The 56,604-nt window shown below is 55.7% G+C and carries 59 protein-coding genes (2 of these 59 only partly in view); 38 read left to right on the top strand and 21 right to left on the bottom strand.

Annotation, left to right across the window (positions count from 1 at the left end):
• The 20 genes in view from ACZ5YD_RS13820 to ACZ5YD_RS13725 are tightly spaced (at most 49 nt apart) and all read left to right on the top strand, a layout consistent with a single transcriptional unit that may run on beyond the window.
• A protein-coding gene (locus ACZ5YD_RS13820) for a 30S ribosomal protein S3 (RefSeq protein ID WP_379741077.1) crosses the window boundary here: on the top strand, nt 1-688 show its 3' portion. The gene continues 323 nt to the left of window position 1, outside the view; the window shows 688 of its 1,011 coding nt (coding positions 324-1,011); its start codon lies off the left edge, out of view; the stop codon is at nt 686-688.
• Nucleotides 688-900: a 50S ribosomal protein L29 gene (gene rpmC / locus ACZ5YD_RS13815; RefSeq protein WP_379741080.1), complete on the top strand. Its 213-nt coding sequence runs from the start codon at nt 688-690 to the stop codon at nt 898-900. Before ACZ5YD_RS13820 ends, rpmC begins: the two co-directional genes overlap by 1 nt.
• A gap of 19 nt (nt 901-919) precedes the next feature.
• A complete protein-coding gene (locus ACZ5YD_RS13810) occupies nt 920-1,402 on the top strand; it encodes a ribonuclease P protein component 1 (RefSeq protein WP_379741083.1) in 483 nt (160 codons plus the stop codon).
• Nucleotides 1,393-1,737: a 30S ribosomal protein S17 gene (locus ACZ5YD_RS13805; RefSeq protein WP_379741085.1), complete on the top strand. Its 345-nt coding sequence runs from the start codon at nt 1,393-1,395 to the stop codon at nt 1,735-1,737. The genes ACZ5YD_RS13810 and ACZ5YD_RS13805 overlap by 10 nt, the downstream gene beginning before the upstream one ends.
• Nucleotides 1,737-2,135, top strand: a complete 399-nt coding sequence (locus ACZ5YD_RS13800; RefSeq protein WP_379741088.1) for a 50S ribosomal protein L14 — start codon at nt 1,737-1,739, stop codon at nt 2,133-2,135. Before ACZ5YD_RS13805 ends, ACZ5YD_RS13800 begins: the two co-directional genes overlap by 1 nt.
• Nucleotides 2,136-2,137: 2 nt before the next feature.
• Nucleotides 2,138-2,494 carry a 50S ribosomal protein L24 gene (gene rplX / locus ACZ5YD_RS13795; RefSeq protein ID WP_379741091.1) on the top strand — a complete coding sequence of 119 codons (357 nt, stop codon included), beginning with the start codon at nt 2,138-2,140 and terminating at the stop codon, nt 2,492-2,494.
• Nucleotides 2,491-3,201, top strand: a complete 711-nt coding sequence (locus ACZ5YD_RS13790) for a 30S ribosomal protein S4e (protein ID WP_379741094.1) — start codon at nt 2,491-2,493, stop codon at nt 3,199-3,201. The genes rplX and ACZ5YD_RS13790 overlap by 4 nt, the downstream gene beginning before the upstream one ends.
• Nucleotides 3,198-3,710, top strand: coding sequence for a 50S ribosomal protein L5 (locus ACZ5YD_RS13785; RefSeq protein ID WP_379741096.1), 513 nt, complete (start codon nt 3,198-3,200; stop codon nt 3,708-3,710). Before ACZ5YD_RS13790 ends, ACZ5YD_RS13785 begins: the two co-directional genes overlap by 4 nt.
• Nucleotides 3,707-3,913 carry a 30S ribosomal protein S14 gene (locus ACZ5YD_RS13780; RefSeq protein WP_379741099.1) on the top strand — a complete coding sequence of 69 codons (207 nt, stop codon included), beginning with the start codon at nt 3,707-3,709 and terminating at the stop codon, nt 3,911-3,913. Before ACZ5YD_RS13785 ends, ACZ5YD_RS13780 begins: the two co-directional genes overlap by 4 nt.
• 2 nt (nt 3,914-3,915) lie before the next feature.
• Nucleotides 3,916-4,308 carry a 30S ribosomal protein S8 gene (locus tag ACZ5YD_RS13775; RefSeq protein WP_379741102.1) on the top strand — a complete coding sequence of 131 codons (393 nt, stop codon included), beginning with the start codon at nt 3,916-3,918 and terminating at the stop codon, nt 4,306-4,308.
• A gap of 2 nt (nt 4,309-4,310) precedes the next feature.
• Entirely contained in the window at nt 4,311-4,847 is a 537-nt protein-coding gene (locus ACZ5YD_RS13770) for a 50S ribosomal protein L6 (RefSeq protein ID WP_379741105.1), read from the top strand.
• On the top strand, nt 4,848-5,546 hold the full coding sequence (locus ACZ5YD_RS13765; protein WP_379741108.1) for a 50S ribosomal protein L32e: 699 nt from the start codon (nt 4,848-4,850) through the stop codon (nt 5,544-5,546).
• Nucleotides 5,543-6,004, top strand: coding sequence for a 50S ribosomal protein L19e (locus ACZ5YD_RS13760; RefSeq protein WP_379741111.1), 462 nt, complete (start codon nt 5,543-5,545; stop codon nt 6,002-6,004). Before ACZ5YD_RS13765 ends, ACZ5YD_RS13760 begins: the two co-directional genes overlap by 4 nt.
• Nucleotides 6,004-6,561 carry a 50S ribosomal protein L18 gene (locus tag ACZ5YD_RS13755; RefSeq protein ID WP_379741114.1) on the top strand — a complete coding sequence of 186 codons (558 nt, stop codon included), beginning with the start codon at nt 6,004-6,006 and terminating at the stop codon, nt 6,559-6,561. The genes ACZ5YD_RS13760 and ACZ5YD_RS13755 overlap by 1 nt, the downstream gene beginning before the upstream one ends.
• The gene (locus ACZ5YD_RS13750) at nt 6,554-7,201 is read left to right on the top strand and encodes a 30S ribosomal protein S5 (RefSeq protein ID WP_379741117.1); all 648 of its coding nucleotides are present in this window, start codon (nt 6,554-6,556) and stop codon (nt 7,199-7,201) included. The genes ACZ5YD_RS13755 and ACZ5YD_RS13750 overlap by 8 nt, the downstream gene beginning before the upstream one ends.
• The gene (locus tag ACZ5YD_RS13745; RefSeq protein WP_379741120.1) at nt 7,201-7,665 is read left to right on the top strand and encodes a 50S ribosomal protein L30; all 465 of its coding nucleotides are present in this window, start codon (nt 7,201-7,203) and stop codon (nt 7,663-7,665) included. The genes ACZ5YD_RS13750 and ACZ5YD_RS13745 overlap by 1 nt, the downstream gene beginning before the upstream one ends.
• Nucleotides 7,662-8,159, top strand: coding sequence for an uL15m family ribosomal protein (locus ACZ5YD_RS13740; RefSeq protein ID WP_379741124.1), 498 nt, complete (start codon nt 7,662-7,664; stop codon nt 8,157-8,159). The genes ACZ5YD_RS13745 and ACZ5YD_RS13740 overlap by 4 nt, the downstream gene beginning before the upstream one ends.
• A gap of 2 nt (nt 8,160-8,161) precedes the next feature.
• The gene (gene secY / locus ACZ5YD_RS13735) at nt 8,162-9,631 is read left to right on the top strand and encodes a preprotein translocase subunit SecY (RefSeq protein ID WP_379741127.1); all 1,470 of its coding nucleotides are present in this window, start codon (nt 8,162-8,164) and stop codon (nt 9,629-9,631) included.
• A 49-nt stretch (nt 9,632-9,680) separates the two neighbouring features.
• Complete coding sequence (locus tag ACZ5YD_RS13730; RefSeq protein ID WP_379741130.1) at nt 9,681-10,304, top strand: hypothetical protein; 624 nt, start codon at nt 9,681-9,683, stop codon at nt 10,302-10,304.
• Nucleotide 10,305: 1 nt separating this feature from the next.
• Nucleotides 10,306-11,433, top strand: a complete 1,128-nt coding sequence (locus ACZ5YD_RS13725; RefSeq protein ID WP_379741133.1) for a tyrosine-type recombinase/integrase — start codon at nt 10,306-10,308, stop codon at nt 11,431-11,433.
• A 226-nt stretch (nt 11,434-11,659) separates the two neighbouring features.
• Here the strand turns inward: ACZ5YD_RS13725 and ACZ5YD_RS13720 are convergent, their stop codons facing one another.
• From ACZ5YD_RS13720 to ACZ5YD_RS13710, 3 genes are all read right to left on the bottom strand, one after another.
• A complete protein-coding gene (locus ACZ5YD_RS13720) occupies nt 11,660-12,727 on the bottom strand; it encodes a hypothetical protein (RefSeq protein ID WP_379741136.1) in 1,068 nt (355 codons plus the stop codon).
• Between the two features lie 713 nt (nt 12,728-13,440).
• The gene (locus ACZ5YD_RS13715) at nt 13,441-14,598 is read right to left on the bottom strand and encodes a coiled-coil domain-containing protein (RefSeq protein WP_379741139.1); all 1,158 of its coding nucleotides are present in this window, start codon (nt 14,596-14,598) and stop codon (nt 13,441-13,443) included.
• A complete protein-coding gene (locus tag ACZ5YD_RS13710) occupies nt 14,591-16,342 on the bottom strand; it encodes a DEAD/DEAH box helicase (RefSeq protein WP_379741142.1) in 1,752 nt (583 codons plus the stop codon). Before ACZ5YD_RS13710 ends, ACZ5YD_RS13715 begins: the two co-directional genes overlap by 8 nt.
• Before the next feature lie 347 nt (nt 16,343-16,689).
• Here ACZ5YD_RS13710 and ACZ5YD_RS13705 point away from each other — a divergent pair, with 347 nt between their 5' ends.
• Nucleotides 16,690-17,190 carry a hypothetical protein gene (locus tag ACZ5YD_RS13705; protein ID WP_379741145.1) on the top strand — a complete coding sequence of 167 codons (501 nt, stop codon included), beginning with the start codon at nt 16,690-16,692 and terminating at the stop codon, nt 17,188-17,190.
• 270 nt (nt 17,191-17,460) lie between these two features.
• Nucleotides 17,461-20,667, top strand: coding sequence for a DUF499 domain-containing protein (locus tag ACZ5YD_RS13700; RefSeq protein WP_379741148.1), 3,207 nt, complete (start codon nt 17,461-17,463; stop codon nt 20,665-20,667).
• 127 nt (nt 20,668-20,794) lie between these two features.
• On the opposite strand, the gene ACZ5YD_RS13695 is transcribed toward ACZ5YD_RS13700, so the two are convergent.
• Nucleotides 20,795-22,216 (bottom strand): winged helix-turn-helix domain-containing protein, encoded by a 1,422-nt coding sequence (locus ACZ5YD_RS13695; protein ID WP_379741151.1) that lies wholly within the window; start codon nt 22,214-22,216, stop codon nt 20,795-20,797.
• Between the two features lie 96 nt (nt 22,217-22,312).
• Between ACZ5YD_RS13695 and ACZ5YD_RS13690 the strand changes: the two genes are divergently transcribed.
• The 4 genes from ACZ5YD_RS13690 to ACZ5YD_RS13675 all read left to right on the top strand — a co-directional run bounded on the left by ACZ5YD_RS13690 (nt 22,313) and on the right by ACZ5YD_RS13675 (nt 26,627).
• The gene (locus ACZ5YD_RS13690; protein WP_379741153.1) at nt 22,313-24,988 is read left to right on the top strand and encodes a DUF1156 domain-containing protein; all 2,676 of its coding nucleotides are present in this window, start codon (nt 22,313-22,315) and stop codon (nt 24,986-24,988) included.
• Between the two features lie 98 nt (nt 24,989-25,086).
• Nucleotides 25,087-25,527: an HNH endonuclease gene (locus ACZ5YD_RS13685; RefSeq protein WP_379741156.1), complete on the top strand. Its 441-nt coding sequence runs from the start codon at nt 25,087-25,089 to the stop codon at nt 25,525-25,527.
• A 237-nt stretch (nt 25,528-25,764) separates the two neighbouring features.
• On the top strand, nt 25,765-26,166 hold the full coding sequence (locus ACZ5YD_RS13680) for a hypothetical protein (protein WP_379741158.1): 402 nt from the start codon (nt 25,765-25,767) through the stop codon (nt 26,164-26,166).
• A 77-nt stretch (nt 26,167-26,243) separates the two neighbouring features.
• Nucleotides 26,244-26,627 carry a hypothetical protein gene (locus tag ACZ5YD_RS13675; RefSeq protein ID WP_379741161.1) on the top strand — a complete coding sequence of 128 codons (384 nt, stop codon included), beginning with the start codon at nt 26,244-26,246 and terminating at the stop codon, nt 26,625-26,627.
• A 7-nt stretch (nt 26,628-26,634) separates the two neighbouring features.
• Here ACZ5YD_RS13675 and ACZ5YD_RS13670 read toward each other — a convergent pair whose 3' ends face one another.
• The 10 genes from ACZ5YD_RS13670 to ACZ5YD_RS13625 all read right to left on the bottom strand — a co-directional run bounded on the left by ACZ5YD_RS13670 (nt 26,635) and on the right by ACZ5YD_RS13625 (nt 36,910).
• The gene (locus tag ACZ5YD_RS13670; RefSeq protein ID WP_379741163.1) at nt 26,635-28,395 is read right to left on the bottom strand and encodes a 5-methylcytosine restriction system specificity protein McrC; all 1,761 of its coding nucleotides are present in this window, start codon (nt 28,393-28,395) and stop codon (nt 26,635-26,637) included.
• Nucleotides 28,395-29,627: an AAA family ATPase gene (locus tag ACZ5YD_RS13665; protein ID WP_379741166.1), complete on the bottom strand. Its 1,233-nt coding sequence runs from the start codon at nt 29,625-29,627 to the stop codon at nt 28,395-28,397. Before ACZ5YD_RS13665 ends, ACZ5YD_RS13670 begins: the two co-directional genes overlap by 1 nt.
• A gap of 455 nt (nt 29,628-30,082) precedes the next feature.
• Nucleotides 30,083-31,732: a sensor histidine kinase gene (locus ACZ5YD_RS13660; RefSeq protein ID WP_379741169.1), complete on the bottom strand. Its 1,650-nt coding sequence runs from the start codon at nt 31,730-31,732 to the stop codon at nt 30,083-30,085.
• Between the two features lie 400 nt (nt 31,733-32,132).
• Nucleotides 32,133-33,590: a site-specific integrase gene (locus ACZ5YD_RS13655; protein ID WP_379741172.1), complete on the bottom strand. Its 1,458-nt coding sequence runs from the start codon at nt 33,588-33,590 to the stop codon at nt 32,133-32,135.
• Nucleotides 33,591-33,749: 159 nt separating this feature from the next.
• Entirely contained in the window at nt 33,750-34,496 is a 747-nt protein-coding gene (locus ACZ5YD_RS13650; protein ID WP_379741175.1) for a recombinase family protein, read from the bottom strand.
• The gene (locus ACZ5YD_RS13645; RefSeq protein ID WP_379741178.1) at nt 34,486-34,689 is read right to left on the bottom strand and encodes an AbrB/MazE/SpoVT family DNA-binding domain-containing protein; all 204 of its coding nucleotides are present in this window, start codon (nt 34,687-34,689) and stop codon (nt 34,486-34,488) included. The genes ACZ5YD_RS13650 and ACZ5YD_RS13645 overlap by 11 nt, the downstream gene beginning before the upstream one ends.
• A 266-nt stretch (nt 34,690-34,955) precedes the next feature.
• A complete protein-coding gene (locus ACZ5YD_RS13640) occupies nt 34,956-35,369 on the bottom strand; it encodes a TRAM domain-containing protein (RefSeq protein ID WP_379741181.1) in 414 nt (137 codons plus the stop codon).
• A 53-nt stretch (nt 35,370-35,422) separates the two neighbouring features.
• Nucleotides 35,423-35,575, bottom strand: coding sequence for a DUF7837 family putative zinc-binding protein (locus ACZ5YD_RS13635; RefSeq protein WP_464384452.1), 153 nt, complete (start codon nt 35,573-35,575; stop codon nt 35,423-35,425).
• Nucleotides 35,576-36,050: 475 nt separating this feature from the next.
• Complete coding sequence (locus ACZ5YD_RS13630) at nt 36,051-36,416, bottom strand: hypothetical protein (protein WP_379741184.1); 366 nt, start codon at nt 36,414-36,416, stop codon at nt 36,051-36,053.
• Between the two features lie 221 nt (nt 36,417-36,637).
• Complete coding sequence (locus tag ACZ5YD_RS13625; RefSeq protein ID WP_379741187.1) at nt 36,638-36,910, bottom strand: AbrB/MazE/SpoVT family DNA-binding domain-containing protein; 273 nt, start codon at nt 36,908-36,910, stop codon at nt 36,638-36,640.
• A 297-nt stretch (nt 36,911-37,207) separates the two neighbouring features.
• Between ACZ5YD_RS13625 and ACZ5YD_RS13620 the strand changes: the two genes are divergently transcribed.
• From ACZ5YD_RS13620 to ACZ5YD_RS13575, 10 genes are all read left to right on the top strand, one after another.
• Entirely contained in the window at nt 37,208-37,744 is a 537-nt protein-coding gene (locus ACZ5YD_RS13620; RefSeq protein WP_379741190.1) for a hypothetical protein, read from the top strand.
• On the top strand, nt 37,741-37,887 hold the full coding sequence (locus ACZ5YD_RS13615; RefSeq protein WP_006629034.1) for a hypothetical protein: 147 nt from the start codon (nt 37,741-37,743) through the stop codon (nt 37,885-37,887). Before ACZ5YD_RS13620 ends, ACZ5YD_RS13615 begins: the two co-directional genes overlap by 4 nt.
• A 310-nt stretch (nt 37,888-38,197) precedes the next feature.
• A complete protein-coding gene (locus tag ACZ5YD_RS13610) occupies nt 38,198-38,968 on the top strand; it encodes a S1 family peptidase (protein ID WP_379741193.1) in 771 nt (256 codons plus the stop codon).
• A 551-nt stretch (nt 38,969-39,519) separates the two neighbouring features.
• Entirely contained in the window at nt 39,520-39,801 is a 282-nt protein-coding gene (locus tag ACZ5YD_RS13605; RefSeq protein ID WP_379741196.1) for a helix-turn-helix transcriptional regulator, read from the top strand.
• Between the two features lie 189 nt (nt 39,802-39,990).
• Complete coding sequence (locus ACZ5YD_RS13600; RefSeq protein ID WP_379741199.1) at nt 39,991-41,355, top strand: AlbA family DNA-binding domain-containing protein; 1,365 nt, start codon at nt 39,991-39,993, stop codon at nt 41,353-41,355.
• 606 nt (nt 41,356-41,961) lie between these two features.
• On the top strand, nt 41,962-42,333 hold the full coding sequence (locus tag ACZ5YD_RS13595; protein ID WP_379741202.1) for a DUF7344 domain-containing protein: 372 nt from the start codon (nt 41,962-41,964) through the stop codon (nt 42,331-42,333).
• Between the two features lie 384 nt (nt 42,334-42,717).
• Entirely contained in the window at nt 42,718-43,359 is a 642-nt protein-coding gene (locus ACZ5YD_RS13590) for an HNH endonuclease (protein WP_379741205.1), read from the top strand.
• The gene (locus tag ACZ5YD_RS13585) at nt 43,359-44,243 is read left to right on the top strand and encodes a hypothetical protein (RefSeq protein ID WP_379741208.1); all 885 of its coding nucleotides are present in this window, start codon (nt 43,359-43,361) and stop codon (nt 44,241-44,243) included. The genes ACZ5YD_RS13590 and ACZ5YD_RS13585 overlap by 1 nt, the downstream gene beginning before the upstream one ends.
• Nucleotides 44,240-45,469 carry a PD-(D/E)XK nuclease family protein gene (locus ACZ5YD_RS13580; protein ID WP_379741211.1) on the top strand — a complete coding sequence of 410 codons (1,230 nt, stop codon included), beginning with the start codon at nt 44,240-44,242 and terminating at the stop codon, nt 45,467-45,469. The genes ACZ5YD_RS13585 and ACZ5YD_RS13580 overlap by 4 nt, the downstream gene beginning before the upstream one ends.
• A gap of 2 nt (nt 45,470-45,471) precedes the next feature.
• On the top strand, nt 45,472-49,041 hold the full coding sequence (locus tag ACZ5YD_RS13575) for a UvrD-helicase domain-containing protein (RefSeq protein ID WP_379741214.1): 3,570 nt from the start codon (nt 45,472-45,474) through the stop codon (nt 49,039-49,041).
• Nucleotides 49,042-49,432: 391 nt separating this feature from the next.
• Here the strand turns inward: ACZ5YD_RS13575 and ACZ5YD_RS13570 are convergent, their stop codons facing one another.
• The 4 genes from ACZ5YD_RS13570 to ACZ5YD_RS13555 form a co-directional block, all read right to left on the bottom strand.
• Complete coding sequence (locus tag ACZ5YD_RS13570) at nt 49,433-49,654, bottom strand: hypothetical protein (RefSeq protein WP_379741217.1); 222 nt, start codon at nt 49,652-49,654, stop codon at nt 49,433-49,435.
• 24 nt (nt 49,655-49,678) lie between these two features.
• Entirely contained in the window at nt 49,679-50,098 is a 420-nt protein-coding gene (locus ACZ5YD_RS13565; protein WP_379741220.1) for a DUF8161 domain-containing protein, read from the bottom strand.
• A gap of 18 nt (nt 50,099-50,116) precedes the next feature.
• On the bottom strand, nt 50,117-50,512 hold the full coding sequence (locus ACZ5YD_RS13560) for an HVO_A0114 family putative DNA-binding protein (RefSeq protein WP_379741222.1): 396 nt from the start codon (nt 50,510-50,512) through the stop codon (nt 50,117-50,119).
• 66 nt (nt 50,513-50,578) lie between these two features.
• A complete protein-coding gene (locus ACZ5YD_RS13555) occupies nt 50,579-50,875 on the bottom strand; it encodes a toxin-antitoxin system TumE family protein (protein WP_379741224.1) in 297 nt (98 codons plus the stop codon).
• Nucleotides 50,876-51,189: 314 nt separating this feature from the next.
• On the opposite strand from ACZ5YD_RS13555, the gene ACZ5YD_RS13550 reads away from it, so the two are divergent.
• A complete protein-coding gene (locus ACZ5YD_RS13550) occupies nt 51,190-51,840 on the top strand; it encodes a DNA N-6-adenine-methyltransferase (protein ID WP_379741227.1) in 651 nt (216 codons plus the stop codon).
• 317 nt (nt 51,841-52,157) lie between these two features.
• On the opposite strand, the gene ACZ5YD_RS13545 is transcribed toward ACZ5YD_RS13550, so the two are convergent.
• The 3 genes from ACZ5YD_RS13545 to ACZ5YD_RS13535 all read right to left on the bottom strand — a co-directional run bounded on the left by ACZ5YD_RS13545 (nt 52,158) and on the right by ACZ5YD_RS13535 (nt 56,032).
• Nucleotides 52,158-52,562: a hypothetical protein gene (locus tag ACZ5YD_RS13545; RefSeq protein WP_379741230.1), complete on the bottom strand. Its 405-nt coding sequence runs from the start codon at nt 52,560-52,562 to the stop codon at nt 52,158-52,160.
• A 1,068-nt stretch (nt 52,563-53,630) separates the two neighbouring features.
• A complete protein-coding gene (locus tag ACZ5YD_RS13540; RefSeq protein WP_379741233.1) occupies nt 53,631-54,890 on the bottom strand; it encodes an MgtC/SapB family protein in 1,260 nt (419 codons plus the stop codon).
• A 200-nt stretch (nt 54,891-55,090) separates the two neighbouring features.
• On the bottom strand, nt 55,091-56,032 hold the full coding sequence (locus ACZ5YD_RS13535; RefSeq protein ID WP_379741236.1) for a DUF5995 family protein: 942 nt from the start codon (nt 56,030-56,032) through the stop codon (nt 55,091-55,093).
• Between the two features lie 101 nt (nt 56,033-56,133).
• On the opposite strand from ACZ5YD_RS13535, the gene ACZ5YD_RS13530 reads away from it, so the two are divergent.
• Nucleotides 56,134-56,604: the 5' portion of a hypothetical protein gene (locus ACZ5YD_RS13530; protein ID WP_379741239.1), read on the top strand. The gene runs 27 nt beyond the window's last position; the window shows 471 of its 498 coding nt (coding positions 1-471); it begins with the start codon at nt 56,134-56,136; its stop codon lies off the right edge, out of view.

The raw sequence follows: 56,604 nt of genomic DNA, 5'->3' as shown, positions 1-56,604 counted from the left end.
CTTCCGGAAGGCGGGACACACCACGATCGACCGGATCATGGAGTCCGGCGCGCTCGGCGCCGAGATCGTCCTCTCCGGGAAGGTCACGGGCGCCCGTTCGCGCGTCGAGAAGTTCAACCGCGGCTACATCAAGCACAACGGCGAGCCCGCGGAGAACGTCGTCGACGAGGGACAGGGCGTCGCCGTGATGAAGCTCGGAACGATCGGCGTGACGGTCAAGATCATCCCGCCGGGAGCGGAGCTTCCCGACGACTTCGAGCTCCGCGAGGACGCCGAGGTTCCCGAGGTCGAACAGGCGTCCGCCGAGGAGGGCGTCGAGTCGCTCCTCGAGGAGGAGCCCGAGGAGGTCCCCGACGTCGGCGCCGACGAGGACGTCGAGGTGCCCACGGGCGGTCCCGACGAGGAGATCGACGAGGAGATCGTCGAGGAGGTCATCGAGGAGAGCCAGGAGACGGCTTCCGAGGCGACCGACACCTCCCCCGAGGAGCCCGTCGAGACGGGCACGCCGGAGGGCGAGGACGCAGAGGATCTCGACGAGCTCGAGGCGGACGTCGAGGCCGAGGCCGAGGAACTCGTCGAGGAGATGGAGTCCGCGGCCGACGAGGAGACCGAATCCACGGCTGAGGAGGACACCGAATCCGAGACCACCGACGAGGCTGACGCGGCCGACGAGGAGGAGGACGAATAATGGCGATCCTCCACCCCGACGAGATCCGCGACATGACCCCGGCGGAACGCGAGGTCGAACTCGAGGAACTCGAGACCGAGCTGCTCAACGTGAAGGCCCAACAGGCCGCGGGCGGCATGCCCGAGAGTCCCGGTCGGATGGGCGAGCTGAAACGCACCATCGCGCGGATCAAGACGATCCAGACCGAGGAAGGCGACCTCGAGGACGAATAGCGGCCACGAACCACGATCCGTGATCACCCCCGAAACGCTCACGCGACACGAACTCATCGGCCTCCCGGTACGGGTGGCCGCCGCCAGCAACGGCGACCTCGTCGACGTCGCTGGCCGTGTCGTCGCGGAGAGCCAGCGGACGATCGTCGTCCGCACGGCGACGGGGGACAAACGCGTCCCCAAGCGGGGGACGACCTTCGAGTTCGCGATCGTCGAGGCGCCGAGCGTCGCCGCGACCGCGAACGCACGCACAGATGAAGCCGCCGGCGACCGGAAGGTCCCGGGGTCCGCGTCCGAACTCGGACGGGATACTGCGGGGGTCCGCCCCCGTCAGTCTCGCCCGTTCCCGTCTTCGGTCTCGGAGGACGACTCCGAGACCGGAGACGGGACGAGCCGCTCCCTAGGCGAGTGCGAGGACGCGGTCTACGTTACGGTGGATGGCACACGACTGCTCTCACGACCCGCCGAACGCACCGAGGAAGGTGTCTCAGTATGGCGATAGGAATTGACGTACCCATGCCTCCGGAACCAGACGAACCGGAGGAGTACGACTACGAGAAGTGTCCGTTCTACGGACAGCTCTCCGTCCGCGGCCAGACCCGAGAGGGAACGGTCGTGTCGACGGATATGGAAAAGACCGTCATCGTCGAGCGGGAATACGACGTCTTCGTGCCGAAATACGATCGGTACATGAAGCGTCGATCGCGCATCCCGGCACACGTGCCGGGCGTGCTCGATTCCCTCGAGGTCGGTGACGAAGTGACGATCGCGGAGACGCGACCGCTCTCGAAGACGAAATCCCACGTCGTCGTCGAAGTGCTGGACGGTGATGCCTGATGGAGGCGTTGAAGGCCGACGTCACGCAGGGCCTCGAGAAGGGCTCGCTCATCACGTGCGCCGACAACACCGGCGCCCGCGAGCTCAAGGTCATCAGCGTGCACGGCTACTCCGGCACGAAGAACCGCCACCCCAAGGCGGGCATCGGCGACAAGGTGACCGTCTCGGTCACCAAGGGGACCCCGGAAATGCGACGCCAGGTGCTGGAGGCGGTAATCGTCCGCCAGCGCAAGGCGATCCGGCGTCCCGACGGCCGCCGCGTCCGGTTCGAGGACAACGCCGCCGTCGTCATCGACGACCTCGAGGAGCCGCGGGGCACGGAGATCAAAGGCCCCGTCGCCCGCGAGGTCGCCGAACGCTTCGGGAGCATCGCGTCCACCGCGACGATGATCGTCTAACCATGACGCGACAGCCACGCAAACAGCGAAAACGAACGGAGACCGCGCCGCTGCACGAGCGCCAAAAGCAGGTTCGTGCAACGCTCGCAGACGAGCTCCGCGAGGAGTACGACCAGCGAAACGTCCGCGTCAACGCGGGCGATACGGTGGAGATCCTCCGCGGGGACCACGCCGGCGAGGAGGGCGAGGTCGTCGAGGTGTCGCTTCGCGACACGACCATCACGGTCGAGGACGTCACGGTCGAGAAGGCGGACGGCGAGGAGGTTCCCCGTCCGCTGCCGGCCAGCAACGTCCGCGTCACGGAGCTCGACCTCGAGGACGACCGCCGCGAGGCGCGGCTACTGGAGGATAACGAATGACGAACCACCAGAAACGACTGGCAGTACCGAACTCCTGGCCGGTCGAGCGCAAGACGGACACGTTCACCGTCAAGGCGGACGCCGGCCCGCACGGGCGATCCGGGGTTCCGCTCTTGATCCTGCTTCGGGACGTCCTCGAGTACGTGGACACCCGCAAGGAGGCGCGCTACGCGCTCAACCAGGACTCCGTGTTGGTGAACGGCGACGCCATCTCCGACGAGGAGCGGCCGATCGGGATGTTCGACATCCTGGCGTTCACCGAGCGGGAGGAGTATTACCGCGTCTTCCCCGACGAGGGGGGACGGCTCGCGTTGACCCCGATCGACGCGGAGTCGGCGGGGAGCCGCCTCGGACGGATCACGGAGAAGACGACCGTCCCCGGCGGGGACTTGCAGCTCACGCTCCACGACGGAACGAACGTGCTCGTCGATCCGGAGGAGGCCGACCAGTATCACACGAAGGACTCCATCGTCATCGACAACGACTCGAAGGAGATCGTCGCCCACTTCGTCTACGAGGAGGGCGCGCTCGTGACCGCCGTCGCCGGCCAGCACGCCGGCCGGATCGGCACGGTCGAGTCGATCGACGTGACCCTCGGGTCCGGCGACAACGCCGTGACCGTCGAGACCGACGACGACGCCTACGAGACGGTCGAGGAGTACGTCGTCGTGATCGACGAGAACTTCACCGGAGGTGACGACGAATGAGCGTCGAACACGAGATGCGGCAGCCGCAGATCGAGAAGGTCGTCGTCCACATGGGCGTGGGCGAGGGCGGCGAACCGCTGGCGGACGCCGAGGAGATCATCGAGGCGGTCACCGACCAGCAGTCCGTTCGAACGACGGCGAAGCGAACGATCGCCGAGTTCGACGTCCGCGAGGGCGACCCGATCGGCACGAAGGTCACCCTGCGAAACGACGACGCCGAGGAGTTCCTCGCGACCGCGCTGGAGCTCGTCGACGTCTCGGCCTCGCAGTTCGACGACCGCGGGAACCTGAGCTTCGGGATCGACGACCACACCGACTTCCCGAGCCAGGAGTACAACCCGAACGTCGGGATCTACGGACTCGACGTGACGGTCTCCATCGTCCGGCCGGGCTACCGCGTCTCGAAGCGCGATACGGTTACCCGGTCGATCCCGGAATCACATCGGATGACCGCCGAGGACGCGCAGGCGTTCCTCGAGGAGAACTTCGATCTGGAGGTCGCCGAATGAGCGAGAGCGAGACCGAAGCGGAAAGCGACGCAGGAACCGAGAGCGAACCAACGGGCGAACACGCCACGAGCCGGACGGACCAGCAGGTCGAGTGCCGGCGCTGCGGACGCAAGCAGGGACTCGTCGGGAAATACGAGATCAACCTCTGTCGGCAGTGTTTCCGCGAGGTCGCCCGAGACATGGGATTCAGGAAGTACAGCTAACGATGGCAGGCAACGACCCACTCTCCGACGCCATGGCGGGACTCGATAACGCCGAGAGCGTCGGTCATCTGTCGTTTACGGTAGAGCCCGCCTCGAACGTGATCGGCTCCGTGCTCGAGGTCCTCTACGACCGCGGGTACGTCGGCGGCTTCGAGTTCGTCGACGACGGAAAGGCCGGACGATTCGAGGTCGAACTGAAAGGCGCGATCAACGAATGTGGCGTCATCAAGCCCCGCTATTCGGCGGGCGCGGACGAGTTCGAGCGATGGGAGAAGCGGTTCCTCCCGGCCCGCGACTACGGGACGCTCATCGTCACGACGAGCCACGGCGTCATGAGCCACTACGAGGCCCGCGAACAGGGCATCGGCGGCCAAGTGATCGCATACGTCTACTAACAATGAACAGAGTCGAAATAGACATACCGGACGACGTCTCCGCGGAGATCGATCACCTGGATCTCACGATCGAGGGACCCAACGGCAGCGTCACGCGCCGTCTGTGGTACCCCGACGTCGAGGTCGCGATCGACGACGACGCGGTCGTCATCACCGCCGAGAACGAGGACGCCAAGACCAACGCGACGGTCGGCACCTTCGAGAGCCACGTCTCGAACATGATTCGGGGCGTGACCGACGGCTGGGAGTACGGGATGGAGGTCTTCTACGCCCACTTCCCGATGCAGGTCTCGGTCGACGGCGACGAGGTGGTCATCGAGAACTTCCTCGGCGAGCGGGCGGAGCGGCGAACCCCCATCCGCGGGGACACGAACGTACAGGTCGACGGCGAGGAGATCACGCTCTCCGGCCCCTCCAAGGAGGACGTCGGACAGACCGCCGCCGACATCGAACAGCTGACGAGGGTTTCCGACAAGGACACGCGAGTCTTCCAGGACGGCGTGTACATCGTCGAGAAGCCGAAGGCAGGTGGAGTCTAAATGCCAGAGGAACTCGAGGACATAAGCGGCGTCGGCCCCTCGAAAGCGGAGGCGCTCAGGGAGGCCGGCTACGAGACCGTCGAGGACGTGAAGGCCGCTTCCCAGTCCGAACTGGCCGAGGTCGACGGCGTCGGCAACGCGCTCGCAGCGCGCATCAAAGCCGACGTCGGCGGGCTCGAGGTCGAATCGGAGACGGAAGCCGAGATCGAAGAGGAGACGTCCGAGGAGGCCGAACCGGCCGACGACGAGGACGTCGAGACCGAACTGCGCCCGCGCGGGTACGCCGAGAAGACGCCCGACCTCGACGACGAGACGGCGCGTGCGCTCGCACAGAAACACCGCGAGGGCAAACCGCAGTTCAACCGACAGGACTACCACAAGAAAAAGCGGATCCCCACCTCCTGGCGCAAGCCGAGGGGCAACCTGTCGAAGCAGCGACGGGGGATAAAGGGGAAAGGCGACACCGTCGAGGCGGGCTTCCGCTCGCCGACGGCCGCACGTGGACTCCACCCGAGCGGCTTCGAGGAGGTGCGCGTTCACAACGCGGACGACCTCGAGGGCGTCGACGGCGACACGCAGGCGGTTCGGATCGCCGGGTCGGTCGGCGCGCGAAAGCGCGAGCGCATCGAGGAGGTCGCCGAGGAACGCGAGATCCGCGTGCTCAACCCGACCTACGTCGAAGTGGAGGTCGAAGAATGACCGATCTCTCAGCACAAAAGCGACTCGCGGCCGACGAACTCGACGTCGGAAAGAGCCGCGTCTGGCTCGACCCCGGCGCACAAGAGGAGATCGAGGACGCGATCACACGAGAGGACGTCCGAGAACTGATCGAGCAGGGGACGATCCGCGCGAAGGACGCCAAGTCCAACTCGCGCGGCCGTGCCCGAGAGCGCGCGGAGAAGCGCTCGTACGGTCACCGGACGGGCGCCGGCACCCGCAAGGGTAAATCCGGCGCTCGAAAGAGCGACAAGGACGACTGGAAGGCCCGGATCCGCGCACAGCGAGCGCGGCTCAAGGAACTTCGCGACGACGAGGACGTCCTCGACGCCTCCGAGTACCGCACGCTCTACAACAAGGCGAGCGGCGGGGACTTCGAGGACGTCGCGCGTCTGGAGGCGTACATCCGGACGCAGTACGGATACGAGGTGAACGACTGATGGCAACAGGACCACGATACACGGTGCCGATGCGCCGTCGTCGTGAGGTCCGGACGGACTACCACCAGAGGTTGCGCCTGCTGAAATCGGGCAAGCCTCGCCTGGTCGCCCGGGTGAGCAACGCTCACGTCAGGGCGCAGCTGGTCACCCCCGGATCGAACGGCGATGAGACACACCTCACGGCGACGAGTGAGGACCTCGAGGAGTACGGCTGGGAGGCGCCAACGGGGAACCTTCCGAGCGCGTACCTGACGGGCTACATCCTCGGCGCTCGCGCGCTCGAGGACGGGTTCGAGGAGGCGGTCCTCGACATCGGTCTCAACACGGCGACGCCCGGCAACAAGGTGTTTGCGGTACAGGAAGGCGCAATCGACGCAGGGCTCGAGATCCCGCACAACGAGAGCGTTCTCGCGGACTGGTCGCGCAACCGCGGCGAGCACATCGCCGAGTACGCCGAGCAGCTCGACGAGCCGCTCTACAGCGGCGATTTCGACGCCACCGAACTCCCCGAGCACTTCGACGACGTGCTCGCCACGATACAGGAGGACTATGAGTAGAAACAACGACGGCTGGGAGCCGCGCACGCGGCTCGGCCGCAAGGTACAGGACGGCGACGTCACCTCGATGGACCAGGCGCTTCGGTCCGGACTCCCGCTGAAGGAGCCGGAGATCGTCGATCAGCTCCTCCCGGGGCTCGAGGACGAGGTCCTCGACATCAACATGGTCCAGCGGATGACCGACTCGGGACGGCGCGTGAAGTTCCGATGTGTGGTCGTCGTGGGCAACCGCGACGGCTACCTCGGCTACGCGCAGGCCAGAGACGAACAGGTCGGCGGGGCGATCCAGAAGGCGATCGAGGTGGCGAAGCTGAACGTCATCGAGGTCGACCGCGGATCGGGCTCGTGGGAGGACCAGCCCGGCGGTACGAACTCGCTGACGCGAACCGCCGAGGGGAAGGCCGGATCGGTCACGGTCGAGATCAAGCCCGCCCCGCAGGGGCTCGGGCTCGCGGCGGCGCCGACGGTGCGCCACATCCTCGAACTCGCCGGCGTCCAGGACGCCTGGACCAGCTCGAACGGCAACACGCGGACGACCGTGAACCTCGCGAAGGCCACGTTCAACGCGCTCGAGAACGCCGCACAGTCGCGAACCCCCCAGCACGCACGACAGGTGCACTACGACGAGGTGAGCGAGTGATGCAGGCGATCGTACAGCTCCGCGGCGAGGTCAACATGAGCCACGAGGTGGAGGACACCCTCCAGATGCTCAACGTTGGTCGCGTCAATCACGCGACGTTCGTCCCCGAGACGGACGCCTACCGCGGCATGATCACGAAGGTGAACGACTTCGTGGCCTTCGGCGAGCCGAGCGTCGAGGCGGTCGAACGGACGATCGCCCGCCGCGGGGAGCCCCTCGAGGGGTCCGCGGACGTCGACGACGAGTGGATCGCCGAGAACACCGACTACGACGACCTGGAGGCGCTCGCGGCGGCGCTCGTCGACGAGGAGACCACGCTTCGCGAACAGGGTCTCTCGCCGGCCGTTCGGCTGCACCCGCCGCGTGGCGGCCACGACGGCGTGAAACATCCGATCGTCGACGGCGGCCAGCTCGGCCGCCACTCGAGCGAGGAGATCGACTCGCTGCTGGAGGCAATGCGATGACCGACAAGAAACGCAGACAGCGCGGATCCCGGACCCACGGCGGCGGCACGCACAAGAACCGCCGGGGCGCCGGCCACCGCGGCGGTCGCGGGGCCGCCGGCCGGTCGAAACACGAGTACCACAACTACGAACCGCTCGGAAAGTACGGGTTCAAGCGCCCCCAGGGCGCAGCGGTCGACGTTCGGGAGGTCTCCGTCCAGAAGCTCGACGAGGACGCGGCGCTTTACGTCGCCGACGACCTCGCCGAGACGGACGGCGAGACGACCGTGATCGACGCCCGTGACGTGGCCGAGGACGGCTACGAGGCGGACGTCGTGAAGGTGCTCGGCGGCGGACAGGTCCGCGGCCAGCTTCGCGTCACCGCCGACGCCTTCACGGCCGGTGCACGCGAGCTCATAGAGGAGGCCGGCGGCGAGGCCGTCCTCTCCGAGCGCGCCGAGACGGCCGACGAAGAACCAGAAGACACATCAGACGCCGAGGCAGACGACGCATAACCATGAGCTGGAAGGACGCCGCCGAACCAGTGCTCACGCGGATGCCGGCCGTCCGCCGTCCGGAGGGCCACGTTCCGTTCAAGCGGAAGCTCGCGTGGACCGGCGCCATCCTGATGGTGTACTTCTTCCTCACCAACATCAACCCGTTCGGGCTGGCGGCCGGACAGGGCAGCGACTTCTTCGGCCAGTTCCGGTCGATCCTGGCCGGCGGACACGGGTCGCTCCTGCAGGTCGGGATCGGCCCGATCGTCACGGCGTCGATCGTCCTCCAGCTGCTCGGCGGCGCCAACCTTCTCGGGCTCGACACGGACGACCCGCGCGATCAGGTCCTCTATCAGGGCCTCCAGAAGCTGTTGGTGTTCGTCGTCACCGCGTTGACCGCGGCACCGATGGTCTACTCCGGCGGGTTCCTTCCCGCGGATCCCGCGGTCGGGAACGCGCTCTCGATCGGTACCTTCGGCGTACAGACGCTGATCTTCGCACAGGTCTTCGTCGGCGGCGTGCTCATCCTGTTCATGGACGAGATCGTGAGCAAGTGGGGCGTCGGGTCCGGCGTCGGCCTGTTCATCATCGCGGGCGTGAGCCAGCGCATCGTCGGCGGGTTCTTCAGCTGGTCGGCGCTCGGCAACGTCGGATTCTTCGCGAGCTGGTACGGGATCATCGTCGGGGATCTGACCATCGGGTCGATCTTCACGGCCGACGGGCTCCAGAACCTGCTCTTCGCGCCGGGTAACGTGCTCGCGCTGTTCACGACGGTCTTCATCTTCGTCGTCGTGGTCTATGCGGAGTCGGTTCGCGTGGAGATCCCGCTCTCGCACGCCCGGGTGAAGGGCGCACGCGGGCGCTTCCCCGTGAAGCTCATCTACGCGTCCGTCCTGCCGATGATCCTCGTTCGCGCGCTGCAGGCGAACGTCCAGTTCCTCGGCCAGATCCTCAACCGGACCTGGCAGGGAATGCCGGCGTGGCTCGGCGTCTACGGCGACCAGGGCGAGCCGGTCTCGGGCGTGTTCTACTACCTGAACCCGATCCAACAGCCCCAACAGTGGATGTGGTTCCTCGGCGAGACCGCGGCCGAGCCGTGGATGATCGCGATCCGGATCGCCATCGACCTGACGTTCATGGTCGTCGGCGGCGCGATCTTCGCCATCTTCTGGGTGGAGACCACCGGGATGGGCCCGGAGGCGACCGCCCAGCAGATCCAGAACTCCGGGATGCAGATCCCCGGGTTCCGACGGAACCCGCAGGTCGTAGAGAAGGTGATGGAACGGTACATCCCGCAGGTGACCGTCATCGGCGGCGCCCTCGTCGGGCTGCTCGCCGTGATGGCGAACATGCTCGGCACCGTCGGCGGCGTCTCAGGAACGGGACTGCTGCTTGCGGTCTCGATCACCTACAAGCTCTACGAGGAGATCGCGGAAGAACAGCTCATGGAGATGCACCCGATGATGCGCCAGATGTTTGGAAACGAGTAACCCCACTGGGGTCCCACATTTTATTTATTAAGTCTGTGAAGCTGCTGCTATGGCTAACGAGCAGCGGAACAAAATCAAACTCAATGTCCGGGTCGCTCGGGCAAAAAAGAAGGAGTGGAAAAAAGCGCTCGCAGACGGTGAAACCATGTCATCGCTGGTTCAACGTGCTGTGGATCGGGAAATCAACAACGAGTACGTCCCTATAGAAGCTGTTGAACAAACGGATGACACCGGCTCTGGTGAAGATGTCTCACAATTGTCAGAGAAGCTTGACGAGTTGCATCGGGATATCGCCGCTGCAAACAGTAAGATCGACACTTTGGCAGCTGTAGGTGATACAGAGGACAGTGACGACACTGAGAGTATTGAGGAGCTAGCAATGGATATCTTGCCGCGTTTACCGGCATACCCGAGAGACATACCCGAATACGCGCTGAAAGATATGGGTGGAAGGGGCGAGATGAGTAAACAAGAATATATCGAGTTCATTATTGATACACTCCGGAGCACCGATACGGGAGTCGCTATTGATGGATCTGCGAACCACTTTGCCGGTCAACTCCGCGAACCAGAGCACAAAGCCAGACAGGCGCTGCTCCACCTCGAACAGGAAACGACGGAGAATGTCCACAGCGCTATCGTGGATGGGACACGTCATTGGATGAGGTTCTAAAATGCGGAACTACAAGGGGGAGTACACGACACCTGACAACAAAACTATTTCCGCACACTCGGAGGAATTGCTTGGCCTATACTTGGATAGTCTGACGGGTCAAAAGACAGGGACCTCAGACTCCACAGTCACGACCCGTCGCCGAGAAGTACGCTACTGGTTGGCATTCTGTGAATCGAATGAAATTGATCCACTCGCTGCCGAGACCAGTGACGTGAGAGGGTATATACAGAATAATACTGATTTGGCAGATACGACTGTCGGGAGCTACTACCGTTCAGTTCAGTCGTTTTACTCTGTCGTGGAAAACGACGAAGCGCACAATCAACTGACGCTTGCTAATGGGCATCCGTGCCCCAACAAAGACACAATTGATTTGAAGAATGACTATCGGATCTACGAGAACCAGTCTGAATACAAGCGGCAGCATAGCCTCTCTTCGAAAGATATTGACGGTTCTCGCTCCCCATCGAACGATATCCTTGCACTTCTCCCGGAACAGGTCGAAAAGTTGTTTGAAAATGTACCGGGATCGAAGCAACAGACGCGTCTGCGCAACGAAATCGTCGTCAGGCTAGCCTGGTATACTGGGTGTCGGTCAGATGAACTTAGTCGGATGAGAGTTGAGAACATTGATTGGGACAATTGTCTGATCAACGTTCGGTCAGCGAAACTTAATCCGGAAGAGCACCCCAAACTGATCCGGCGTGATGTTTGTTTCCCGAGAGAGTTTAAATTTCAACTCAAGCGATGGTGTGAACGTGTTCGACACGGATTTTGTGGCGTAGCTGATCCCGGTGAAGGGAGGATATTAGTAACCACACACAGCGATGAGATGCAGCCGACTCAGATTAACAATATCATCAAATCCGCAGCGCGAGCTGCGGGTGTACAGCGGCCATTGCGCCCACCTGACCCAGAACCGGATGATGATGTACAGGAATGGTTCGTGACATCACACCGGATTAGACGGTCGGCTATCACTCACTGGGTTAATGACGTAGATTCACTCGATCTACATCAAGTCCGTCGGTTGGCTGGGCATGCTCGAATCAATCAGACAATGCAGTACGTCGAGGATGATGATGAGCAACTGATTACAGATTATCAACGAGGTATGAACCGGTGACTATGCCGCGGCAACTTATTATCTTATAAATATTTCTTATGTGGAATGTAATAATAACCACGTCAGATTGAATCTGCTATAGAAATCTGATCACGTTTGGCCTCCGATCAATCTATCGACCGTCGCTGGGCTGGGTTCAGTAACCCACACCAACAGATGTCAGTAGTAAGCACCGGATGAGAGCACGACTGAACTACCCGGCCAACATTTCTAATACACGGACCTACTAGCTCATGTCCTCACTACCACCGCCGTCCGCACGGATTTGTGTCGCGTTTTCAAGTTTGGCCATCTTGTCGGCAACAGGCTCGCTATCCGCGTTCAGGTCAGTCCCATCCTCATTGTCCGCGTTCGGGTTTGACTTAGCCCCTATATTGGAATTATCCACCGGTTCGAAATGTTCAGTCTCATCGGACCAGGCGAACCCAATACGTTCGAGGACGCGATCTCTGTACTCGCTCACCGCCTCCCGGCTATTCGAGTTTTCTTCGATGCCTGCGAAGTAAAGCGCTCGTGTGAACTCTTTTTTTGTGAACGGTGAGGGTGGCCCCTCACAGTCACCAACAAGATTGGACACGATCTCCGTCGTCTGCTTCTTCTTCGAAACCTCCGACGAGAGATAGATATCGGGACTTTCGTCGTATTCCCAGCGCTTCACGCCCTTGTACTCCACCACGCGCGGCGTGAACTTGTTGTGGAAGTGGTCTGTCCCGCTGGTCTTATCGTTGATGGCCCTTTTAAGATCTTTCTCCGAAAAACTGTTCCCAAGGGTACGTGCAATCTCCCGGGTAGTGCGCTCAGTTTTCCGAAGACCGTTCGCTATGTCAGAGCCGTCATCTTTGTCTTGCGCGAAGGACCGCTCTGCTTCGGGAACGACACGTTCGAGCTTCTTGATGAGACGCTCTTCTCTAGTCCCACCAAGATACCACGCGATCACGCCGCGTAGAACTTCATGTTTCGAGAGGTCGTTCGCCGCAGCGTACTGCTCCATTCCGTGTTTGACATCCTCGTGGACGCGAACGAACTGCCGACTCGATTCGGTGTCGGCGAGAGACGGAACACTCGGAAAATTATTTTTTCTATCAACCTCACGAGAGAGTCCGGCTGCCTCTAATAGACGGTTGGCATAGCTCTCCAAGGCATGAACGTCGCGGTACTCACGCCAAGACTCCTCGATCTGAACGCCGGCATATAGACGGGTTTCACCCCACTTCTCTTCGACTTTGGCGGTATACTCGGCCCATCGATCATTCGGGACTTCCCACCCGAGTTTCACTCGGGACGAGGTCGTCACACTGACCACCCCGTGAGTGACGACGTGTCAGACTGACACGATCGTGTCTGTCTGTACGTACGTACGTAACGTTTTGGCACGTGACAGTAGTAGTAGTGGCAGTGATCGAAAGGTAAAATCGGGTCAGTGGGCAAGTCGTTCTCATCTTCGACTGCCTCCCGTCTGGTGATTTTCCGTTTCCCAGTATCTGTTTGTAGGTGTCGCAGGGACACTCTCACAAGTTTGCTCGAAAAAAAATTTTCTCTGAGGACAGTCTCGCTGAAACGAATTGCGGGACGCTTCTTTATTGGGTCGTCGTCGCTCTCGTCTTGGTCGTCACTAGTGCCTGATGTGTTACTATACGTCTCGTCAGTCCCAGTTGGTATATTGTGTGTTGTGATCTGCATCGTGCTACCCTAGCCGTGAGGCCAACTGCTAGGCAACACGAGCACCGCGCGGGACTGGGCATCCCCGCGATTCGCAACCGCGCACAGTGAGGGATTTTTATCGGACTCGTATGCTACTGCACCCATACGTAATGCCCTACTTGTTATAACCCTAATGGAGATATTTTGATAAAAGATCAGTGAAAACAAAGAAAAGATCAAGTATATATTGAAATACCCAGCGAGAATGCCAGGTAGTGATTTATCCATAGTTTTCAGCGAACGACTATTCTACCCCGTATTATTGTTGAGGCGGAGTAACGACTGATGACCACAGGACCAGATGAGCTACTCACTACCACAGCTACCACACTGAATGCCATTCGTGATAGACCAGAGTGGATTTTCTTCCGAAAGTGATTGGTTGCAAGTGTCGCAATCAATCTCTTCCGTCACGCCAACTCCACTTCCGTATCCGACCGTCAACGATACCGTCGAATTACGGTCAGTTAAGTCAAACTCGGCATCACCGCGCTCATATTCAACCTGAGTAATGGTGACGGGGGTGACGACTACTTCTAATCCATGCCGCTCCCGAATCTCCTGCTGTTGATCCGGATATCCATGCTCTCGTCGGCGGTGTAGTTCCTTGAGCTCCGCTTCAACCTCTTCGAGCTTTGATTTATGTTCTCGCCGCTCTTTCAGTGCCTCAACTCGTTCCGTCTGGTTCTTATTCTCGACCGACTCGTTGAGGTCCTCAATCTTGGACCGAAGACGCGTGATCTTTGTCTCGAATTCGTCCTCTCGTTGTCGTTGCAACTGACGGTACTCTTCGAGTTCTGCGTCAGCGGCACGAGACGCCTCTTCGTGGATTTCGTCGATCTGTGGCTGTATGTCAGTGAGGACAGAATTACGAGACACGTCTACTAGCCGCTCCGCCTGTGTCGGTTCCACGGTAAACTCCCCCGACGTGAGAGTAGTAGCCTCCGAATGCGTCAAGGTTAGAAATGTCTCGTCGATATTGGGGAGAATCTCATTAGACCGAACATCGATACCTATGCTGCGGAGGAATTCCTGTTGATACTCGCTCACGGTTTCAACAGATACCTGAAAGAGAATGACTAGTGCCCTTCGGTCATAGTAAGGTGTGAAGTCGATCTCTGATACTGAGACTGGGCCATCCTCTAGCCAATCCGGCGTAATAATCTCCGTGTCGGCTGAGCCGATCTTGATGCTCCCGAGAGGTACACGGTCGCTCGCGTCGTCGAGGACCGATTGGAAGAACGAGCTTTCGGGATTCAGGAGAGCGTGTGTCTCATCTAGGTCTTTGACGGTATCACAGAGAAGATTGTGTTGGCCTTTCGGCAGGTTGGTCTCTACATCTTCCGGAATCGTTACTTGCCACTCGTTGTCTCGTATATCGATCTGACAGCCGAGTGATCGGAGATACCGCGCTGTGAAACTCTCAACTGTGGACTGGGTCACCGGTACGGCGGCGTCAGTCATCGCTGGCCCCCAAGTCGAATCCCTCGAAGACACCGCTATTGAATTCCTCCAATTTCTCGGCGAGGTCGCGTTGCTCTTGTAGATCGACTGCCATCGCGTCAAAGTTGTTCTCCAAATCGACCTCGGAATTAGCGTTGACCAGCCGTTCGAAGATCTCATCCTCGAAGCTTTTCCCGGATTCTTCCAACCTCGTGAGTATCTCGCTTAGCTCACCGACACTCTGTTGGAAGATATCGATCTTGTGATATAACCGTTCAAGGACATACTCTTCGACAGTATCCTTCAACGCCATATTGAACACGTAGACCTGCCGTTTCTGACCGATCCGATGGATACGACCGATCCGCTGTTCAACACGCATCGGGTTCCAAGGGAGGTCCCAGTTTACCAGAATATTGCAGAACTGAGCATTACGTCCCTCAGACATCGCGTCTGTCGAAACGAGAATCCCGCCCTGTTCCTCAAAGCTCTCGATGATGTCTTCTTTCTCCTGGCTAGAGTGGCCGCCATGAAACGAGTGGACCGTGTAGCCCTCTGACGCCAGTCTTTCAGCTACCCGGCGTTGGGTGGCACGGAACTGTGTGAAGACGATCACGCGTCCTTTCTCGACGTTTTCGCGTGCCTCTTCGACGATGTCGAGCAGTCGCTCCTGTTTGGTGACCGTGTCAATATTATCGATGAGGTCTATAATCGACTCCAACTCTTCCGTCTGCGTGAGTTCTGACTGGTCATCGAGTCTCTTCCGGATCGTCGTTTCAAGCGCTTCAGGACTACTGACGACCTCTTTTTGGAGAAGCATCAACACCAGTTTCTGTCCTTGATCCTGGCTGTAAGCTCCCTTGACGTAGTCGGATACGGCTTGGTAGAGCTCACGCTCCGCCGGTGAAGGATCGAATTTCCGCGTATCGACCCGCCGTTCTGTGAAGTCTACATCTGTATCTTCACGGCGGTTCCGGATCATCACCTTGTTTAACCGGTCCTGAAGCTCGTTACGGTTAACGAGGGTTTCCTGGTCGCTATTGATGAAATACTGGTGAAACACATCACGTGTTCCGAACAAGCCCGGACGGAGTAGTGAGACGACGTTGTAGAGGTCGGTGAGTTCATTCTGTATCGGCGTCGCCGTGAGAAAGAACGCGTAGTTATACCTGAGTTGGTCGATCAGCTCGTATCGATCCGTCTCCTCGTTCTTCACGTAGTGGGCTTCATCGAGAACGAGAACGTCCCAGTCGCGTTTGAGCACCGCCTGTCGGTATCTGTCGCTTTTGGCCGTGTCGATACTGGCGATGATGTAGTCGTGGCTGTCGAATCCGTTGAAGTCGTCATCGTAGTTACAGACGAACTCTAACCCGAATTTCTCCCGAAGTTCCGCTTGCCACTGTTTGGCCAGTTGGGCGGGTGTCAAGATGAGGACAGAATCGTTAGTCTCGCGGAAGTGCATCTCCTTGAGTATCATTCCAACCTCGATCGTCTTTCCGAGGCCGACCTCGTCTGCGAGTAACGCTTTCCCGTCCATTTCGAACAGAGCCCGGTACGCCGCATCGACCTGATGTTCGAGCATCTTGACCGAATTCTCATCAAGCTGTTTCAGGGAACGAAGTTCAGAGTCTGGCTGACCAGCTTGCAGACGAACTGCTTGAACAGTATGAAGATGACTTTCACTTGTCTCACCAAGGTCTGTGTATAGAACATCGTCCGCTGACTCATGGGTGACCTCGATATCTACGAGGTCAAAATCGCTCATATAGTTGGAAAGTTAGTTGACCGTCAAATATGTTGTGTAGCGATGTGCTCTGTCTACGACAAATTTCAATATCAATTACTGACCCTTCAGACTGCCAACCTATAGACTTAAAATGAGGTCTTAGAATCAGGGAGAAGCCGATGCGTCACGACAGCTGTTCGTGTACCTGAATCTCTGTGACTACTGACGGAGTCGTGAGGTACGGGAGATACTGTGAAAGTCTCGGGACTACAAATCAGTGATCTAGGCCAAGCAAACATATCACTCTCCTTCAGAGAGTTGTTCGTGGTGAGTGAGAGAGTGTATAAAGGCCAAAACTTTGTAGACGGCGTAAGATAGATTCAATAATGAGTCGAGATGCGTTTTTGGTTCCGATAACTTTCCCGGAGTTTGAGCGAACAGTAATTTCACCGGTCGATCTTACTGAACTACCGATACACACGTCAGCTCTTGATGAAGTGGATACGGCAGAAAACGTTCGGATATGGGGTGTGAAAAACAGTAAGCTGAATAAAAAGTTCTACGACAAAATGACCGAAGGTGATTATTTAATCTTCTATCGTAATGATCACTATCGATTCTTTGGGCGAGTGGGGCACAAATTCGATAGCGACGTAATCAGTCAGAGATATTGGTGTGATATTTCGGCAGATATGCTCTACACAATCGCTGATTTCAAGCACATCGATGTGGCTCGTAAGGTACTCAACGAAGCCTGCGATTACAAAGTTGCTTACCAGCCACAATCTATACAACGAATGAGCAACAGTGCATATCGAGAAATCAGAAGAGAATATGGTTCTATCGAACAATTTGTTTCGAAAGTGACGGGAAAGGCCGAATCGTAACGGCTTCGGGATCAGTAGTCTCCGAGAATTCGGTCACCGCCGAGAATACGTCGGTAGACATCATAGCCGCTGGGGTTGGCAAACTCGCTCCTTCGGCAGCCTTGGCATGCTTATATCAGACGGGAACGCAAATTGCCGGAATAGGGAGCGATCACCTGTCCGAATTCGAAAGATGATATCCCGATCGCACCCAATTTTCATCTAGCAGAAACGGTATCGACTCACCATAGTGCTTATCTGTTTTGTAGTGGGCTATGTATATATCAACGCATGTCGGAAGTAGGTTCCCTGCCCAAGACTCTCGAAGACACGGTTACGCTTAGCCGCGAGCTTCGAGAGGACGGGCAGATAGACGGGCAGGTAAAACTCTACAACGTGGATAACGCTAATGAGTTCGAGTCAGATGCCGAACTCTTCTTCGATCGCACGTTGATGACCCAGGGTCTTCGAGAAGCTCTATCGATACTCCGCGACTCTCTCACGGGCGAAGATCCTCGTGGTACGCACATTCTCTATGGTCCCTACGGGAGTGGGAAATCCCACCAGATGGTGGCGTTGTACCACTGTTTCGACGATCCGCTCGCTGCGGGGTCGTGGGCAACCGAAGAAATAGATGGGTTCGAATCGGCACTCCCAGACACAGCAGTTCCGATCACGGTTTCCATGCAAAACGAGCAGTACGAGTACCTCTGGGAACCGTTCTTCGAAGCGCTCGACTACGAACCCGGGACGTACGAGTCCGGTGGCTACCCGGATATGCAGACGATTCAGGATGCCGTCGGCGACGACACCGTCGCGTTCTTCGTCGACGAGCTTGAGGACTGGTTCGATACGCTCCAAGGAGACCGCAAGAGCGCGAACAAGGCCTTCCTCCAATCTCTGCTTGAATCGACAGCGCTGTCCGATTTGGAGCTCTACACGATCGTCTCTGTCCTCCGTGAGGACTCCGAGGTCCACGATATTCTGAACCGGGAACAGGCGGTCGAGGTCAACATGAACAACCAGGTGGACAAGCGCGAGGTTCTCCACCACCGGCTGATTGAGGACACCGACGAATCAGCCGCCCGTGAGATCGTGAACGGGTACTTCGACGCCTATGACCAGTCGGACCATGTCACTGTCCCCGACGGTCTCCTCTCGGAGATGCACGATCTATACCCCTTCCATCCCGTTCTCCTCGACGCACTTGAGACGCGGTACTACGCCGACGAAGGGAACCAGAACACGCGCGGGATGATCTACCTCTTCTCGAAGGTTCTCCTCGAAATGGAGAACCAAACGGACCTGATAACGCACGGGGATATCGATGGGATTGAGTTCGAAGATGAAATCGCCAAGATCAATTACGAACGACTGAACGCCGCGACTGGCGATATCAAGAACCGAGTAGATGAGGACGACATCCCCCACGGTCGTCGTATCCTCAACACCATCCTCCTCTACTCACTAAAGCCGAGTGAGGGAGAGGGCGCTGAGGTCTCGGAGATCGTGATGGGCGCGTACCAGACGGGCGACCTCGTCTCTGACGTCGTGCTCAACCTCGAACGACTACACGGCGTCGCTTGGCACCTCCACAAGCTGAACGGGAAGTACGCTATCCGGGACCGCCAGAACCCCAACGCACTCATTCGAAACGCAGCTGTCGATGTCTCCGAGCGCTCAGCAAAAGCTGAAATCGCGGACTTCATCACCGACATCTTCGGTTCAAACGCGTCTCCCGTTGGCTTCCGAACTGACGACATCCGTGACGTCCCGGACGACCGTGACATCAAGGTCGTCGTGAAAGACGACCAGTGGACACAAGAGGAGGTCGAGCGCGTCATCACGAACGACAGTCGCGGACGTGAGTGGCGGAATACACTCGTGTTCGTACAGCCGTCCGGGGACAAGGCGATCGAATCCGGAACCCGGTACATCGACAAGGCACGGTACATCGAAGGTGCTCGTCAAGTCCTCGCCGACGAATCTCTCGACGACGAGATCCGCGAGTCTATTCAGTCGATGAAGGACCAGGAGGTAAGCGAGCTCCGTGAAGAGTTGCAGTTGCTCTATGGAGAGGTTCTAGACGGCGACAACCTGCTCCAAGAGTTTGATCTCGTGGCCCCGATGGACCTCGATGTCTACGTATCCGATGGCCCGGAGCTCGACGCCTCGAACATCGCGGACTCCGCAGCGGCTGACCCCTTCGACCTGCAGTCTGACGTATGGCCCATCGTGTCCGACCTGATGGAGCGGCGCGGCGAGATTTCGATTGAGGACGTGTACGAGCAGTTCCTCCGTGACCCGGAACTCCCGATCCCCGGAAGCGCGAACGACGTGTTGAACGCTACCGTGGACGCACTCGATGGGAAACCGGTACTGGCTCGTGACTCCGATGGGTTCCGCGACGACCTCTCGGGAAGCTCGCTCGACACCGTCCTAGTCCGGAAGGAGGACGTGGACGTGTGGGGAGTGAACGACGTCGAACAGGAACTCCGCAAGCGGTTCGGTAGCGGGACGACGGCGCTCGACATCGGCGACTTCGAGTTAGAGATGGTCGAGGATGGCGAGGTCTGGCTCGACGGCGACAGCCACGACGTCGTGTTGCGTGCCATCGGACGGCTGAACAGCGAGGACCAGTATGTGGTTGTTCGGGGCAACGAAATTCTCGACAAGCCGCAGTCTGATGCGACGCTCCGCGATATCGGGAGCGCGACGACTGTGGGCGGATCGTACCTCGCTGAGCGTATCGAGGAAGCAATCGAGACCGAGGGGTATGCGAACCTCGAAACGATCATCGGCGAGATTCGTGCGGACGAATCGGTGTTCCTCCCACCGGATGAGACCGAGACAGCAGCCCGCGAGGCAGTGAACGAGTTCCTCATCGACGAATACGTGCTAGAAGCGGGCGGGCGGTACTTGGACTCTCTCGGCGACCGTAACCCCATGACGGTGAAGATCGTTCCGACAGTCTCTGACCGTATTGGGGGTCAGATTATCGACCACCTAGACGAGCTCGATACTGGCGATCAGTTCACCTTGAGCAAGGTCGCTGATCGCTTCGATAGCACCGTCACCGAAGACATGGTACAGACGTTCTTACTGCAGAACCTCGGCCGCGAAGAGGATCCGGTGTACGTCGTCGGGCCGACGGGCTCCGAGAAGGCATCCGACTGGGTGCCGGGGTATCCATTTCGGATCCCTGATGTCGGCTCAGAGACGTGGCGGTTCGAGTACAACGGCGACGACGTCGCAGCCATGCGCAAGAAGTGGCGACGTGAGCATCAGACAGGGACCGTCGAGTACGGTGATGTCACGTTCATGCTACCGGATCGAGAGGGTGTGCCTGGCGCGCTTCAGGGAACTGCCGACATCGAGCGCTCGCAAGTGAGCCTGACGCTCCGCTCCGAGCAGGACTACACGAAGATACAGGACTTGTTCGAACTAATGCCTGACGAGGCGTCAAGTCTAAAGGTCGAAATCAGCTTCCAAAAGTAAGACTGTATACTCACATAACAGATTTAGAATTTCACTTAAATCTAGAAAAAGCCGGCAGATATTTCTAAAGTATTGATATAATACGATGAATTAGACTTGGTAGAATTACTTTTGAATGACAAAATTGTCAGAGAATCACACCCAAAATAGCATCTGTGTCGAGATTACTTTCATAACTTAAATTAGTAGAATAATAGTGTTCTATCGCATTAATCGCTTGTTCTTTTTCAATACTATTTACATTAGATAATATTTGATCAATACAGAAGCCAATATCGTGAGTATCAGTAATCTTCTCAAGCTGAAAATCAAAATTCATCATGTGTCCCAGATACAGTGTATAATCTTGTGTTTCTCTACCTGATTCAGACATTTGGGTGTTATTCCAAAATTCTCCCCCATGGATTAGAAATGCTCGGGCTGCGTTCATACGATTTTTTCGCTTTTCACGAGAGGATTCGTTATCAAGTATATAATCCCGCTGTAGATCATGACAGCGATAAACCCATTCACCGGCTTCTTCTCGACGTTTTACAATTGCACGTTGGTGGAGACCTGCCAGTAACTGTCGAACTTTTGCCTGAGATCGATCCGTCATTTCGCTTAATATATGAGGTCTCAGTTCTCGAAGGACACATGAATCTCTAAGAAGTTGCTCTTCCTCAACCGTCAATTCATTAAGAAGACTATCTTCTAGGTAATTTATTAGCTCTGGTCTGTTTAACGGACTATCATTCAGTATATTCTTTAGTCCGGTATTATCAGCCAATGTTAATAGTTTATTGAGGATAAATGGATGGCCACGAGTACGGTTGTATACTTCACCGATCACATCGTCCTCAACTGAAAAACCGTGCTTTTGAACTAACTCTTCTGTAGCGTGATCATCTAACTCACTCAGCCCCACCCGTAATATATTCTCAGGTTCGTTTGGAATATGGCGGGAAGAACCAATATACCATGTAACATTATCCGGTAGATCACGAGATATTTCCTGAAAAGCAGAATTAAATTTCTTTTTTCTATTCTCATTAAGACCTCCTACGTCATATTGATCTATTATTAAAACAATTTGGTCGTGATTTTCGGATTCCTTTCTGATGACATCGAGTACAAAATGAATTGGATCAATTGTTTCTGTTATATCATCATCAGTGTTGAATAGTTTGGCTAATGTTGTCCCGAGTACAGCACTACCCACACCTCCGGATGGATCTAGTATTGAGCTAGCGCTAGATATTGATTTTATCGTTGATGGTGATACTTCTGACTTTATTTTTTCTCTAACCGAATTCGGGAATTCCGCTTCCCATTCCTCTAATAATCGTTGGAGAAAGACTTGTACTGTGTCTGGGTTCCCGATCTCGTAACGAATGACCGGAATATTTTCTGATTCGCAGGTAGATGCAAATTCATCAAGCAGTGCCGATTTACCGAAACCGCTAGGTCCTGAAACCGTATACATCTGGGCATTTGATTCAGGACCAAGCCCACTCTGCAGGCGATTCATTTCCGTTGTCCTATTCACAAAGGGGCTTGAGACATCCATTGAATAATATTTGTTTGTAGAGGTGGTATAATTATATTGTCGTGGAGAGTTCCCAAACAGATATACCGGCGGGGATTCGTTTGGTATTTAACTACTATGTCTGAAGGCTTAGAGGACCGAGATCGGAAAGAGCTCCCTATTGAACGAGGATTCCCGATCGAGCGCGTGAATGAGATTGCCGAGAAAGAGGGGCGTGCAAAGATGTACTACCGACCTATCTACACGATGCACAAGTGGTGGGCACGGCGGCTGGGCTGTGTTTTCCGTGCTGTCTCTCTCTACACCCTGCTCGATGATCCGGAAAAGGTCTCGGTGTATGAGCCGGGTCACGAAGGTGGCACACTCGCTGGTTACGGTGACGACGCCGACAGCGAGTCCGACCTCGACGTCGCCTCACTCCTCGAACGCGTGGATATGACGGACCCAGAGAGCCTCTGGGAGCTCTACCCGAAGGATGTCCGCATCGAAGACAAGAAAATCCTCGATCCATTCATGGGCGGCGGCACATCGCTCGTCGAAGCGTCTCGATTCGGCGCAGAGGTCGTCGGTAACGACTTGAATCCCGTTGCTTGGTTCGTCACAAAGAAACAACTCGAAGCCGGCCAGACCGACGTCGAAGAGTTGGAAGGAGCCTTTGAGCAGGTGAAGGAAGATGTAGCCGACGAAATTACGCAGTACTACAAAACGCCCTGTCCGAACAGTGACCATGATGCCGACGTGATGTACAACTTCTGGGTAAAAGAATTGGACTGCGTCTCCTGCGGACACACCGTTCCGTTGTTCAAGGACTATCGGATCGCAGCAGGCCGCTATGAGAACGATGACAAGTACAACGTTCTCTGTCCGGACTGTGGATCGGTCACCCTCGTGGATGACTGGCAGTCGGAGAGTGTATGTAACGATTGTGGTCATGATTTCGTCCCGAAAGAAGGGAATGTCTCACGCGGTGGAAAGTACAATTGTCCGGATTGCGGGCAGAAGTATGGGATTAAAGATGCGATACAGGAACAGGACGGATACGATCTCCGGCTTTACGCAATTGAATACTACTGTGAGTGCTGCGACGACTCCGGTAAAAACAGAGCGGCGTATAAGGGTTATAAACGCCCACAAGAAGCAGACGAGGAACTATTTGAGAAAGCAAAGGAAGAGTGGAAGCAGAGTAAAGAACTACGCAACTACGTCCCGTCTGTAGATATTCGCCCGGGATGGTATACTGCATCAACTCAATTTGAAGGCTCTGCTCCCGGGGCCCATGATATTCTCCAATATGGATATGAAGAGTGGGCCGACATGTATAATGACAGACAGCTTCTGGCTCTCTCGAAATTACTTCAGAGCATCGATAAATTGGAGGATGATAATCTCCGAGAGTTCCTTCTACTGTGCTTCTCTGAATCACTCAACTATAACTCAATGATGATTGGGTATAACCCAGCATATAATAAGGCCACCAACATTTTCAAGACGAATTCTTTTGATCCGCCAATCACCCCTCTTGAGAATAATGTCTGGGGATCTGAATACGGCACCGGTACATTTAGTGCTATGTGGGAGATGGTCAAGAAAGGTGTAGAATATGCGAACGAGCCCACAGAGCGGTATATCTCTGATGGAGATACACACGAAACACCACCATTCTCACAACCTATTGGTGAAGAATCATCGGTGACTTGTAACGATCTCCGAGATTTGGAGTACGAAAACGAATTTGATTTGGTACTTACAGATCCCCCCTACTACGATAATATTCTCTACTCTGAGCTCTCGGACTATTTCTATGTATGGCAACGACAGCTCCTGAAAAAAGAATTTGAATGGTTCAACCCAACAGCGACTCCACGAGCCAAGAGTATTGTCTCGAACCCAGCCGAAAATAAGGATGTCAAAATATTTGAATCCGAACTTAAAGAAGGATTCGAGAGCATTCATACTGCTCTAAAAGACGATGGCGCACTTGCGTTCACTTACCACCATAGCGACTCCGAGTCATGGGGTGAATTGCTTGAAGCACTCTGTGAGGTCGGATTTGAAGTTACAGCAACTCATCCGGTATCCGCAGATATTGAGAAATTCATTCAAGGAGAAGCAGTCTCGTTTGATATTATCGTAGTTGCTAGGCCAACAACTGAGCGAACATCGGCTTCTTGGAAATCTCTCCGCCGAGACATCTACCGCACGGCCCGCCGCACACGCAAGCAACTCGAAGAGAACCGTGAGCTCTCCCGTGGTGACATTGGAGTGATGGAGATGGGCGCGTGTTTCCGTGAGTACTCCAAGCATCACGGTAAGGTACAGCGCGACGGTGAGATAATGTCCGCAAAGGAGGTCGTGCAAGAGATCTACGGCATCATTCAGGAGGCCAGCGACATCGGCGTCGAAGATGTGTTTATTGATCTGCTCGATAGTCCCGATCCATCGTTCGACGACATCAATAAGCTCTGTCGTGGCACCAATGCCACGCCAGAGGACCTCAAAGAGATGTGTCTGTACAACACCGACGACGGCTTCGAACTTGGGACGTGGGACAATGAAAAGCGTCGGGCGTATATCGAAGAGCGGACCAACGGCAACGGCGATGAACATCTCTCAAATCTCGACAAGCTCCAATTCCTCCGGTACCGGTACGAGAAGGGACAGGCCGTCCAAAACTACGTTGACAAGTGGGGTGTCGATGACGATCTCCGCGAGCTCGCCGGACGGCTCGCGGACGTGACTGGTGACGACACCTATACGCGCGTACTCGGCGACCGAGACATCACGAGCTACTGAAGCGAGGAGCAGGTTAATTTCCCAGTCGATGATAACTCACACACTGATGCTGGGCATCACAGAAATAAACCCAGACAACCTCGATTGAAACAAGAGATATGTCCGATAGCACGCACCAAGACCGAAAGCAACGGTTCGAACAGATCGCACTCTCAGTCCGAAACAGGGACGCTGGTAGATGTCGGTGGTGCGAGACGACAGAAGGTGATGAGCGGTTGAGCGTACATCACCTCATCCCAGATTCGCGCATCCCTGACCGATTCGATGCTCACCTTCCGGTAAACCTCGTTTCGTTATGCCAATCATGTCACTCCGAGCTTGAGTCTCGTTCATTGGACTACCAACTTCGTGTTCTTGATGTAGAAGACCGAGAAGAACTGATGCTCTCTGAGACAACTCGGAATGCGCTGAACGTACGGCTGAATAAAATTGGTTCGGCCGAGGTCTCGGTGAAGGGCATTTCAAAGGTTGAGTCGCAGGAATTCATTGACGAAGACCTCACCAGCACGGAGTCTCAACGAGGGCTCTCCGAATTCTAACGGCGATTGGTAGTGTTGTGGAATTGAAGTCATGGAAAATCCCCTCGTACAATTCTGTTCAACCCAGAGGTTAGCCGATTATACCGTGTCTTCGAAGAGATGAGTATGAAGAACATGTATCTCTCCTTCAGAGAGGTAGAAATCAGGTGTTTTTGTGTACTCACGGGGTAGTTTTTGTATTCCTTCCCAGCAATCAGGTACCCAATCTTATGGCTCCCTCGTGTGTCCTTTGATGAGATGGTCGAACAACTATCGGCAAATCTGATGGAAGCGTTCATCTACGGTCTCATAGCTGCCTCGATTAGCGGCATAATCTTCGAAAGTGGAGATCGCTATACCAAGACAGCATGGTCCGGAGATCAGTTTGCGGGCAAGATCGAAGCACTCCCATTCTTCCTTGCCACGTTCTTTCTTGGTCTGTTCATCAAGTACGGCGAAGGTGTGATTGGAGCAGAAGTTTCAGCTCTCACTCAAAGCTTTATCGCCGGTCAACGAATTGGTCTCATTTTGATTTTCGGCATGATCGCGTTCAATGCCTCGGTAGACAATTTTCGATACACAGACCTAAAATCGCTCATGATTATGGGAATTGGTGGATTGCTATTCCTTCGACCAGAGATGATCTATACCGTTGTGTGAGCCTTTTCGATTGGGAGTCTCTGTATGGCCAAGCGACAGCAACCCGTTTTTTATCCTGTGAAACTGTGAATCAACTAATGGCAGGACCCGGACAGATTCCCGGACGCTACAATCTCGTCATCGAGGGCACGCACGACACCTTCGATCACCGAATGCCGATCGAGGAGTTCATCGAACGCCTTCAGAAAGACGATGTCCCGGATGAAGTCTCCGTAATCGGCCTCGAAGACGCCCTCTCGGACAACGAACTCCGTACTGAGCTCAATAGTGCAATGGATCGACGAGCGAACGATTTAGAGTACCAGAATCCGACGGTTCAGTTCGTCGTTGAGGGGTCGTTCCATCGCCAGGGAAAGACGTACGACCTTCGCTACGATGACCAGCTCCACTCCTTACAGGATGTGTTTGGGGCACAAATCGAACGAGAAGGAGATGGAGACTGGCTCGTTACGCCTTTCTGAGGTCCACTCACAGAAGCTTCAACGGCCCTTCCTTCTCGACTTCCCCTGTATCCCTCTTGAGGAAGTATAGGTCGATCCAATCTTGATGGTCTTCCTCATAGAAGACGGGGAGACAGGTCCACGTGTACTCGTTACGTCGCTCACAGCGAGTTTCGATCTGGTCTCGCGTCCAATCCCCGTCATGCTCTAAGTCGTAGCGGTTCCGAACGTTGTACGAGTGCTCGTCGGCGGCCGCTTTTACCACCCGAAGTGAGAAGTCTCGGAGGTCTTGGAATGTGAAGGGGCCATTCATGTCGGTAGCCCTACTGAGGTCGCTCTCCTTCACACCGTCCAAGCAAAGCTTGTTCTCCGCGATTGCGTAGAACGGTTCAAGTTCCGGATGGATATCTGCGAGAACGCTATGGAGATACTCGTGTACGACTTCGTCGTACTTGTCTAGTGAGAAGTCGCCTGTCGGGGAGATTATTTCCAACTCTGCGCCGGTCTGTGTGACTCGACGTCGTCGTGGTTCGAGCAACGGGCAGAGGAAGGCGAGTCTGTCGGCGTGGAGGAGATACGCGTAGCTGAACAACCGCGATCGTGATGGAGACTCCTTGACCGGGTCGTGCCCTTCTGCGTAGTATTTCGAGTCGAGGACAGCGATGGTCTCTTTCCCCTCTTGGAGGGCGTGGTCGGGCGCGTGGTAGATTTGGTTCTCGCCCTCGAAGGGATTGACCGACGGCGACGACGAGGGTTTGACGTTGGCGACCGAATCGAAATGGTCGTAGGACTTGATATAGGCGAGTTCGCGTTCGATCACCACCTGGGAGTACTGCTCGAACAGCGACTCCATGTTCAAGACGTAGTCCACGACCAACTCTCGGGGCCCGTCCTTGAGCTGCTGGCCGAGCGACGACGACAATACCGCCTTTGCGACGTCGAACGCCTTCCGGTAGTACTGGCGTTGTTTCGGAAGGTCACCGAGTGTGATGCGTCGATACTCGTCGATGCGGCCCAGTCCGCTGTCAACACCCATGCCCTCCAAGCGTTCGACCTCTCGATGAACTTCCGAGAAGATGCGATCGTAGCCGGGATGGTCGTACTCCGAGGCATTCTGTCGGAACAGTCGGAGCAGCGTCTTCCCTGCGTAGTGGAGCAGCGAGTTGGCGGCGTTGTCGTACTCTGTTTCGTTTCGGATCCAATTCGGCTCGACAGTTCCCCGGGCGTGATTCAACAGGGTTTGTTCGACATCAATCTCTCCTCGTCCTTCGAGGCTGTTGGTCCGCCGCAAGATTAGGTCTCGAATGTACCCGTTGCGTTGGATCGTCTCAAGTCCCTCCAAGTAGTTTATCGCCATCACGACGAGCACGTCTTCGAGTTCGATATCGTCAGAGAGGAAATCCTGAAGCGGAATGCCGTGGTAGTCGATCGAACGGTTCTGATCGTATACCGCCAGGAGCATGTCGAATATCGGGCCCCAGTCGATCTTCGGGGTAATCGTGACCTTCGACGACGGGGTCAGGCTCACTGCCCCGACGATATCGGTCGCAGAAACGTGGATGACGTCGCCGTCGTCGCCTTCCACGGTTACCGTGATAACGTCGTACTGCTGGTCGGAGTCGAGAGCATTCTGGCGCTTCGTGAACACGCCGGGACTCTCTCGTGTGAAAGACGCGCGACGAAGCTGATCAGTGATGGACGACGGACAGTCCTCTATCCGGATTTCCCCCCGCTCAGGGACGTCGAATGTATCCCGCCCGTACTGATAGACTTCGTCGACGGCACTCATTACTCGTAGGAACCCATCTGGCGTCGCTCCTGTTCAAGTTCACGTTCGGCGAGTTCAGCAGCCGGGGAGAGGTCGAATTCCTCGAACTCATCATTCAGCGCCCGGTAGTGTTCCGCGATTCGTTCCACCTGCGGGAACGCTGCGGAGTTCAACAGCCGGGGAACGATGTAGGTTCGGAAGGCCTGTCCAACCGAATCGGTCTGGTCGTACTCGTACTCCCCGCCTTCTCGGCAGGCGACACCGACGAAGACGGCGACATCGCGGTAGTGCATCGGGCCAAATCGCATGATTGAACCCTGTGCCGTGGACTCGTTGCCGTGGTTGATCCCTTCGTAGTCCCGCTCAAACAGACGGAGTAACTCGGCGTCGTCGATGTCGGTCTGTCCCGAAATGTGCGTGTCGAGCCAGTCTTTGAACAGTTGGCGTCGCTTGTCCTCTTCGTACTCGTCCAACTCGATCATGGCGAATCGGCGGGTGATCGCGTTATCGAGTTCATTCACGGTTCGGTCCGACATGTTCATTGTACAGATAATGTTCACCCGCTCGTCGAGTTCGATGGTCTCTCCCTCATCAGTCTCGAAAATCGTCTGGTGCGGGTTTTCGATCGCGGTGTAAAGAGGTCCGAAGATCTTCGAGATGTCGGCCCTGGTGATCTCGTCGAGGATGACTCCGTATTCGACGTCGAACCGGCGAGCTCGTTGAACACCCTCCGAGACACAGCCGAGCTTGGTCCGGTAGCTGAGCGATTCACCGGTGTAGTCCGGACTGATTCCGCCGATGATGTCCGACGGCGTCCATGAGGGTGTCGCGGTGTGGAGTGAGTATCCAATACCTGTTTCCCGGGCCAACTGCTTCGCAAACGTCGTCTTCCCGGTCCCCGTGGGTCCGTAGAGGACGACGGGTTTGCCGGCTTCGAGGGCGACCTTGGCGTTTCGCACGACATCTTCGGGGACGAGGATGTCTTCAGGTGTCTCATCACCGCGAAGACTGACGAGACGCTTCAATCGATCTGATGCGAGACGTGACTCTAGGACTGCCTGCCGGACGTTTCCGAGACCGCGTTTCCCATCGTGGGCTATGTCGAGTTCTTGCTCCTCGATGAGATACAGAAGGACTTCCTCATTCTCAGCGTTCTCGATTGCTTCAACGACATCGCCCTCGACACGCCGGAGGATGTTGATCTCTTCCTTAGCCTGCTCAAGCGTGTACGTGTCGTCAGACGAATTACCCATTTTCAGATAGGTATAGCCGAGGATATATAAAATCCGTCTCAGGCAGTCTATTCTTTAGTATGGTATCGAAACTGCGCAGACGACGGAATATCCAATTATTGAACTGGTCCCCACCTTCTCGTCAAACACCATCTAGCGCTGGTGTCTCAACCCGGCGTGATTGTGGAGAGTGGATCCCTTCCGACGAGTGTACACTGTGGTGTGTACCTCTCACCTCAGTATGTAGTCACCTGGTATTGAATATCTGAGACGTGAGGATATCGTCTCCGTCACGGTCACTTGTCATCAACGAGTTTAGTCTGCGCCGGCTCTGTTGAAATCCTCTTCGAGGAACACGTTCTGCCCGAGTTCCGGCCAGTACAGATGAAGCACAGATCGCTCAGTACAGGGGACTCACGAATCGCTCAGTGCAGCGGACACATTTTGCAGAACAGTCAGAGCCTGTCAGTACAGAATCACGCTACGGTTTCAACGCCGAGGATCTCGAAGCGAACTCCACCGGTCTCACTCTCAGTCACCTGTATCTTCCACCCATGTGCAGCAACTGTCTCGGCGACGATAGCGAGTCCAAACCCGGTCCCTTCCTCGCGGGTCGTATACCCCGGGTCGAACACGGACTCACGGTCACTCTCAGGGATACCGGGCCCATCATCAGCCACGTAAAATCCCGGCCGGTCAGGAAGCACTCCGACGGAGACCGTCACGTCCGGGCCGCCGTGATCGATTGAATTCCGAAACAGGTTCTCGAACAGTCGTTGGAGCCGTGTCGGGTCCGCTTTGAACGTCAGGTCGTCCTCGACACGTAACTCGGCAGCGTTTGTCTCAACCATCTCCCAACTGTTCTGTGCGACCGACGAGAGCAACACTGCATCCCACTGCTCGACTGGTTGGCCATCACGGGCGAGCGAGAGAATTTGCCTAATTAGGTCCTCCATCCGAGTTAGCGCCCGTTCGATGGCTGCTGCGTGTTCATTCTCTGCAACCTCCTCGACATCCTCGCGGAGTAATTCGAACCGCCCTGTGGCCACGTTGAGAGGATTACGGAGGTCGTGACTCACTAAACTGGCAAACTGTTCGAGACGTTCGTTCTGTCGCACTAATTCCTCACGATACCGCTCACGGTCAGTCACGTCGGTCAGAAGGATGGTTCGGCCGAGCCCAGCTTTTGCTGTCCCATACGGTGTCTCTGTAACATGGTAATACCGGGGGCGGTCCTCTTGTTGGAGTTTCAAAATAGCGTCGTCGCTGTCAAGACAGTCAGCTACTCGTGGAAGTGTCGTCTTCAGAGGGGTGCCCTCGGCACCGTCAAGGTCAGGGAAGAGGGTCTGCGCAGCGCGATTCGTGTCTCGAATGTGGTTGCTCGCGTCAAGTGCAATAATTGGCTCGTCCCGTTCGCCGGCCAATTGGATGGCATCGAACTGGTCGATATAGACGAACGCGACACCAACGGCGAAGACGGCGACCCCGAGCGGCTCGTAGGTAATGTCGATGAGGTAGGGCGTGGTGTACCCGATGATATCGAACACGACGGGCAGGCCGGTGATTCCAACGAGAGCGAGGAGCGCTCGTGTGTCGAGATCGATCTCGGTGAACAGTTCCAACAGCATGAAATAGCCGACAAAGGCGAGTGCATACGAGAGCCCCATTGCAGTCCAATGTAGCGGCCCTGTGTACACGGACAGATGAGGGAACGGGGTGGCGACGGCTGTCGTCGTGAAGTATCCTTGGTGGAGAGGATTGGTGACCTTCACCGCGACAAGTACGATGTAGACGGCGATAGCAAGGCGACGGTATGTCGGATTTCGATGGTAGGTCCGACCAGTATACGCTGAACAGAAGTAGAGCCATGCGCCGACAGCTGCGAGTCCCAGCACGAGCCCGAACGTATACCACGCGAGTTTGAGTGATATCGTTGGAGAGACGAGAAATCCGACGTGAGCGGTCGCCCACCCGCCGCTAGTCAGGAGGAGTGCCCACAATCCCCGTCGCGTATCAGCATTTGTGATACGTTGAAGGCGTGTGAGACTTATAAAACAGGCCAATGCAGCCACGACGAAGAGACCAACATAGAGCAGAAAGAGAGGAGATGTCGTCGAGACAGCCATATTGGACCGTCCCGGGGGCCAGAGTAATACTTTATGAATCTGTAAGGTGACGATGTCTTGATAGCGCGTGATAGACGCGCAGTCTTCAGCGACTGGCTATTTCGGGTGAGAATATATTTGAAGAATAGTATTTCAACAGAGTTTAGAATTGCTAGATGTAGAAAAACATCGACAGACAATCTGAAACAAAACGACGAGTGCGTGATAGGGTCAGAAATATAACTGCTGATAGCCTGTGGCTCGGAGTGACAGCACGACCGTACTAGAGGAGAATTTGATTCACTCGACACAACGGTGTGCGCCCAGATCAAGTCGAAGTGTGGTCGTTATCGAACTTCAGAGCACTCGATCTGTGGTCATTACATAAAAAATCACAGGCCGAACGCAGCTGGCGCGCGGTTCAGAACTCGAAAATGAATCCGAAGTTCACCGCCAGAGGTAACACAATCAGTAGGACATACATGGCAACACCCTTCCCAAACTTCGTAGCATTGGGTGCTGCCCCACCATTGGTCATCCAATATTTGTTCCACTCTCTACTAAGTCGAGTGCGAATTGTTGAGGCGCTTCGAAACGTTCCATAAGCGGTGGCTCCACCGAGACCGACAACTGAAAGAGCGGGATTGTCATCACTATCTTGATCGAGGAATTCATCGAGTTTACTGTTCACCCAATCGGCTCGATGCTTACCAGGTTCAGGATCACGCGATCGTGGGACTCGATGAGGATTTTCGACATCGACCAGCGTCGTCGCTTCGGTAACTGGGACTCCGTCCTTCGTTTCGACACGATCGGAATCACGGTCGATGTGCCCGGGGAGTTCGTGATCATTCGGGTCGTAATGAATCTGATCTTTATCGGGGAAGCCAGCGCGATCGTACGGTAGGTTCACGTCGCGTGGGTGGTGTAACGGAAGTGGCTGGTTTTGCTGCTCCCGATGGCGGTCTCGACGAACATCTTCATCATACGCATCGCCGTCAGGACTGACCGGGGAGAACGGTTCGTTCTGAAACGGGAATGGGTTTCCAATGACCGGAAACTGATGTTCGGGGTCCTCGGGCACAACGGGTGGCGCTTCGTCGCCCTTTCCCATTACGTTATATAATTTTAAAGTGTTGATACGGCCGCTTTTTGCTATGTAGTATCGCGCTGTCTGTAGATCTTCCCAGCCTGCAAGATCACGAAGCATCTTCACATCCACCGATGCATCTGCGAGGAATGTCTCACCTGTCGCCCGTAGAGGGTGGGCAGAAATCTCTGACGAGTCCACACCGTCGGCGTTTTCGGCGGCCTCTTTCAACAGCCGGTTGATAGAATGCTGTTGCCAGTCAAGGCAATCAAACTCATCGAAAAAAGTCACTAGACAAGCAGTGATTCGATACGACCAGCCGAACGCGATGACGCGTGCAGACCGGTCATATTTGGGAGACCACTTGCTTGTGTAGACGATTTTCTGTAGGTTTTCGGGAGTACAGAACTCAGCTCGTTTGATTACATCTTCTCGTTGTTCGGCTTTCAGATTTTTCCACGAGACCCCGGATTCCCACTCGCCGCTCTCTTGTAGTTCCTTCAGCCCTTTTCGTCCCCATACGTCAAGCGCGCCAACCCAGCATCGGCTACATCCACAGGGGTCGAACGAAGGGATACAAATCTCTCCGCGTTTCCAATCGATCCAAGATTCACGAAGATGCTGTATCTCTTGTAATCGCATTCCAAGTCGCCCTGCAAGTAAAATAACATAGCAGGTAATCAGGCGACGGGCACGATCGTCTATTCGTAGTGCCCCAATGTACATGCGGAAGTACGTATCAACACCAAGGGCGTCTGTAGCTGACGGCTTTCTATCGTGTGCAGTCACACACAAGCTAAATTTGTAGTTATTTAAAAGGGTAAGTTTGGAGAATATGATATATTAGAGTGGATGGGTAGATCTCGCTCTTATCTAATTTCATCCGTGATCAAGCTATTAGCAAGGTAGTCACCTACTGTCAGCCTCGTCCACCGCGCGGCACACATCCTACGCTGGTTTCTCAAGAGTCTCCAACTGGTGGCCAAGACGTCCCCCCGCAATTGCGTGGTTGTACGCCTGCTCTCGCTTCAGAATCTTAGCCACGGTCGGATGTGTCCACGGCACTTCCTCAGCGATACAACGGGTGGATTTGCCGTTGTCGGCAAGTTTCAATACCAACCGGATATCCTCTTTGTGTTCTTCCTCGATAACAAGATACTGTTTGTCACCATCAAAACAGAGTCCAACCGGAGGCTGCCCATGGTAGTAACCATTCGAAATGCGCTCTTTGGTCTCCTCAATCGACTTCTCGATGTATCTCCTCATTGCTTCGTGCTCTGAGGCAGTTTGTAAGAGTTCGATAGCAACAGTCATTGGATCGTCTAAATCTATTGGCCCGGATCCGATGTCGTGGAGCTCGACATCGTTCTTACGGCAGGCCACGATGAGTTCCATAGTGTCATCAAAATCTCGGGCGAACCGACGCTTTCCATCGGCCCATACCAAGTCTGTCTCTCCATGTTCGATGCGTTTCATCACACGCTGCCACTCTCCACGGTCCTCTGTTGAGAATCCGCTTGACCACCTGCCGTCGTTATAGATCGTGTTCAGTTCGACCGGAGGATAGTCGTCCCGGTCGTTAATCACGGCCTCATATGCTTCGATATTCTCTTTTTGCCGTGGTATAGACCGGTCGCTGTCCTGAGAGAGTCGGGTGTAGCCGTCGGCTATGAGAGTCTCTTCATCACTCGTCATCGTACTGGTGGACCGTCAGCTCCATTTTGTTTGCTGCACTACCCATCTCCCATTCGAGTTCATCACCCTGTGACAGACTAAAGAACTCAGCCGTGTCTTTCGGAATGGTGACCCGGTACTGTTTGGTCTCGCGGGTGTTTCCGTCTCGATCAGTGACCTCTGATTCGGTAACTTGGACCTTCGTTTTCGCCATGTCTGTTTAGTGTTACGTGTTGTACTACTATTAGTGTTAGGAAGGTGTGGTAAAGCTACGCCCCTAGTGTTAACACAACAAAATTATAACAATAACAACTCAGTCCACAAAATCGAACTGCTATGTGCCAGCACGAGGAGAGATTAGGGCTGTACACTAACTGGGCGTGTAAGAGTCTGAAAAAACAATTTTCTGCCCATCGCTACAAACGACGGCAGAATAGTCGTTAGTGGCGGACAAGGTTCGCCGCGCAGGGTCCCTTGGAACTACTCGTAGTAACTGACGCGCTCAACAACTTCCGCGAAGGCGACATTCTCGCGCACATCAGTAATCTCGATAGTGACACGCTCGCTCTGTTTGGTGTCAGGAACAATAACGACGAAACCGCGCTCAACACGGGTTATACCATCGCCTTGATCACCAATATCTTCGATTTCGACGGTGCGTTGCTCGCCTTCTTCGATAGGGGGCGTCTGTGGCACTTGATCGACCTGTGGATCAGCGTCAGTGTTGTTGGCCTCGTTGGTCGTGGGTACCGGCAGAACAGCCACACGATACGTCTCCTCTGCCTGTAGATCGCCAAGGCGGAGTTCCTGCTCCGGAATCTCAACCACATATGACCCATCACGCTCTTCGACTTTACCCGAGAACAGACACCGAAGTTCCTCTGAAATCTCCATTTGTAAACCTTACACCGGATACGCGACGAAGAGCACTTTACTCTGCTGTCTGCCTATTCCGGCGCTACAACGTCCCCACACGCCGGACACTCGGTCCACACGCCCTCGGTGCCGTCGTTCTTTTCGTATTCAACAAGAATCCATGCTTCAGATATGTCCTCACCACATTTCGGGCAACGACCGAGGGACGATTCGTCAGCGTTCATGGAAGGGGTGGAAGGAGCGTGTGACAGTGTTCCTTCCAAATGAATTTCATCCGGGGGAGAACGTAAGGCTTTGGCGGCTTTACGGGTCAAACGCACCGAATTTCCGGTGGATACATATCGCCAGTAACATTAACTCACAGCCATCAAAAACTTGGAACCCATGAGTATCCGCACAGTACTTACTCGGCTAATGCCCGGTGACGAGACAGAGGTAGTCGTGGAGTGCCGTCAGTGCGGCGAGAATCTAATGTCGCGCGCAGATGAGTGTCCCAAGTGTGGATCAGATGAGATAGAACACTTTCAGATTTCAGAGTAGACTGCCGCATTCGGGATACATCAGTCAATATCGCAATTAGGAGAGCGCGCATGACCGCAAGGTCTCTCCCTGCTTCTCAGTCACGATCTCGCTCTCAGCGGAGTAGGTCGCTGCCAGACTCCCCCTCATCCTCATCTTCACGGTCTCTGCGAAATCGCCTCAGGGATCGGATGGAGACTTGTCTGGCAGATTCGTCCCGACGAGGGAGCTCGGGAGTCGATGTCCGAGTAAAGCGTCGGTTCGCATCCGGATGTCTCTCCCTAGTTCACTATAATCGAGTTCCTTGGACTCTGGGTCATAGACGTCGTCTCCCGCGTCGTGTCGACAGAGATTGATAAGTTCGATACTGGCGGTCGACTCTTTTTTCGAACCGTCTTCTCGCTCCACTTCTACAAGTATTCGAGTCGGCGAGATTCCCTCTCCAAGTTGGATTGATCTGACACTTGGACCGCTCGATGCTGTTTCGAGCACTTCTTGCTCTGTTTTGAATCCACTCGAATCGTCCTCGACGTCGTCGTTCGTCATGCGCTTGTCGACGTGAGATTAATCCACATAAAATATTGTAAAGTGACTCGTCGAGCCACTACACACACGATCGTGGAGGATCTAGAAAATCAGTCTCGTCCGCTTCTTGGGGTACCGGTTGGCGGGGCTGCTGTTGTGATGAGCGTGCTCTCGCCTCGTCAAACGAAAAAGCGCGTGATATCTCGACATCGAAGATGACCACCATCTTGCTTCGACAGTCTCTACTTCTCATCATCCTTCTGTTTATTTGTCTCTCGCTCGTCACGGAGTTCCATCGTGGCTGATTTCTCTTCTTCCTCGTCCTCATATGCAAGTGCGCCGCGAATTTCCGACGGACGCTTGACTGGTTGAATTACAATCTCTCCCTCCTCATTTTCAACGAACCGGACTCGCCCCCGTGTATTGATATGGAGTTTGTCACAGAACTCTGGGGGAATCGTCACTTCTCCCGTGCTCGTGACTGTGACAATTGTTCCGTCGCCAGCATTGCCCATAGGTACTGAGGCAGATTTAGTGTTACTTTGATTTTTGGCTCTATTAGAATTCTGAGCCAGTGATACGTTCTGCTCCGGGTACGGTCAGTACAGGGGGCCCACGTACCGATGTCGAACTCCGACCTCTCCACGACATGTCAGTAGTAGCTTGCGAGATACAGAGCGTATATTCAGCAAGACAATGTTGTTACAGGCTCAAAGGAGCTCGTCATTGTCAGTTCTTTTCGTCCGGCATGAGCAATGGAATTGAAGACTCTACGCCCATAACCTCTTATTTCACCGCTTATATCGCAAAGTATGCGAAGCAATGTAGAAGAGACAGAGACGCAAGAATCTGAGGGAACTGACTCTTCCACAGAAGCCCGACACCACGCACTTGAGGACGCACGGCGAGTCCTTGACCACGAACTCCAATCTCTCAATGATGTCACTCAGAAATCCTGGCGAATCGTCCAATTCAACGGATTAGTTGCTACAGTCTTCGCAGCACTCGTACCGATTCAATCCGGACTAAATCAACTTACCTTGATCCCCGGCCTGATCCTCACCGCAGCTGCCTTGGTACTCGGCTACTCCACATACACCGCTTTCCAAACTCAGGAACGAGAAAGCGTCAGGACAGGCCCTGAAACAGAGATGTACCGCGCCGTATCCAACCACGACTACGAAGAAGACGAATACCTCTCCCACGCACTACGGATCCACGCAGACGACATCGACGCTATGCAGCCAACAACAGAAGACAAGTCCAAAGACGTCGATAGAGCCCTTCTCACCTCTATCCTCGGCGTCATCCTTTTAGTGGTAGGTACACTATTCCTCTTTACAGTATGACCGACGAAGGAAACTCCGGTGACGGCGGCTCCTCCGGCGACGGTGAAGCCCCCGACCTCGGACAATTCGGATCCCACGAGACATTCAAGGGCGGAGACAGCCCCGACAACACACGGCCCGGCGACACCTCCGACGACGAGTAAGGCCGCTGTAACCCCTCTAGTCTACATTTTATATCTCGGTTAGCAGCAGGTATTCAATACAGCAACGGCTTTGTCAGCTACTTGCTTGCTGTCAGCAGCGGTGTGACGGATATAGAGATTCCATGCAGGACGGAAGCTTTTTTCTTTCGCCTCAGATGCGTTGAAGCAACCGTTCACTGTTTATGCGCAGTGACCAGGCCAACCCGGTTACGATTACGGGTAGGAGGGACGGTCGTTTAACGGGCCTTCCCGGGTCTTACTCGATGTATCACCAACGTCAATAACCCGGCCTACTCTACCGGAACACAACATGAGCATGCCGAACAACCCTTTAGACTCGCTATTCCTGTGCGTCACACCGATCAAACTACCGGGCGGCGGTCACGCAACAGGGACACTATTCCGATACGAGCAGGAAGGCGAGAAGACAGACTATCTCGTCACGAACCGGCACGTCTTCGTTGAGGAGAACGATGACGGCGAAGAAGAATTCGTAGCCGAGGAAGCCCGGATTTACCTGCGAGACAACGCAGACGCACCGATGCTCCGTATCAGCCGCCCACTAGACTTAGTGAAGGACGGCGAGCGGCAATGGATGGAACACTCCGCTGAACCGCAACCCGACCTGGCAGTGCTCGAATTGTACGACGACTTGGATGATTACATCAATCAACCGATCGGCCCGCCAAACTTCCTCCCTGATGAACGACCGATAACAGCAGGTGAGGAAGCGATGATTGTTGGGTACCCAGTGATCGAACCGAACGACTACATGCCGATAATCCGGAGTGCCCTGATCTCTAGTCATTACGGCGGCGGATTTATGGGGAATCTCGCGTTCGCAACAGACGCGAACACGCACTCCGGGATGAGCGGAAGCCCAATCTTCACAACACCGTCGATAATCGATCAGATGGATGGCGGGCCCGTCGTGTATAAGCAGCCGCAGCGGTACTTCCTCGGAATTCACTCATCGACTCTGCAATCGCCCGCGCATTCGATAGAGGAAGGCCCGCTGAATGTTAATTTCGCGTTCTACCCGGAGCAGATCATTGAGATCATCGAAAACAGTGAAGAGTGAACATGTCGTCAGCCTCACGACTTGACCTTCCCGTACCAGTTCCACACGATCCGAGCGCGTTCCGGCCGCACCACTCGACCAGCGACAGGAGAAGTACGACGATTGTCACAAATCACGACCCGATACCGGTGCTGTCGGATCAGACATGTCCCAAGAATACCCATCAAGACAGTGAAAAGCAGGGTATGGACAGCATTGAGGACGTCGTCGTAAATCTGTGCGAGACGGAGACCCATCACGCTGTATCGACCAATTTGACAACCACGATTTGAACAGTTTGTCGTGTAAGACTCGCGCCCTGTATCTTGCACGGCTATCAGAACATCTCTCTAAGCTGGTAGAAATGTCAACAGCTAATTCGCACCTTTCAGCGACCAGCCGTTTCAGACAAGAACATGTCTGAAGAAGAGGATTTCAACAAAGCCAATAGGATAACTCTGCTGAATTCTATGACCTAGTTATTCCGGAGTGAATAGCTCGACAAATATGATACATGAGTATCATTTCGAAGATCAGTAGTATTTCAAAACATGAATACGAAATATGAAGACATGTATGATCTTACTGGCTTTCAGCGCGACTTGCTGTACGTAATCGCCGGCCTTGATGATCCACACGGGCTCGCAATTAAGGACGAACTTGAGAACTACTACGAAAAGGAGATCCACCATGGTCGTCTCTATCCGAATCTCGACACGCTTGTTGAGAAGGGACTTGTCGAAAAAAGTCAGCGAGATAGACGGACCAATGAGTACACTACCACACGTCGGGGTACTAGAGAGATTCAGGCGCGGGCAGAATGGGAAGCCGACTACATCGACCACAGCACCTGACCAAGTCGCCACAGTCGAGAACCCGGAACCGAACTGCTCCTTGGGAAAGGGGAGGACTTCTCTGAATCCTCAATAGCCCAATAGGGTTTGCGTACGCTCGTTCTCGATGTATTTACTATCGAGATCTCTAACAGAGGCGGCTAATCTAGATGTATAGGATTAAGTCCAAAATAGAGCATTACTTATCTAATGAATCTAGAAGAGGAAATCCGGAGAGGAGAACAAGAGTCTGAACGACTCGAATATAAGTCCAAAGAGGTCGGTCCCCGTAAAGTTGCGAAGGAGATCGCTGCGATGTCTAACGCTGTAGGTGGTGCCATCGTTTTAGGAATCCGCGAAGATTCGCATGGCCGACCCGATAGAATACAGAATGTTACATCGAGCGATGAAATTGCTCGATCAATCTCCGATGTGCTTAGTCACTATGTAGAACCAATTCCGCAATTTTCCACGGACATTCTAGATATTGAGGGAAAGACTCAACTGGCAATTCTCGTCGAAGGGACAGACAACTTGCTGAGTTATGAGCATGATCGAATTGAAGAACCGTTGTTTCCGATTCGGCGGCAAACCGAAGTGAGGTATCTTTCTGGTCACGAAGTTCAGAACTACTTCGAAGAACGATTAGGAACTCTTTCGGAAAATGACAAGGAGGGACTTCTAAGGCTCCCTGAACCAGAGGAGGGTATCTCAAATTATTTTATTGAATGCCCGGAAGGGCACATCTCAGAACTTTGTTTATTTACTCCTCACTACTTTCCGGATAATCCGCACCGAGTCATGGCACAGCTTGACTATATTCCTGAAGAGCGGGCAGAACATGTATTTGCAGTTCTAGATAACCTGTTCGGTCTTTCTGTACCAGAGTGCCATTTCACGATTAACCAGTCAAACGGAGCATGGATTGGCAGCGGATATCGGAATTTCGTAGCCAATCTCCGTAACCGAGAAGACAGATACTCGCAGTCGGAGGATTCCGGCTATCAGTTAGAATTGTATGACCATGACCAAGCAGTCCTCATTTGTGATCTAGATATCGGATATCCCGAATCGAGTCTACTCATCTACGCGGCACCTTTTACGTCGCAATCGGGGTACCGACATTTGACAGTGAATTTCTTGATCGATGGCCAACCCGTCGACGTTCGTCCGCTGATTGAATTTGCCGAGCAAAGTGAAGTGAACCTCACCACAGCAGAAAGCGTGGAGATTCCTACTGATGGAATTCAACGACCTGAGCGCATTCCGGTAGACATCGTAGAACGAACGACTCGGACTGTGGAATTCGAGTCAGATTCAGAGGCTAGTGTTGACGGTGCCCTCTGTAAAAACCCATTCTATGGAAAAAGAGAATTCTTACAGAATAAATTAGATATAGGTCGAGTTGTTCCCCTGTCGAATTATCGCACTTTACGTTCTTTCCTACGTGATTGGGATCGTCCGGAAGATCCTCATGAGTACACGACGCAGCATTTTCACGTCACCGATTGGGATGATTTCACGCGAGGGATTTATGCCAACGTAAAACAGGTCCACTTCTCGATAAATTGGTAGCCTCCCAGAATATATCCTCATCGGTTTCCTGTCTTCAGATAGATTCTCATCCGAAACGATTCGTCGCTGAAGATTGTGTATCCTGTATCGACAATGACCAGCCCAAGATGATCATCGACCGGAGATCTCAACAGAGCTACTGATCTACATCCGGTCTAACACCCCCTCTCAGGAGCTTGTAGATACAGCTCACCATCCAAATCACGAGGGAGTTTCACTTAATATACAAATAGTTTTTATAATCGATCCATTACCCACAAGTGGCTGAAAACGCCCCCCGGTGCGATGACACCGGGGAACAACGCTGCCACCAATGACAGCAAACGACACTAACCGTGTCGAGAGTGATAACTCTGCCTCTCGGAGGACCGAGGAATCACTCTCCGCACACGACACACAAGACGCACGAATCGTCGCGGAAACACGCGCTGTCGGAGGAACGACGACACGCAGAGACCTCCTAGTAAAAACTGAATTGACTTCAGAGACGCTTGGGGAACGACTGTGTGAACTTGCAGACTGGGGCTATCTCGATCTAATCGGTGACTCTGGGCACGAGTTGATCGTCCTCACACATCGTGGTAAAAATCTCGCTGAGGAGGTTCGATGACAGAACCAAATCAAGACAGCGCGATGCCTCTTGATCCCGATGACGCGTTCCAAGCTGTGTCCAATAGCCGAAGACGGCAGGTTCTCCTGTCGCTTTCTCAGACGGACGGTGTAGTGTCCGTCTCTGAGCTCGCTCGGGAAATTGCTGCGATCGAGAATCTCATCGATCCTGGTGAAGTATCGGGTGAACAGCGGACGACAGTGTATATCGCACTGATACAGTCACACCTGGGAATGCTAGACGACATAGGCGTCATCGCTTACGACGAGAGAGCTAAACAGGTCGAATCAACCGAGGTAACGAAACCCGTCGCTCAACACATTCGGGAGATAACAAGCGCGTGCTACGAACCAGAGGATTCTGAATGACTCGCACCTCTGAGGACGATCTGATCGACGGATCGGTAATTCGGAAACTGACGAATCAGTTCGACCAGACGAACCAACTATTGGAGTGTCTTTCCCCGGTGAATAGTAACTCAAACCTGTTTGTTAGTGTGATCGAGTTATACTCGCGTTGGAAGGTTGATTCCGACGCTAAACAAATTCTTTCCCGATGGTTACTGGCAGAAGACGTCACCCCGTATAGCGATGAAGCGTACACGGGGGTGACAGATGGTTCGTAACGGGGGATACAACACGTTCCCGACGAGTGTTAGGGAAGAGATCCTCGAACGAGACCGGTATCGGTGTCAGGTATGTGCACGGTTGGGCCCTGAACGCGGTGGGAATATCGACTTGGAAGCACACCATATGCAAGAGAATCCGGAATACGTCGACCGTGACCACCCAGACAACGGGACGACAATGTGTATTCCGTGCCATCACTTGGTCACTCAGCGGATAACGGCCGATGACCTTCCGTTCGACCTCGACGACATCGCCGCCGAGGTTACCCTGCTGTACAAAGACTACGGAATTCTCACTTACCTCTACGAGAACGGGCCAGCGACAACTAGCGAGATCAGAGAAGCCACCGATGGATCGACTCGGACATCGATCATTGAGCGCCTGTGGACGTTGATGTCTGTCGATCGGAAGGTGAGCTCATTGAACCAACCACTGGTTGATAAAGACCTCGACACTGGTGAATGGGGATATCCTGCTGACATCGGGCGCACTGTCCGAGCCAGATTGCCCACAAGCGAGAAAGAACTAGTGGACGGGCTTCGAGACGAGCTCTTACGGCGACTTCTTGATGCCGGGGTCTCCCATTCGACTGTTGGGATGCTCTTTGGCCGGTCGTATAGGGCGACATTTTACATCAACAAGAGGGCAGGTGCGCTTAGAGTCCCCCTCGACGACAGTGAGCACCCTGACGCGCCGATGGATGCAAATGAACTTGATGAAGTCGTCGACCGATTAGCGGGATTGTTCGAAGAGGCCGATATATAGTGACTGACAATGGTTCACGGGAGGACACTGTAGACGTGGAAACGGATAGATACCGTCGAGAATCCATGGAAGGCGATCAGAGGCTGGTCGATAGCGAAGAGGAACAACTGACGCTACACGTCGCTGACGAAGACGAGCTCTTCGAGAGGGCCCGTCAGTGTACACGACCGACAGAACTCGTAGTGTCTCCGGTTGAACTCCATCAGCGGAACGTTCAGCGGCGGCTTCGGGAAGAGCATCTCCCGAAAGACGCCTTCTCGTTCGAAGACCCCGTTCAGCTCAGCAAACGGCTCCTAGAGTCGAATGAACGTCCGACTGCAACTATCGACCGGATCGATCGCTTGAGCCTGCTCCGTTCAGTTCTTGAGGATTCGATGTCTCAGGAGTCGCCAGACATCGCATTCTCATCCCGGCTTGCTTCGCGTGAGCCACAGCAGATCGAACAAATTCGCACGGAAGTAGAGACAGTCACAAATTTTCACCCTGAACGAGTCGCAGCGTGGCGAGATACGGCCGGTGATTTGTACAGTCCGATCGACGCAACGGCTACAGAGCTTCTCGACATCGCGCTTGGCGTGGAACGTAATCTCCGGGAGCGGACCTCAAAGGCAATCTCGGAAACAGAACTGGTCCGACGAGCGACTCAAACACTCGTGGCAACGGATGGTTCTGTGTGGGAAAGCGCGTATCCGCATATCGAACGGCTCACGCTACTCGGACTCAGCAGTCTTTCCGCACCTCACACTGATCTCGTCCATGGAATTCTTGCGACAACGGAAGTTAAGGTCCACATCCATTTCCGCTCTGAAAGTGGAGTGTACCTCAAAAAGCGGGCACGGCACCTACTTGCAGTCACTGGTCCCGGGACAGAGGTGTTCGAATGACCGCATCGGACCGTTTCACGCTCACACGGCCGATCGATCCACCAGAAACCCCCACAGTCGAAATCGTGTCGTCGACGCAGCGAGAGGAAGCGAGAAGCGCGATGGCGGTCGTGGCCGCGCTGTGTGACCAAGATGTTTCGATCCGCGACGTGGCTGTCGTCGTCCGCGACCTCGACCCCTACGAAGAACCGTTGTTCCGAGCGGCCATCCAATATGGACTCACACCAGTGTTTTGGACACAGCTCCGAGTAACTCGGACACGGCCATATGCTCTCGTTGATGCTGTCTGTGAAACGCTTTCTGAGTCGTCTATAGAACTCGATACCCTACTTCGGCCACTCGAACTGGGCTGGTCGCCGACCGGAGAAGTATCCGATACATGGCCGATTGACCCCGCGACAGTGTCGAAAGCGATCAGGCGGCTTCCGCGCGAATCGCGGACTACCAGGGGGTGGAAAGACGTAATCGAAGCTTCTGGTGACGTGGACGACCGCATTTGGAAGTACGTGGACTGGGTAAGTGCTGCTCCCGACCCGGAGCCAGGCCTCGTGAGGGAACTGCTCAGTGATGTCATTGAGGGATATGCTGAGCACGGACTTCCGGAGACGAAAGCTACAGACTCGCCAGCACTGCTCGACACGGAAACTGACGCAAGGGCTGTCGTGCGTATTCGAACGCTCGTCGAACAACTGAGTCACAAATACGCTGATCGACTCGACAAAAAAACGGTCGAACAGTCGTGGGATGACGTCGCCGAACTGGCCAGCGTGATCGTCACACAGCGACCGGGGCGGAGAGAGCACTCGAACGCGCGTGCCGTGGACGTGTTGGAAGCAAACGACGTCTGGGCGCTCGACGTTCCATACGTAGTCGCGCTGGGGTTGACCGCCGAACGATGGCCGCAACCACCAGAGTCAGTTCTGCCACCAGAATTCCGAGAAGCGGTTTTTCGGGGTGAGGGCCGATCACGGCTTCTCGCACCACAGCCCGCGTGGGCAGGCGGCCGAGACCGAGACCAGTTCGTGGACACACTTCGTGCTGCAAGCCGATGTGCGGTCGTGATGCGGCATACACGGACCACAGACGGTGAGGATGTCCCGCGATCCCCGTTCCTTGAATACCTCGACAACGAGCATGTGTCCGAAGCAAGTAGAAGCCAACTCGTCGGAACCGATCGGGACCTTCCACCGGAACTTCAGAGATATCTCACCGGAGAGGTGAAATGACAATGAGTGAAATTGGCGACGACAATCCCCTCGTTTTGAGGGGCGCACAGCAGGCGATCAGGAATGCCTATTTCGATTACGAGACCGGGCTCTTCACGCTAAATTGTGTTCCGGGTGCCGGCAAATCCGTCGTCGCACACCACATCGCCGCCGAGGATATCCTCCGCCGATACGTCGCTGGTGATCCGACGCCGGAACAGCACGTCGCGGTGATATCGTTCAATCGTGACGAGGCTGCCGACATCGTCCCGAAGGTATGCGATCGGCTGCGAACCATTGTTGAACACGATCTCGTCTCCATCGCATCCGAAGTCACCGACGAAGAGCTTGAATATCTCTTACAGCGTACACGCCAGGCCCCGTACGTAGGAACTGTTGACAGCCTCCTTCGTGGTGTCCTACAAGAGATCTCCCATGACGCAGGATTCGAGGAGATGCCTTCAGTTGGTAATGACGCGCTATTACATCGAGCTCACCGAAACTGTTACGAGGCTCTTCAGGATGACCCGGATCACGAACGACGACTCCGAGATCTAGAAGCCGCATATCCGGAGGGAGAGTATGACGATAGTGTAGCTGAGATGCTCAAATCCGCCGTGACGTTCTGCCGCGATCAACGTCTGTCGACTGCGGATTTTCACTCGGAATTGGCACAGACGCGGGATGCCACATACCCCGGCGGAAAATCCGAGTCCTTCGAAGATATCGCACAGTCCGTTGAGCGGTTTGTCAACGGTAGCGGAGAAGACGGCGACGACGATGTTGGAGAGCGCGTCAGAGATCGTGTGGCTGTGCCCGACCAAGAGCGACTGCTCGATGCCGACCGCCAACTGTACGACGCATGGTCTGAGCAGATCGACGACTTCTGTACGATTTTGGCGGCCTATCGCACGGTCTACCAAGACGTCGTCCGGGAATTGGGTGTCGTCTCCCACACGGATGTCGCATATCTCGTGGACGCGTACTTTGACGAGTCCGTTGATCGATCTCGGCTCCCAGAGCCGCTTCGTGAGGTCAATGACACGCACCGCGATCGTGTCTTACAGACGTATCAATCACGGATTCGTAGTTTGATCATCGACGAGGCTCAGGACGTTTCTGCTATTCAGCACGCCGCGCTGTCACATATCGTGACGGAAGGCTCACGGGTGTTTGCCTGCGGAGACGTCCGTCAGGGAATCTACCTGTGGCGACACGCAGACCCGACATGGTTCGACGCTGCGACCACCAACGGAGAGTACCTCGGCATTAGCTGGGATCCTCACGAAAATCGGACCGCAACGACCACATACCGGTGCGTTCCCGATATCGCAGCGGGCATCAACGCCATCGGTGAACCGATGTTGACCGACCCAGCCCGTGGAGACCTGGGTGGTCTAGATGTAGCATATCCCCGGTTACAGGCAGCCCGTGACGGAGATGATGATGCCGCCATTCATATCTCTGCGTTTAACGGTGCTGGCCGCCCGGGAACCGACACGTGGGCGTCTCCCGATGATGGTGTTGGCGAGGCAGACAAGTTAGCAACTCACATCGCAAAGGGGCTTGCGGACGGAACGTTCTGTGACGAACACGGTTCTCCTCTAAACGTCACGGTGTTATTTCGGCGCAGAGCGCGGATGCCGGAGTACAAAAAGGCGTTTGATAACGAGAATCTCCGAGTACGCACTGCGGCAGAGGGACTATTTGCTTGCCCTGCGGTCGGCACAGTATTCGCTGTCTGTGACTGGTTACAAGAGCCCGGTTCTCCGGAGCAAACGAAGGCACTGCTCACGGGGTCCGAACTGGGAGTCGATATCGACACGGATACCTTTGAAAGTCAAGAGTGGGACATAGATCACGCGCTCGACGACGTGAGCAGGATGTCGGCGGAACAGCAGCACGTGCTACGTGGACTTCGCCGCCTCCGTGACAGACGCGATATGGTCCACCGACAGCCGGCCAGCGTATATATCGAGGAGATAATCGAGTCGCTCGCACTTCGGGCAGATCCGTGGGAACTCGCGTCCGGTGTCGCTCCCGCCCAGCGAGTCGCAAATCTCGATGCGCTTGTCGAGACGATTACCGAGTGGGAGGGAGAGACACGTTACGCACCTGGGGACTTGGTTGAGCTCGTCCAACCCTTCTTTGAGAGCCCCAGTGAGGGGCCGTCCCAACCAAGCACTGTGGGCAGCGAGTACGACGTCGAGTTCCGGACTGTACACGACGCAAAAGGTGATCAAGACGACGTCGTCGCCATCGCCGATCCCGGATTCAATGTATGGTCGCTGGGACCCCATACACAACGATTCGTCACACAGGGATCAATCACGGGAATCGCCCCACCCACAAACACCGATGTTCCTAATGACATTACGCTCCCGCCGTTCGACGGTGGACTATACGACTCACCGGGCGGCTGGGACCGCGATACCGGGCTTCGGTGGGCGACAGCTCAGTGGTCCGACACCGTGTGTGAATCCACGAACCGTCAGAACCTCGTCGGTCCTGAGCGGCTCTGCCGTGTCGTCGCAAATGAACGTGCAGAGGTGTGGCGATTGCTGTACGTGGCGCTAACACGAGCTAGAGACCATTTGATCGTACCCCTACCGCTTGATACTAGAGAAAATCAGCTTCGTGACCGCTGGCTAGATACGATCCGTGACGGTCTCCAATTCAGACAGAAGGGAACTGACTCGTACACATTAGAACTCGATAGATCGGACCCAAACGGAGACGCGATTGAAGTCGGAGTCAACGACGTCGATTTGTTCGCCCAATGGAGCCCCGCAAAATCCGAACTATCCCCTGCTAACGTCGTCACCCGGCGACCACAGCCTAATGAGCTCGAACAGTGGATTCCACGGTTCCTGAATCCCTCGACAATGTACCCGTTGACTGAAGACCTCGACAAGTACACCATCCCACATCTCCTTGGAGAATCGCTCCACACAGACACGAACGATGTCCCCGACGATCTTCCACTCTTATTTGATCAGCTGGGACCCGAGGCAGTCGGGACGTGTCTCCACGCAGTGCTCACGGAGTTGGTTGCCCGAGGGATTACCGAAACATCGCTACGAGCGATGAATTCGAATGTTCGAGAGACTTTCGATGATGTAATTGATGATCTTGCGTCGGAAGCAAGCGTCGCCGAGCGTGACGCTATGTATGCGTTCTTCGAGCGCGTACTCGTAGGATTCGTTGATTCCAATCTATGGGAGCGAATTGAGGATCCGCGAACAGACGTAAGCGTTGAGCGGCCCATCGATGGCCTTGTCGAATCAGGCGGAGTCGAGTTCGAGATTCATGGACAGATCGACTTCGTTATTGAGTACCCGAACGGAGAGCGAATCCTGTCAGATGTGAAGATAGCATTAGCTGAACCGACCGAGAAAACACACCAGCGGTATCAACTACAGATTGCAGCATACACCTATCTCAGTGAGCAAATGAAGGAGTCCAATACGACCGTAGAGGGAACTGTTGAGACTTTCGGTGTCACAACTGGTACAACTACGTCCTCGTGGCCTTCAGACATTATTCAGACACGTTTAGAACGATTTGGATCCGTTGAATTTCTTGATCGCTAATACAGATATCCTGATCACAATCAATACAGGGGACTCATGAATCGCTCAGTACAGTGGACTCACGAACCGCTCAGTACAGTAAGCTCAGTTAGAAGAATCCGAGTAAACCTGCTCCACCAATCAAAACCATGCTGACGCCCAGCAAGAGTAGCAAGACCTGCTCCAAGCCGAGGGCGTTGTACCCCATAGAACCGGGTACCATGCGCTGTCTATTAGTTTTATCTCCGAGCATAGGATAGTTCGCAGCTCTCATCGACCGACTGTTTCAGGTATGAACATGTCTGAAGAATAGGATTTCAACAGAGCCGCTTAATCTTAGGGACAGGCCGATGATTCCTCCCGGACGAGCAGCTGGTGGCTGGGTATCAGGACAGGTATCGGTGTTTCGTCCTCACCCCCCAGTAGCCATGTCCCAGAGGAGGGCGACGTCGGCGACACCGATGATAACCCCAGCTAGTCGCCAAGCATCAAGCACCGATGAGAGGTCGAAGAACGGGCCGGTGACTGCGAGTTCGAAGGCCGACGCCCAGCTGGTGACCCCGAACAAGAGCACTCCAAAGAGTACCCACAGTACGGTCGCGCCAGCAGCGACGAGAAGCCTGTTGCCGCTCATCTTTGACGCTCTGTCGACACCCGACTATTGTCCATCGTACCAGAGCGGCGCACCGAACGCGTCGGCGTAGCAGTCTGGGTGACACGGTCGCTTGCGGTTGTCCGGCCACGCTAGATCGAGAGGGACCTGCTCACCGCAGAGCCCACACTCGGCACTGTGTCCTGCTTGGCGAGCGTCTGGTGAGAGGTTCCGCGCCTCGATGTAGAGTTCGTGGAGCGCCCACGGCGTGAGGCGAACGGCGACACGCTCGGCCGCATCGGGATCGCCGTCCGGCGTCGCGGCCGAGAGCGTAAGCACCCAGTCGTCACCTGGCCCGCCGTCGGTCGCTGGCCCGAGGGCGATCGTCCCCGCGAGGTCGTCGTCGACGTAGTACCACTCTGCGTTGCGGTCGACGTGGTAGTGACCATTAGGACGCGGATCCTCAGGGTCGACGTCGTCGCCCATCCGTGTCTCCCCGCTGGGTCAGGCGTTCGCCTTGCGCCCCTGTCCCGACCCAGTCGTGAGCGGGATGTCGGCGTCGATCTCGTCGTACCACACGACCGGCCGCTTCGCCCGGCCATCCTCTTCGAGTTCGAGGAGGCCGTAGTCGGCCAGCTCGTTCACGTTTTCGAGGACTTCTGGCGGGTTCCGGTCAACGAGGCGCGCGAGCTCGCGGATGCTCCCTGGCTCGTGTTCGACGATTGCTTCTAAGAGTTCGAGGTTGGTCGAGCGGAAGACGCGGCCGAACGTTTCGAGGTTCTCGATCGAGAGCGTCGGCTCGCTGGGTTCGACGTCCTCGCCGGCATCGATCGCTTCGAGGCGCTCTTCGAGGTCGCTACGGTCGCCGGACTTGATCCGAACGTGGAGTGTCTGAGTCATGGGTGGTGTGGGGTTGTCGGTTGGAATCGGTCGCGGCCAGTACGTCGGTCACCGTGCTCGAACGCGCTACCAGTCGTCGCGCTTCTCTTCTGGGAGCGCCGCCCGCCACGCGCGGAAGATCTCCGCAAGACCGGGGTAGTCGATCTCGAAGGTCTCGCCCCCGAGGTGGAGCTCGTGGACGCCGTGGTGGTTGTCGAACCGGATGATCGGCTCGTCCGCGCCGGCTTCGCCGTAGTGGTATGCGTACTTGATCCCGTCCTCAAACCGGTCCGAGGTTGGGACTGAGAGCACGCGAACCCGCGCAACAGTGCCGTCGGCATAGGCCTCGATCTCATCTTCGAGTACGGTGACATCATCGCTCATCCACACGTATGTCGACGCACCCTGCTCCGATAAGTGTTAGGGAAAATCCTAACAAAGAACAGGCAGTACCCTTTCGAACCCCTCATCAAAAGGAACAAGCTCGAAGACTTTCGGAGCGGCTCCATGGGCCGATGATCGAAACAGATGATGTTTAGTAATGAGTAAGTCGTGGGTGTGCGTGAGAGTCCCAACGTCGAGCTTCGCAGTCACGGTTGTTACGATTTCGATGCCATCACTAGCAAATATATGTTCACGTCTCGTCCTTGTCGATAACCGTCGCAAAAGAAATGATAGTACATACACAACTACCATATATGTCAAAAAAGATCTCCTCTGCTTCCCCCCACGATGAGAGAAACAACGATGTCGGTACAACTCATGCTAGATATAATGGGCAAAAGATGCGATTGATGACAGACGGCGGGAACCCGACCAATGATATGAGTTTATTCACATCATCCGAAACGGATGAGTGGGCGACACCGCCAGATTTTCTGCGACCGCTTGCAGAGGCGGTCGGCGGTTTCGACCTCGATGCGGCTGCAGGTGCGGAAGAAAGCCCGATTGCAGAGTCTGTGTACACTGAGGCCGACGACGGACTCGTACAGCCATGGTTCGGCACAGTGTGGGTTAATCCACCGTACTCGGGAATGAAGGAGTGGACTGATAAGGTCGTCTCCGAACTGTACCGCGACGATGTTGATACGATTCTGTATTTGTGTAAGGGAGATACGTCCACTGATTGGTGGCACACGGCGCTCGCAGAGGCATCCGCCATCGGGATGATTGATCATCGTCTCTCATTCGGGGAAGATCCCAACTCGGCTCCGTTCGCGTCCCATGTGTTTGCATTTGGTGATGTCAACGATACTGTACTCAATACACTCAATCAGCAGGGAGCTGTGTTTACAACCGATCATATTCACGAAAAAACGGCGCAGACGAAACTCATCGACGACGAGTGACTATCTACTGAAGGGGGGAGAGAGGTGCCCCGAGTGTGAATCTCCGATATGAATTGTTGGCTCTGTTGACTCGATGGAAACTCTGCTACCCTAGGAGAGTGAAACAAGATATAGGGCGCAAGAAACCGACGGATTTCACGTGCCATCGAGCACGTTCTGTTGACTGGTCCGTGTGCGAAAAAACCCGAGTCATGGATGCTACAGCCCGGATGCCGCGGGACGCGGCATCCGGGAAAGCCCGAATAGGTGGTTCTGTTGAAATCCTCTTCTTCAGATAAGTTCTTGTCTGAAACAACTGGTCACTGAAAGGTGCGTATCTAACGACGCAAAAATGTGTCACGACGTACCAACAGGAGAGTGAGCACGATCAACGGAAGTGTTAGGTAGATAATCAATATCATTAATGGAATATCTATCCTCACAGCCTGAATCACACCAACCACCGCCGCTACGAGTGTTCCATACCAGCCGATGAGCCTTCCTTGATATACAAAGACCGCCAGTACGCCAAGTACAATTCCTATCGCACTCCATCGGAGAGCAGCGACTGTTTGAGGACTGATCCCAGTTTCAACAACTGGCCCCGATAACTGGGACAATGCCGCAAACAAGAATGAGAGGGCTGCGAACACCGCTAATCCGGCTGCAAGACCGAGAATATCTATTGGTGGGCGTCCCTCACGTTTCTTTTCAAAAAGTGTAGAAGGATTTCCTTCTGGCATATCTCATTCTTTTTATTCGAGGCACTTAATTAATCATCTGTACTGACCACATCCGGTCAGAATATATCATTTCCTGAGTATCTCAACAGAGCCCAAGTTTCTAAGATTCTGGGGCTTCGCATATTCTGGCATGGAAATCATCGAGATCGACACGAAGGACAATCGCGTTCGCTTCCACGTTCGCGCACGGAATTCAGACGACAGCGAGTTAGTTGTCTACGGTCTCCGCCGACACCTCGATAACCTGCCATCGGATGCAGAACCCCGAATACACCGCGCACTCTCAAACCACAACATCAAACGATACCGCGAAGGTAGCTATATCGGTGTCTTCGCATCATACGATTTGACCAGTGGCGAGATTCGTGAGCCAGCCGAAATCCTTTCCGACCCGTACCCACGCAACCTCGAACTTAGCGAATTCCCGCCCGACCCAGGCCAACTGTATAAATGGTAATCTATTGTCTTTTTCTGATAAACAAGTAGGTTGGTAAGGATTTCAACAGAGCCGAATAGGTGAATCTCTGCTTCACGTGCTGGCGTCCCGAGTCACACGATCGCCTCTCCGAACGATGATGGCCATTGGCCGGGCAGACAGACGAGAGAGCTGAGAGCCGCCAAACTAGCGGCCCTCAGCGGTCGGTCGGAGCCTTTCTTTAGCATCTGCTATCGCTAGACGGCGACCGCACCGCAGACACGTTTCGACCGCCTGCCGGCTCTGAAAGGAACAGATCCCCGGACGACGTAATCATTTTGTCGCTAGACGTGGTTTGGTCGGCTAGCAGCGTTTCCATAGGTGTGTTGAATAGCGACCTCTGGCCCGCGGTGCGGTAACACCGTATTTGAAATCACTCGCGTCACTGGCCCACAAGCTGACTCAAACTCTGACTGTCCACGCAAGCACCGCTATTCAACACAGCATTCTGAACTACTGTGTGGTGGATCGGTTTGGGACCCCGTTGTGGTTCCTTTTGATCTATGATGCGCCAGATGTTCGGAAACGGTTAACGAACATCTGCACTCTTCGGGATCGCGGTTCTCTTCGTGGACGCGGCGTCAGTGAACGGTTCACACGATGAGTAGCGATGCGGCCCCGAGGCCGACGCCGACGGCGATCAACACGAGGCTGTAGGCCAGAACGGGCCGGACCAGTTCGCGGGCGATCGTGGCGGCGAAGACGACCTTCACGAGGATCGACGCCGCCGTTCCAGCGATGACGCCCCAGACGGCGGTCGTGGCAGTGATCTGTCCGGTGCTCGCGAGCGTGACCGCGGTCGTCACGGCGGTGCCCGAGGAGACGAGCCCCGCCAGGAACGTCGTGAGAACGAACCCGCTGGCGCCGAACGTCTCTTGAGCCCCGGCGGAGGCGAGCAGCACGACGAGGAACAGCGCCCCGAAGGTGAGCGCGTTCCGCAGGCTGAACGGCGAGGTGAGGTCCGTCCGGACGTCGGCGTGCCAGTCGCTCGTCGTCATCGAGGAGACCACGCCGGCGACCGCGATTCCGCCGAGGGGGATGCCGACAGCGAGCGCCTCGGCCGGAATGAACGCCGCCACCACGACGGCGTTACGCAGGGCCATCGCGGCGTTGGCGAGGAGGATGGCGCCGACGGCGAGGTCCCGCAACCCCGGATCCGATTCCGCACGTTTCGCCATCTCCGCGATGACTGCGGTCGAGTTGACGAGCCCGCCGAAGAACCCGGTGACCGCGAGTCCCCGGCCCTCGTAGCGTCTGACGAGCACGTAGTTGACGAAGCCGATGGCGCTTATCGCGATCACGAGGAGCCAGATGACCCGCGGCTGGATGGCGTTCCAGGGACCCATCGTCTCGTCGGGCAAAAGCGGGTAGACCACGAACGCGAGGATCGCGAACTCGGTGGCCGACCGGACCTCCTCCTTCGAGAGCCCCCAGGCGAACTCGTGGAGTTCGCGTTTCAACACCAAGAGCAGCGAGGACAACACGGCGACCGTCACCGCCTCGATGTAGCGTCCGACGCCGACGAGCGCTCCGATGCTGTAGGCGACGAGCATGGACATCGACGTCGTCAACGAGAGCCCGTCGTACGCCTCGGCGAGCAGCCCGCGAACCGCGAGCAGGACCGCGTGGGCGACGATCAACGTGCCGCCGACGAGGAGGAGCAGGTCGCTATCGAGGAGCACGAACACCGATCCGAGCAGGCTGATCAGCGCGAACGTACGGATCCCCGCCGTCTTCTGGGACCACTCGCGCTCGAGGCCGAGGAACAGCCCGAGCGCGGTCGCGACGACGAGCCGCGTCACCGGCCCGTCGAGCTCCGCCACCAGCGCGCCCTCGATACCCGTCTGGGTCACGGCGGCTCACTCCCGAGCGATCCGTTCCTCGCAGTCATGCCGGGACGTACGACGCGCTCCGTCGAATAGGTTACGAACGTCAATGTATGTCTATATAGACTATTTAGAACAGACGGTGTCCGTGGGGCGGACGACGGATGCTCCGATCGGACCCTCACACGTCGGAACGGGCCGAAGAGTCACGCGCGCCATGGCGAGAGTCACCGGCGTGGGGCGTCGGACGTGGCCGCGGACTCCTCGAGTCGCGTTCGGATCAACTCGACGGCCGTGTCCAGATCGGTTCCCTCGGATTCGACCGCGTGAAGCGTCCGTCGAAGCGTGGGATCGAGCCGGGGACCGAGAGCGAAGAACGCGCCGCCGGTGGCGGTGGCCCACAGCACCCACCTCGCGTAGGACGCGATCGGCGGAACGTGGACGTCGGTCAACACGGTCGCGATCCGCCACGCCTGCTCGCGGCCCTCGGTCATCGAGAGCAGGGTGAACGCCTCGTCGAGACGGCCGAACGCCGCGTCGACGTCGTCGATTCCGGCCGCGTAGATCTCGGCGAGCGCGTCCTGTTGGACGTCGACGAGACGGGCCAAGATCCCGTTGATGGCCCGGTGATCGGCGTGTTTGTCAGCTCGATTCGGGTCCATGCCGATCTCGTCGATCGCGAGCGCGAGGTCGTAGTTGATGTGGGCGTTCACGCCGAGAACTGCGTCCTGTACGACGAGGGCGTCGCCACGAACGGCGGTGGCGAACGCGATACGCCAGGGGTCCGGAACCCGCTCGAGTTCCCCGCGTTCGAACGCGAGAAACGCCCGCCGGTAGTGGTTCGCGAACGCGATCACGTACCGTCGCATCCAGGTCGGGTCCCTGAAGATGCCGCCCTCGATCCCGTCGTGGACCTCGCGGGTCATCCGCGCGTAGATGGTCAAGAACACGGCGCGTCGATCACCCCGCTCGCGCAACCGGGACTCGAGTCGCGACAGGCGATCCGCGGCGTCCTCCACCGACTCGAAGGGCCGATCGACGACGTCGACGAGCGCCGGATCGGGATCCGGGGGTGGCGAAAACGACCCCAGATCGCCGCCGATCGCGAGGCGCACCGCTCGAAGCGTGTCGCCGTCGATCAGCCGAGCGGCATCGGTGTATCCGGCCACGAGAGATCCGAACGGAGATCGGTGGGGCGGGGAGTAGTATTATACGGTTTCGGAGTGTTGGTTGATCTACAGTTTCGGAGAGCCCGTCCAGGGGTGAGTTCATGAGTCGATCCACGAGCCACGACGCGTCCGCCACGGCTCCTACGACCACGTGGGCGCGGAAGAACTGGCTTCTCATCACGCTGTTCACGGCGTTGTCGATCGTCGGCGTCGTCGTTTCCACGGGCGCGTTTGGGTTCGGTCTGGTCGACGCCGACGGCGGATCGAGCGACGGGGTGAGCGTTCCGGCGTACGTCTATCTGTACGCGTCGATGGGCGCGTTGGGGTACATCTTCACGAAGCTCATGTCCGGCATCGAGTCGTACGACGAGACGGACGACATGGACCGCCTCGTCGAGCTTGCGCTTCGGATCCCGGTCGCGTGGGTCCTCGGCGCCGGGGTGTATCTCCTCTCGACCGCTCTGCTCGCCCCCGGACAGCCCGAGACGGCCCGGTTTACCGCCGGGGTCGCGTTCCTCGTCGGACTCTACGTGAACGTGACGATGAAGTCGCTCGGCAGTCTCGCCGACCGC

The sequence above is a fragment of the Halopenitus salinus genome, from assembly GCF_055397165.1.
This window is presented reverse-complemented; position numbering and strand designations above follow the sequence as displayed.

Excerpts from the sequence above, each read along its gene's own strand:
- rpmC (WP_379741080.1), top strand. The coding sequence starts at position 688 with ATGGCGATCCTCCACCCCGACGAGATCCGCGACATGACCCCGGCGGAA.
- ACZ5YD_RS13805 (WP_379741085.1), top strand. The coding sequence starts at position 1,393 with ATGGCGATAGGAATTGACGTACCCATGCCTCCGGAACCAGACGAACCG.
- ACZ5YD_RS13800 (WP_379741088.1), top strand. The coding sequence starts at position 1,737 with ATGGAGGCGTTGAAGGCCGACGTCACGCAGGGCCTCGAGAAGGGCTCG.
- rplX (WP_379741091.1), top strand. The coding sequence starts at position 2,138 with ATGACGCGACAGCCACGCAAACAGCGAAAACGAACGGAGACCGCGCCG.
- ACZ5YD_RS13790 (WP_379741094.1), top strand. The coding sequence starts at position 2,491 with ATGACGAACCACCAGAAACGACTGGCAGTACCGAACTCCTGGCCGGTC.
- ACZ5YD_RS13785 (WP_379741096.1), top strand. The coding sequence starts at position 3,198 with ATGAGCGTCGAACACGAGATGCGGCAGCCGCAGATCGAGAAGGTCGTC.
- ACZ5YD_RS13780 (WP_379741099.1), top strand. The coding sequence starts at position 3,707 with ATGAGCGAGAGCGAGACCGAAGCGGAAAGCGACGCAGGAACCGAGAGC.
- ACZ5YD_RS13775 (WP_379741102.1), top strand. The coding sequence starts at position 3,916 with ATGGCAGGCAACGACCCACTCTCCGACGCCATGGCGGGACTCGATAAC.
- ACZ5YD_RS13770 (WP_379741105.1), top strand. The coding sequence starts at position 4,311 with ATGAACAGAGTCGAAATAGACATACCGGACGACGTCTCCGCGGAGATC.
- ACZ5YD_RS13765 (WP_379741108.1), top strand. The coding sequence starts at position 4,848 with ATGCCAGAGGAACTCGAGGACATAAGCGGCGTCGGCCCCTCGAAAGCG.
- ACZ5YD_RS13760 (WP_379741111.1), top strand. The coding sequence starts at position 5,543 with ATGACCGATCTCTCAGCACAAAAGCGACTCGCGGCCGACGAACTCGAC.
- ACZ5YD_RS13755 (WP_379741114.1), top strand. The coding sequence starts at position 6,004 with ATGGCAACAGGACCACGATACACGGTGCCGATGCGCCGTCGTCGTGAG.
- ACZ5YD_RS13750 (WP_379741117.1), top strand. The coding sequence starts at position 6,554 with ATGAGTAGAAACAACGACGGCTGGGAGCCGCGCACGCGGCTCGGCCGC.
- ACZ5YD_RS13745 (WP_379741120.1), top strand. The coding sequence starts at position 7,201 with ATGCAGGCGATCGTACAGCTCCGCGGCGAGGTCAACATGAGCCACGAG.
- ACZ5YD_RS13740 (WP_379741124.1), top strand. The coding sequence starts at position 7,662 with ATGACCGACAAGAAACGCAGACAGCGCGGATCCCGGACCCACGGCGGC.
- secY (WP_379741127.1), top strand. The coding sequence starts at position 8,162 with ATGAGCTGGAAGGACGCCGCCGAACCAGTGCTCACGCGGATGCCGGCC.
- ACZ5YD_RS13730 (WP_379741130.1), top strand. The coding sequence starts at position 9,681 with ATGGCTAACGAGCAGCGGAACAAAATCAAACTCAATGTCCGGGTCGCT.
- ACZ5YD_RS13725 (WP_379741133.1), top strand. The coding sequence starts at position 10,306 with ATGCGGAACTACAAGGGGGAGTACACGACACCTGACAACAAAACTATT.
- ACZ5YD_RS13715 (WP_379741139.1), bottom strand. The coding sequence starts at position 14,598 with ATGACTGACGCCGCCGTACCGGTGACCCAGTCCACAGTTGAGAGTTTC.
- ACZ5YD_RS13710 (WP_379741142.1), bottom strand. The coding sequence starts at position 16,342 with ATGAGCGATTTTGACCTCGTAGATATCGAGGTCACCCATGAGTCAGCG.
- ACZ5YD_RS13705 (WP_379741145.1), top strand. The coding sequence starts at position 16,690 with ATGAGTCGAGATGCGTTTTTGGTTCCGATAACTTTCCCGGAGTTTGAG.
- ACZ5YD_RS13700 (WP_379741148.1), top strand. The coding sequence starts at position 17,461 with ATGTCGGAAGTAGGTTCCCTGCCCAAGACTCTCGAAGACACGGTTACG.
- ACZ5YD_RS13695 (WP_379741151.1), bottom strand. The coding sequence starts at position 22,216 with ATGGATGTCTCAAGCCCCTTTGTGAATAGGACAACGGAAATGAATCGC.
- ACZ5YD_RS13690 (WP_379741153.1), top strand. The coding sequence starts at position 22,313 with ATGTCTGAAGGCTTAGAGGACCGAGATCGGAAAGAGCTCCCTATTGAA.
- ACZ5YD_RS13685 (WP_379741156.1), top strand. The coding sequence starts at position 25,087 with ATGTCCGATAGCACGCACCAAGACCGAAAGCAACGGTTCGAACAGATC.
- ACZ5YD_RS13680 (WP_379741158.1), top strand. The coding sequence starts at position 25,765 with ATGGTCGAACAACTATCGGCAAATCTGATGGAAGCGTTCATCTACGGT.
- ACZ5YD_RS13675 (WP_379741161.1), top strand. The coding sequence starts at position 26,244 with ATGGCAGGACCCGGACAGATTCCCGGACGCTACAATCTCGTCATCGAG.
- ACZ5YD_RS13670 (WP_379741163.1), bottom strand. The coding sequence starts at position 28,395 with ATGAGTGCCGTCGACGAAGTCTATCAGTACGGGCGGGATACATTCGAC.
- ACZ5YD_RS13665 (WP_379741166.1), bottom strand. The coding sequence starts at position 29,627 with ATGGGTAATTCGTCTGACGACACGTACACGCTTGAGCAGGCTAAGGAA.
- ACZ5YD_RS13660 (WP_379741169.1), bottom strand. The coding sequence starts at position 31,732 with ATGGCTGTCTCGACGACATCTCCTCTCTTTCTGCTCTATGTTGGTCTC.
- ACZ5YD_RS13650 (WP_379741175.1), bottom strand. The coding sequence starts at position 34,496 with ATGACGAGTGATGAAGAGACTCTCATAGCCGACGGCTACACCCGACTC.
- ACZ5YD_RS13645 (WP_379741178.1), bottom strand. The coding sequence starts at position 34,689 with ATGGCGAAAACGAAGGTCCAAGTTACCGAATCAGAGGTCACTGATCGA.
- ACZ5YD_RS13640 (WP_379741181.1), bottom strand. The coding sequence starts at position 35,369 with ATGGAGATTTCAGAGGAACTTCGGTGTCTGTTCTCGGGTAAAGTCGAA.
- ACZ5YD_RS13635 (WP_464384452.1), bottom strand. The coding sequence starts at position 35,575 with ATGAACGCTGACGAATCGTCCCTCGGTCGTTGCCCGAAATGTGGTGAG.
- ACZ5YD_RS13630 (WP_379741184.1), bottom strand. The coding sequence starts at position 36,416 with ATGACGAACGACGACGTCGAGGACGATTCGAGTGGATTCAAAACAGAG.
- ACZ5YD_RS13625 (WP_379741187.1), bottom strand. The coding sequence starts at position 36,910 with ATGGGCAATGCTGGCGACGGAACAATTGTCACAGTCACGAGCACGGGA.
- ACZ5YD_RS13620 (WP_379741190.1), top strand. The coding sequence starts at position 37,208 with ATGCGAAGCAATGTAGAAGAGACAGAGACGCAAGAATCTGAGGGAACT.
- ACZ5YD_RS13615 (WP_006629034.1), top strand. The coding sequence starts at position 37,741 with ATGACCGACGAAGGAAACTCCGGTGACGGCGGCTCCTCCGGCGACGGT.
- ACZ5YD_RS13610 (WP_379741193.1), top strand. The coding sequence starts at position 38,198 with ATGAGCATGCCGAACAACCCTTTAGACTCGCTATTCCTGTGCGTCACA.
- ACZ5YD_RS13605 (WP_379741196.1), top strand. The coding sequence starts at position 39,520 with ATGTATGATCTTACTGGCTTTCAGCGCGACTTGCTGTACGTAATCGCC.
- ACZ5YD_RS13600 (WP_379741199.1), top strand. The coding sequence starts at position 39,991 with ATGAATCTAGAAGAGGAAATCCGGAGAGGAGAACAAGAGTCTGAACGA.
- ACZ5YD_RS13595 (WP_379741202.1), top strand. The coding sequence starts at position 41,962 with ATGACAGAACCAAATCAAGACAGCGCGATGCCTCTTGATCCCGATGAC.
- ACZ5YD_RS13590 (WP_379741205.1), top strand. The coding sequence starts at position 42,718 with ATGCAAGAGAATCCGGAATACGTCGACCGTGACCACCCAGACAACGGG.
- ACZ5YD_RS13580 (WP_379741211.1), top strand. The coding sequence starts at position 44,240 with ATGACCGCATCGGACCGTTTCACGCTCACACGGCCGATCGATCCACCA.
- ACZ5YD_RS13575 (WP_379741214.1), top strand. The coding sequence starts at position 45,472 with ATGAGTGAAATTGGCGACGACAATCCCCTCGTTTTGAGGGGCGCACAG.
- ACZ5YD_RS13570 (WP_379741217.1), bottom strand. The coding sequence starts at position 49,654 with ATGAGCGGCAACAGGCTTCTCGTCGCTGCTGGCGCGACCGTACTGTGG.
- ACZ5YD_RS13565 (WP_379741220.1), bottom strand. The coding sequence starts at position 50,098 with ATGGGCGACGACGTCGACCCTGAGGATCCGCGTCCTAATGGTCACTAC.
- ACZ5YD_RS13560 (WP_379741222.1), bottom strand. The coding sequence starts at position 50,512 with ATGACTCAGACACTCCACGTTCGGATCAAGTCCGGCGACCGTAGCGAC.
- ACZ5YD_RS13555 (WP_379741224.1), bottom strand. The coding sequence starts at position 50,875 with ATGAGCGATGATGTCACCGTACTCGAAGATGAGATCGAGGCCTATGCC.
- ACZ5YD_RS13550 (WP_379741227.1), top strand. The coding sequence starts at position 51,190 with ATGTCAAAAAAGATCTCCTCTGCTTCCCCCCACGATGAGAGAAACAAC.
- ACZ5YD_RS13545 (WP_379741230.1), bottom strand. The coding sequence starts at position 52,562 with ATGCCAGAAGGAAATCCTTCTACACTTTTTGAAAAGAAACGTGAGGGA.